The organism is Clostridia bacterium, from assembly GCA_016887505.1.
Classification (GTDB): domain Bacteria; phylum Bacillota; class TC1; order TC1; family UBA5767; genus UBA5767.
The window spans coordinates 1,155,344-1,213,014 of record CP069393.1 but is presented as its reverse complement, the minus strand read 5'-3'; the positions used below and the strand labels follow the sequence as shown (position 1 = coordinate 1,213,014).

The window sequence follows — 57,671 nt, the reverse complement described above, 5'->3', positions numbered from 1 at the left end:
AGGCAGCAACGATGAGTAAGAAATATATCCTTAACTTTCATCAGAAGGCTACTGAAAAGCCAATCACCTATCTTTTGGTTAAGGATTTCGATATTAAGATTAATATTATCTCAGCCAAGATAGAAGCCGGTGAAGAAGGTGTACTGGTTCTTGAGATGAATGGTAAGAGGTTAGATGAAGCCATCGCCTTCATCAAGGCAGAAGGTGTTGCCATTCACCGTATGAGTGAAGAAATCGAGTTGGATCGTAATCTTTGTGTAGATTGCGGTTCATGCACTGCTGTTTGCCCGGTGGGTGCATTAACTATTAATCGTCGCACCTCAGAGGTGGAGTTGAAACCAGATTTATGTGTGGCCTGCGGAATGTGTGTGAAAGCATGTCCGAGAAGAGCCATTACACTAGGAATCTAATGCAAGAGAGGACATACAGAGAATGGATGGGGAAACGTTTTCCCCATCATTTTCTGCTTAAACACCAGGCGAGTGATATTTGGGTAGGTTTGGGAGAGGTGCAAGAACCTGAAAGACTGGAAATCTCACTCAAAAAACTACAAAAAAGTTTGTACACGCTCTTAGATTGCTATATTGAGGTGCGACCAGAGTTTAATATTTCTTTGAACCCCATTGCGGAGGATCCTTCAGCACCGGCTATCGTTCAAACGATGATTCAAGCCGGAAAAATTGCTGGAACGGGACCGATGGCTGCTGTAGCCGGCACCTTTGCCCAATGTATTGCAGAACAGGCGAAATGTATGGGTGTGGCAGAAGTGATTGCCGAGAACGGCGGTGACCTATTCGTAGATTGTGCAGAGGACTTAGTCATAGCAATCTATGCTGGCGATTCACCTTTTTCCAACCGCATTGGACTGACAATACGAGCTACAGAGATGCCGATATCCCTATGTACCTCGTCGGGGACTGTAGGGCATTCTTTTTCGTTTGGCAAAGCAGATGCTGTAGTGGTGAAAGCGAAAGAGGGCGCTTTGGCAGATGCCATGGCCACCGCCATTTGTAATCAAATTGGAGAAAGCCAGCCAATAGAGCCAATTTTAGAGAAGTATCTGAAATATGATGGGATAGATGGAATTTTAGCAGTACGGCGCGATCAATTGGTCGTAGTTGGACAGATGTTGTTGACAAGGATTTAGACAAGGAGAGGACGAATGAATACATATTTCAACCAAGTGCTCACAGAACAAGTAAAGCCTGCAACAGGATGTACTGAACCAGTAGCGATTGCTTTGGCCTGTGCCAAAGCTGCAAGTCTCATTTCTGGTGAAATACAATCACTGCATATCGTAGCCAGCAAGGGACTATACAAGAATGCTAGTGCAGTTGGTATACCTGGAACAGATGAAAAGGGTATTGGCATGGCTGCTTTCATGGGTGTATTGGTGAAAAAACCTGAGTTGGGTATGAGGATTCTTGAAGTCGCTTCTGATGCAGAAAAAGAAGAAGCCAGGGCATATGTTAAGAAGAATATTTTGGAATTAGGGTATACTGAATCCGATTACGATGTTTATGTCAAAGCAACACTTAAGACGTCTGAGGGCGAAGCAACGGCCATCATCGGGGGTAGCCATGACCGTTTTATTCAGGTTTCTGTAAACGGACAAATTTTGCAAGAAGACGGTGATAATAAAGCTGGTTCGCCAAAGCTTGCTGCAGAAGATACTTTAGCAGCCATGAGAAAAGTTACGATTTCCCAAATACTCGATTTTGCGACTTCAACACCCCTAGAAGACATTGCTTGGCTGGAAGAGGCCGTTCAAATGAACAGCAAAATTTCAGAATTAGGGCAAAAGAAAGCGTACGGTTTGGGTATCGGCAGGGGCTTGAAACAATTGGTTGATCAAGGCTTGCTTTGTGATGATCTTTTGACAAAGATCCGCATCCAGGTTTCAGCAGCAGCAGATGCACGGATGGGCGGTGCCAAGTTGCCGGTTATGACTAGCTGTGGCAGTGGTAACCAAGGACTTTTGATTACACTTCCTTTACATGCCTATTGCGAGTACAATTCGAAATCTCGGGAGGATTTACTTCGTGCCTTGGCCATTGCCAATTTGACCAATGCATTGGCAAAATCCTACTTGGGGAAACTATCTCCTCTATGTGGCTGTAGTGTTTCGGCAGGATTGGGTGCGGCGGCAGGATTATCTTGGCTTGCTGGTGGCTCATTAGCTCAGATTGAAGGCGCGATTAAGGGAATGATAGCCAACCTGACTGGAACCTTGTGCGATGGTGCGAAAGGTACTTGTGCTCTTAAACTTGAGACTGCGGCAGTGGAAGCCTTTACGTATGCTATGATGTCCGTAAATGGGGTCTATTTGAACGATGTACAAGGAATAGTAGAAGTATCCACGGAAGCATCGATTGCCAATCTAGAGGCTGTTAGCAGCCAAGGGATGCAACGCATGGACCAAACGGTTTTGGATATGTTGGATCAAAGACAGAATTAAGGATTAAATTGGTGAGACCGAAACAAAAAATTTGTAATACAAGAAGCGCTCCCCGCAGGGAGCGCTTCTTTTGGGTGAATGGTGACGATTTAAAATCGGTCGAGTAAGCCTTTCTTCTTTCCTGCTTGCTCTAGCATATGGATATCCGCTACTTCTAGATTATGACCTTGAATGAAATCCCGCACGGCCTGTTCCATTTCAGATGGAAACATGGCGGCAACACCGCAACTGGAACTAATTTCCCTAGGAACGGGTACCAACTGAACTTCTAAGCCACTTTCTTTGACAGTCTTCTCAAATTTCAGTGAATCTGAGACAGAATGAAAGGTTACGTATCCTTTAATCATCGTTTTGCTCCTTACTATTTGGTGCACGTAATCCGGATATCTTCACCTTCTTGCGTAAGTGAAATCGTAAAACCTGAATTTTTAGCCAAACGGCTTACGTTTTCTTTGGCCACGTTGGTATCAACCAAAACTACAATTTCTTGACCATCGTAGCGATCAAGAGCCTTTTTGGTCATTACGACGGGTTCCGGACAGCTTCTTCCTCTTGCATCTACTTCAATCATTTTATCATACCTCTTTTCATTTTTTAATATCAATTAGGCTGTTTCCCGGCTGTACATGGTAGCGACTATAAACAGAAGAAGGAGACAGACGATGACGCCCACTTGGCCGTTTATGGCAAGACCAGTTCCAGAACCAGCCATTCCTAGGTTATGGCTGATAGCAGCTCCAGTTAAAAGGCCAAAGAAAGTAATGGCACTGTCTGAGTCACCTTCGCCGCCCAGTATAGTCTGACGCAGCGGACATCCACCCAACAAGGTAGCGGAGAATCCAACGACTAGCATACCCAAGAAGTTCCATAGTCCATCGGTATGGGCTGCGGGTTGCTCAAGAAATGAAAGATGAAAGAATCCTGGATTGAACACTAGATTTCCAATAAGGGCGGCCACAAAGATGGCAACGACACCATAAAAAAGTGTAAAATCACGAATTAACATGACATCACGGAAGGCGCCAGCAGTGCATAGACGGGTTCGTTGTGCGGCGGCACCGATTACCAGACCAACTAGTAAGGAAAAAATCATCGGTGCATGTGCTGCGCCAGCACCGATGAAAGCTGGTGCTAGTAGTAAACCAATTAGTAGGAAGATTCCTATGACTGGGAGAATCCCACCATTTACTTTGTGCTGGGAATAACTTCTGCCGAGCGAAAAGCCTTTTTTCAAATACCGGATCCCGATGTAGATACCAGCTAAGAATCCAGCTAGGCCCACTAGAGCGTTTAAGTCTCCGCCGGCCATACGCAGTAACATCCTGAGCGGACAACCCAAGAAGGCCAAGGCCCCAATCATCATGATCATGCCTAATAGGAAGCGGGTGGCCGGTGAGCTACCACCTCGGGGCCTAAATTCCTTAAAGGCCAAAGCAGCCAAAAAGGATCCTAGAATGAATCCAATAATTTCTGGACGCAGGTAACTCAGTTTTTCCACTGAATGCAGTCCTAAGGCCCCTCCAATATCTCGTATAAAGCAAGCGACACAAATCCCCATGTTGCCAGGGTTTCCATACTTCATCAGCAGGGAGGCCATGAGGCCAATGAAACTGCCGGTAACAATTAGTTTTTTCTGAATGTTGGTCATGAATAGTTCCTTTCTTGACATAAATAGTATTGATTATTGCATCTTCATAATAATTGCAAAAAATGCGGTGGTAAAGGGGATTATGGCCCCGATAGAAACTCTCTATCAAGACCTTGGAAACATAAGTATTTCCTATGCTAAAAACTATTTTTGCTTAGATAGTGGAATCGTTAGGGCTCTGTGATATATTAGCAGTAGAAAAGCAATATTTGGACTAGTTAGATGAAACGAGAAAGAAAGGGAAAACTATGAATGTGTATTTAGATTATGCTGCCACTAGCTTCAAAAAGCCTGCTTGCGTATTAGAAGCTATGAATGATTTTCTCGTGAACCATAATGCCAACCCAGGACGGGGCGGCTATGAACGTTCCTTAGAAGCTGGGCGTAGGATGCTTTCTGCAAGACAGACGGTAGCAGATTTTTTCTCTGCTGAGAGGGAAGATCACGTGGTCTTTGCCCAGAACGTGACCATGGCCCTTAATATGGCCATACAGGGTCTGGCGGATTCTGGAGACCATGTCATTATTTCAGGAATGGAGCATAATGCAGTATACCGGCCAGTATATGCTTTGGCCAAGGAAGGTAAGATTAGCTACGATGTGATTCCGGCTTCTGAGGATGGAATCACGGACCCGGAGGATTTTTCAAAGTGCATCAAACACAATACCAAGATGATTGTTGTGTCCCATGCTTCCAATGTATGTGGCAATATATTTCCTCTTGAAGAAGTAGTGCGTTTAGCTAAAGAAAGAAATATTCTCACGATTGTAGACACAGCCCAGACGGCTGGCGTTTTACCCTTAACGGTAAAGAATATTGACGTACTTGCTTTTACTGGTCATAAACATCTATTGGGACCAAACGGAACCGGAGGATTTGTTTTGAGTGAAGAAGCAGCTCACACCATGAAGCCAATCCTTAGGGGAGGAACTGGAAGCCTTTCCCACCTTGCGGATCAGCCTGATTTTATGCCGGATAAATTTGAAAGTGGTACCTTGAATACCGTGGGTATTATGGGATTGAAAGCAGGTATGGAACATCTGCTTCAATTTGGAATTTCCGAAGAACGAAAAAAAGAGATGGCTCTTACCTCGAAACTGCTAGAGGGAATGAAGGAGATTGGAGCCCTTACAATCTATGGCACGATGAATTTAGAACAACGTACGGGTACGGTTGCCTTTAATATGGCGGGTGTAGACAATTCAGAACTATGCTACGTCCTGGATAAAAAATTCGGCATTATGGGAAGACCTGGTCTTCACTGTTCCCCGTTAGGCCACCAAACTTTGGGCACATATCCAGAAGGCGTGATGCGTTTTTCTGTGGGTAATGAGACTACGATGGAAGAAATAGAGTACACGATAGACGCCTTGAAACAGATTGGAGAAAGGCTTTAAATGGAGAAGGGCATCACATCTGCAGATGGCACAAGACTGGCACTTCATTATTGGAAGGCAGAACCGGAGAGGGCCATGCTGCTCATTTTACACGGTTTGGGTGAATACGGAAGAAAATATATTTCATTGGCAAAATGCCTGAATGCGCAAGGAGTCTCTGTTGCTGGTTTAGACTGGAGAGGATTTGGTAAGTCAGAAGGAACTAGAGGCCATGCAAACAGTATGTTGGAGCTTGAACAAGACCTTCAGGCTGGTTTGAAGGCAACCAAGGATTTGGCGAAGGATGACTGTCCCGTCTTTTTAATGGGGCACAGTATGGGTGGAAATATTCTGCTACACGCGGTGCATGCAGGGTTAATTCAAGCGGATGGAATGATTGCATCCAGCCCATATATTCGTAACAGTAACCAAAAAGGAAAACCAGGTAAATATATTCTGTTTTTGCACCAAATCTTTCCCAAGTACCAATTAAAAATGGATATAAGGCGCATCGAAAAAGGGAAGAAACCTGAAATTTCGAATAGTCGAAAAGACCCGTATAACCACAAGCTAGTTAGCCTGAGACTGATGCATATGCTAGAAAAAAGTGCTAGCAAGTTGAATCAAGCGTCCGGAGGAATGGGATTGCCTTTATTGGCCATTCATGACCGAAGGGATCCATTAACGGACTATAGAGGAACGGCGGACTATATTGAACGAAATGGAGGGAGACTCATCAGTTACGATACAGGTGAGCATACCTTGCATAGAGGTGCGACCAAAGAAGATTTCTGTTCACAGATACTACAGTGGATGGAAAGCGCCACAGAAACGATGAAACAACGCTAAAAGACCAATGGATGAAGGATTACACTTCCTGTGTAGAATAGGCATACAGGAGGTGTTTTTTTATGCAAAAAAACAAATGGTTACCGATACCTATCGCCACAGCTATCTTCCTGTTCGTTATACCGATGTTTGCTCCGGCCTATGCTGCAGGAAACTGGTCACAACCGTATGTACAGGAAATGCAGCGAATTGGCTATTTGACTGATGAAACAAGCATTTCAGAATCAGAAGATATTCCACGCGGGTCTTTTTTTAAGATGCTATCTGCTTATAGTAGGGATCTTCGTAATGGTATGGCCCAAGATTTGGCGGAACAAAAAAAACGAAAATATATAGACGATTGGATTTTGAAAGAGAAAAAAAGTGAAGACACCATCAGCAGAATGGAAGCCCTACAGGCCATAGCAAGGGTCAAAGATCCTCTGCTTCCGGAAGCACTAAACGAAAAAATAGGATACAGCGACTGCGAAATGTTATCAGAAGAAAACCAGCTACTAGTAGATTATTTCAGCAAAGAGCATCAAATTCAGGGCTATCCAGATGGAACGTTCAGGCCCCAAAAGATGCTTAATTACGCAGAAGCCTGTTGTCTATTCTTCCAGTCACTGTATGTAGATAAAGATGAAAGAGCAATCAATATGCTTGAAACGATTGATCTTGCCACCTTGGTAGAACCGGAAGCATTTGGGCGCTCCTCCCAGTGGGCTTGGTCCGTTTTTCCCCGGCCAGGGAAAAAAGACACCTTTCTTTTTGATTTGAAATATCCTGTGGATTTGGGTCGGCTACGTGTCCTTAGGGCACCAGTATTGTATACGAGTGAAAGTGGGAGGCGTTGGATTTTATTGGAGATGGAATACGCCAAGCATTGCCCCAAGGGCTTTGATGTGTATCTTATTTCTGGAGGAGGGGAACGGTTTCTTAGAAGAAGCAACTTTGAAGAGTATTTTCTTTTACAAGACGATAGAGTGAAAATTTACTATCCTCTTGTTTCAAAATACGATTCATTTACATTGAATGATGAGGGCCAGTTAGAGTACCATTTCGAAGATTGTGATTGGGCATCTTATGATGGACAGGATATTGACTACCTCCTTTTATTTGACCCGCTATTTGGGCAATGGCTGGTTCTTCCTTGGACTCCTGCTGATGCTTCATGAAGAAGGTATGGAGAGCAGTTTTTTCACTGCTACAAATCCTGATATTGCTTTTTGTACCATTTCCCGTAGATGCAGCAGATGTTCAATTCGTACAAGATTTTCACATTCGAAGCAGTTTTGACTGCTGGCGCAATGAAAAGGGTGAGTGGACATTGGAACTAGGAGGGCAGGGTGCCCAGGTTCTCGGCGTACCCGGCGAATATGTGGACTATATTATTCCTTACCCGTTACCACCAGCGTTTCAAGAAGCGGAGTTAACGATTAAGAATGCTTCTTGGGAGTCGTTAACTCCAGAGGATCCATATTATGCAGAAAGCATTCCGACAGGTGAGGTCCTAGATGTTTTTTTGAGTGAAGATCAAGAACTTTGCGTTCGGGTAAGAGCAAGACTACAGTCTATTGTAGCGCCAGAAGATATTACGCAGAGTTGGCAGGATCCACCTATTTTGGGGCTTAGGTACATCGTTCCACTCGTAGTTGAAGTGCGTGGAGCCTCTGCCTTGCCAACCGCCCATGGTGATATTCTTTTTAGCCCCAATAGTAGTGATGAGGCAGAGGGGGCTGTGCGAGGATGGTATAATAGACCCCTAATGGTCCAGGTATCCTATCAAGGAGAAGAACCCTTTGCGAACTATCAAGAAAACAATTTCGAGTATGTATGGAGTGAAAGAACCTATGTGCGCACGATGTTGAATATGGGTTATTCTCCATGGCAATTAAGTGATGAGCAAACATTCAGCGAGCAGCGGAGGCGAAAAAGTAAGTTTTGGCTAAGTCCGGATAAACTACTTGTAGAAAGTCCAGAACAGACCTTCTTGATGCGGGAAGGTAGAAAAATTCTGTTGGACAAAGAAACAGCGGGGTATAGGTTAACGGGACAGATTCATGACTATGATAGCCTGTTTGCAGGTTACTTGTTATCTCAGGCGGATGTGAGGGGAAGCCTAAATGATACCTATTATATAGTTCCTGATTATGGATTTTATAGGGCACAAGAACAGCCTAAACCACAATTTCCAGAGATTTTTGCAACTTCAGGGATGTATCGACTGGATTTTACGCCACCAGAAATCAAGATAATGCCGCAGAATAAGGAGTGGTATAACCAAAAGTTGGATATTGGGCTAGAAATAGCTCCTGGTCTGTCTGGTCTTTACCAGACACATTGCCAAATAAAGGACTTGAGTTTGTTTGGCGCTGCAAGCCAAGAAGAAATCTGGTTTGGTGATGGTTATCCACAAAAAATCAGCTTGGACCAGGAAGGCGCCTACCAAATCAATATTCATTCTGAAGATGTGGCAGGAAATACTAGGGAAGAAGAGTACGGACTGTATTTATTGGATTTTACGGCACCATACGCAAGCGAATTAAATATATCGGGAATAGAACTAGCACATGCTCCCTGTAATCTATCTTATACAGAAAATATGGAACTTCGTTTTAAAGCAAATGATAACTTAAGTGGATTACGGACGGTTGAATATGCCATCTCCACCGAAAAAGAGGCCACGGTAAGACAGTGGCGTCAATTGAGCTTTTTAGAGCATGATGATTTAATGCGAAAGCATGAACTATATTTTGAAGTCCCACTCGATGAAGTGGATCTAGGTGAATGCTATTTGTTTATTCACTTGGTCGATAAAGCAGGGAATGATACCTACCAAGAGTTCGGCCCTATCAGGATTGAAGGAATTGGGGACTTCAAAGTATTGTACCTATCAGATCCACGTTGGGAGGGACTTTTTTTAGACAAGGAAAAACTGCCTGGTGAAATCCTTTGGCGGGGATTGAAACTAGAGGATTTTTGGAACCTTAATATGGAATATGTAATTCGACAGGATATGTTTCCCTTTTACCAGACGGAAGCGAAGCAAGGCTTTCATCCAGGATACGTACTGATTGCTGAATTCAAGTTTTGCCATTCTGATTTTGATAAGTTGTGTATAGAGGATCGGTTTTATCGCAACACAGAAAGCGATTATGAACCACTAGATTTGATTGTTACAGGTGCTGAGTACCGCGTAGCGACAGATGATACAAAAGACAGGATTCGCTGGATTGACTATTCGAAGGGAAATACTCATACGGTGCTTCTTCGCTATTCTATCCCAGCCAATGCCATGTTTAGTCCCTCGATTCAAGAGGAGCTGACTGTTGATAGAGTGAAGGAAATCCGGGACAGGAAGCCTATTCGAGAGGTGTTGGTGTCATTGGATATTTGGCTTGAAAGTGATGGAAAAAAGCTCAGCCAATGGAAGACCGAATTCAATAATACAGCTGTTTCTTCTTTTTGGTATGGCTGTTGTAAAAAAACAAACAATGTACCTTCTGGGGCTTTGTGCTGGTTGGATTTGAATGGTTCATCATATGGAGATTTAGAAAAACGTTTTCCGTAATATGGCGCCTTCGGGCGCTTTTTTTGCTATAATAGGGAGGTAAGAATCAGATAGGAGATTGCCTCAGATGTTGGTTACAGAACCCCCAAAATCCAAGCAGAAGAAAGTAATATTTTTAGTGGATATGAATGCTTATTTTGCAAGCGTGCATCAGGCTCTTGATGATACTCTGAAAGGGAAACCAGTGATCGTGGGGGGAGATGCAAAAGCTAGAAAAGGCATTGTACTGGCTAAGAGCTATGAATGTTTGGATATTGGTCCGGTAAAGACCGCAATGACCTTGAATGAAGCACTACTACTGGTTCCGGAGGCTATTGTAGTGCGACCAGACCATGCATTGTATCAAAAATATGCTAAGTCTATCCGTAAAATATTGGGAGAATTCACACCGCTAGTTGAACCAAATTCTATAGATGAGGCTTTTTTGGATATGACTGGTACGAAACGATTGTTTGGCTCTCCATATCAAGCGGCACGACTCATACAAGAGAAAATCGATGTGGAACTGGGCCTACCCTGTTCTGTTGGTATAGGGGAAACTCGAATTGCAGCAAAAATGGCTGCAGATTTGAAAAAGCCCCGAGGGATCTCTACTTTATGGCCGCATGAGATAAAGGAAAAGATGTACCCTCTGGCTGTAGGAAAGTTGAATGGTGTAGGTGAAAAGACCGCAAGGCGCTTAAATCAGCTGGCAATCTATACAGTGGGTGACCTTGCTGAAACGAATGCTGAATGGTTGACGGGCTTGTTGGGTAAACAGGCTAAAGAACTAATCGAGAAGGCGATGGGGAAGGGGTCTGATCTTGTTCTCCCAGAACGATATCAACAATGTAAGAGCATCGGTAATTCCCTTACCTTTAGCATGGACCTTACAACAAGGAAGGAATTGGAGAAAGAGCTCTACAAACTTTGTGAAAAAACAGCCTTGCGCTTGCGAAAAAGTAAAGCAGTAACAGGCCGGATCAGCGTCAGTATTAAGAATACGAATTTCGTAATCAACAGTCACTCGCGTACTTTGTTGAACCCAACGGACCTTACGGAAGCAATTTTTCAAACAGCCTTGGAGCTGCTCCGTGAATTGTGGCAAAAAGAGCCAGTGCGTTTGTTGGGTGTTTCGTTAGAAAAGCTAGAGAAAAAGGAACACAGGCAAATCAGTATTTTTAATGACGACAAAGAAGATGAGCTGCAGGGGATATTAGATGAGCTACAGGAACGCTTTGGACAGAATAGTATTAAGCGAGGAAGACAATATCCAGAATGAGGAGTTTTCTTGATTTTATTATGTAAAACAGATAAAATACTAGTCTAGGGTAATTAACCCTTGAAAAGAATAAGTAATGAATTTATATATAGAGGAGGTAAAGAGATGGAAAGCATAATTTCCGGAATGAACTTACCTGAAGAGTTGATGTATATCGCGGAAAAAACCAAAGTTACTTTTGCCAAGGACCGTGATGACTTGTTTAGGTTGTCTATGGGTAGAAAAAAAGCAGATTACTATGAGGTGTATTACAATATACCCAATATGGGTAAGATTGTCGAATGTACAGTGGCTAAATGCAAAAACGGCATTGCGGTGAATTACACAGACCCTTATATGAGAAGAAGAGATCCTGACTGTATGGTCATTGCAGATGATTTGCCAACAGATAAGGAAACGTTTGAAGAACGCTATGGCAAGTCATTTGAACCGATGCGTGATGAAACCATCCAATGGTTGGCAGAACAAAAAGAGGTTCTAATGATGCCTTTCTGGACTGGCGGTCCGGAGATTGGCTATCCTTCTATTGTGGTAGTGCCGGCCAATGCAGCGTTTTTTGCAACTTCGTTAGGTGACCTACAGTATTTTATTCCTAGTGGGGAAATTCCTGAGGGATTTACGCCTGAGGCTGTCATGTATGTCGCACCACCATTTAGACACACTCATTGTGGTTCTAAGCAGTTGGTGGTACATCGCCGCGGTAAAACAATCCATGAAATATTTGCCTATAACCTGTATCCAGGCCCCAGTGCTAAAAAGGGCGCTTACAGTGTTCTCTTGACCAAGGGAGAAAAGGATAACTGGGCTACCTTACATACGTCAGCAGTTAAAGTGACCACACCATACGAGAATATTTTTACAATTATGCACGAGGGTGCAAGTGGTGGCGGAAAATCCGAGATGCTAGAACAAGTTCACCGTCAACCGGATGGTCGGATTAAGCTTGGCGTCAATACAGTGACGCAAGAAGAGTTCTTTTTAGAATTGGCAGAAAACTCAGACCTAGAGCCTGTGGCTGATGATATGGCCATGGCACCTCCCCAATTTCAAAATGGGCGAAAAATGGTCATCACGGATGCGGAAAACGGCTGGTTTTTACGGGTAGACCATATTACCCACTATGGTTCGGAAAGACAATTAGAAGAACTAACCATTCATCCCCAAGGACCGATGGTATTCTATAATATTGATGCCTCTCCCAATTCAACAGCACTAATATGGGAGCACAAGATGGATGCACCTGGAAAACCATGTCCCAATCCTAGGGTTGTGGTGCCAAGAAGATTTTTCCCTACTACACCCAATGAAAAGGTTGAGGTGGACCTTAGAAGTTTTGGTGTGCGTACACCGCCGACGAGTAAAAAATCACCCAATTATGCTGTAATTGGTCTGATGCATGTGCTTTCACCAAGCATTGCTTGGCTATGGAGACTGGTTGCTCCGCGAGGCCATAACAACCCGTCCATTACGACGACTGAAGGCATGAGTAGTGAGGGTGTTGGTTCATATTGGCCGTTTGCTACAGGCAGAATGGTTGATCAAGCGAATATTCTTTTGAGACAGATAGTGGCCACGCCAGAAACCCGTTATGTATTGATTCCAAACCAAAATATTGGAGCCTATAAGGTAGGATTTACTTCTGAATGGGTGGCTCGGGAATATATGGCAAGACGTGGAAGTGCCAAGTTTAAGAGTGATGAGCTGAAGGCCAATAATACGGCTATCTTGGGCTACAATCTTACTAGAATGAAATTGGATGGTAAAAAATTACCCCGCGAGCTTCTAGATGTAAGGTTGCAACCTGAAGTTGGTGAAGAAGCATATAATATTGGAGCGCAAATGTTAGTGGATTTCTTTAGACAGGAATTGGAAAAATTCAATACACCTGATTTAGACCCGCTAGGTAGACAAATTATTGATGCCTTTATGGATAATGCGTCTGTCGAAGACTATAACAAACTGATCCCTTGCGGTTCCATTTGGTAGGTAAAAAAATAGGAGTGCTTTCTGCTGGGATTACAGCAGAAAGCACTCTTTTTTTCGTTGATGCAATATGCAGCTGCTGCTCTTTAGGGCAGGCTAAGTGCACTACAGCAGGAACATTCTGCATGGCACATCTCTTGATCTTTGAAAGTGTGTAAAAAAAGCTTGATGATTTGTTTGCGGGATTCATCCATTTCATCGAAACTAATACTGAAATCTTCTTTGAGAGCAGTACTATACATGGTTACCAATCCCACACTGGCATAGCACATTCCTTTTTCCTTGGCCAGGATAACTTCTGGCACGCTAGTCATACCGACTACATCCCATCCCATTTTACGGTAGAAAAAAGCTTCCGCCCTAGTTTCTTTACGTGGGCCTTCCGTGGCGGCGTAGACTACTTCTTTGGTGAGCGTAAGGTCCTCATTTATAGCTTGAGCTTTTAATTGCTTTCTTAAATGATGACAATAGGGATCATCCATTTCAACATTCCCGATGGCTTCTCCGTCCTGGTGGAAGGTGTAGAAGCGAGATTTGGTAAAGTCTACGAAATCTTCAAGAAGCACCATTTCTCCAGGCTTCAACGCAGGATTAACTGAGGTTACTGAACTGGTGGCGAGCAGGTATTCAACACCGAGTGAGTCCAGTGCTTCAATGTTTCCTCTGTAGTTCGTCTGGTGGGGCGGGTATTTAATTTTTCGACCATGTCTAGTTGCAAAAGCAACCTCAATATCTTGATAATGAATCATTTCAATGATGATGCGGCCATAGGGCGTTTCGATGGAATATTCATCTGTTTTGTATTCCTCGAAGCCATAGGTTCCGCTCCCTCCAATAATACCGAACTTAGTTTTATTTGGTTTTTTTGTCTGTCGATTTAGTTTCTTTTTCATGTATCTCCCTTTCTATGATAACCCATTTTACTTTAATTCCGTCTGACATTTCTTCTACGCGCAGGTGGTAAGGCGGGAGAAAGTAGCTGTCTCCTGTATTGGGCAGTTGGCCTAAAGCAGAAATCATGAATCCAGATAAGGTGTGAAATTCATATTCATTTTCACCTGGAAGTTTTTTCAGGTGTAATAGCTTCTTAAGTTGAGAAATAGGCAGTAGGCCGGATGCCAGCAGTGAGCCATCCGCCTGGTAAAGAAATAGCTCTTCTTCATCTGCTTCCCTCATTTCTCCCACGATATGTTCCAATAAGTCCTTTCTCGTGATAAGTCCGGTGATGTCGCCATACTCATCAACTACCACTGTTTCCCGACAACCCGTTGTTCTGAAAAGTGATAAAATATTCAGAGCCTCCATCGTTTCCGGAGTGAATTGTGGTTTGTAAACTAGCTCATTCAAAAAATTCTCTCGTTTTTTGACGACCGCCTTGAAATAGTCTCTTTCGGACACCATACCCATAAATGCTTCAAAGCCACCCCGTACTACAGGATATTGACTATGGCGTTTGCGCATCAAAATGTTTAGGTTATGTTCAGGTGTGTCTTCAGCATCCAACCAAACGAGTTGGGATTTTGGGGTCATAATATCTACAGCTTGTAGGTCACCCATGTCTAGAATCTGATGTACTAGGTGCTTTTCCATATCTTCAATGGAGCCAGAGCGAACACCTTCATCTACAATGGAGCGGATTTCTTCTTCGGATACCGTGTTTAAATTATTTTCCGTAATTTTGAAGAGCCGTGTAAAAAAGAGTGTCGAGCACTCGAGCAATCGAACTAGTGGCTTTAGTAGCCGGCTAAGCCGGTCCATGATTGGTGCTGCGAATAAGGCAACACGTTCAGGATTGTGCATACCCAGTCGCTTAGGAACCAGTTCACCAATGACGATGGTAAAATAGGTGGTGAGTATGATAACCAATAGAAAGGCCACGGAATAATTGGCGTTTTCCAAAAGATTAAAAGGGGGAATCTGGCTTAGGGATACGGCTAAGGATGATCCACCCAAGGCGCCAGCTAGTAGTCCAATCAAGGTAATCCCAATCTGCACTGTAGATAAAAGAAGGGTAGGCTTTTCGCTCATTTCCAAAGCTGTTTGAGCTCGCTTATTGCCTTCGTTGGCCTTCCTTTTTAGAATAGAAGGCTTACTGGAAATGATAGAGATTTCTGTCATGGAAAAGAACCCATTCAGCAGAATTAAAAAAAATAGCAATATGATTTGTGTAATAATCCGGTTCATATAAGTCCTTCCTTTACGTTCTTCTACCTATTATACCATCTGATTTTCAACTATGCATGCCCCATCCGTATTGGTTTGACAACCATCCTAGGGTATAATAATATGAGTCGTAAGTTAGCTAATTTGAAATAGGCACACCAAAATTGAAGTGTGTGCCATAATGAGGTGCATCATGGACTGGTATAATAAGAATAATCAAGATATTTCTTTAGAATGCAAAACAGATATTGAACAAGGCTTGAACCAAGATGAGGTCGAAAGGCGACAGGAAAAGTACGGCTTAAATAAGCTGGATGAGACTAAAAAGGTTTCCTTGCTTAGTAGGTTCTTGCGTCAAATGAAAGATTTTATGATTCTAGTGCTCATAGTAGCTGCTGGGATCTCTTTTTTGCTGGGTGAGCGAGTTGATGCGGTGATTATATTGGCGATTGTCATTATAAATGCGGTACTGGGTGTATTTCAAGAAGAAAGGGCTGAGCGAGCCTTAGAAGCCCTGAAAAAACTGTCCAGCCCGCATACCAAGGTAATCCGACAGGGACGTCAAGTTACGGTAAATGTTGACCAGCTGGTGTTTGGCGACCTAGTAGTGCTAGAAGCTGGTGATTTTGTTCCAGCTGATATTCGGTTAACGCAAGTCATGGACTTGCGGGTTGAAGAATCAAGTCTTACCGGTGAATCGTTGCCAGTTGAAAAGAGTGATGAGCCAATATCTGCCAAAGAGGTTTCTTTGGGAGACCGAATTAATATGGCTTTCATGGGTAGTGTGGTCACCTATGGGCGTGCCCGTGGCATCGTAGTGGAAACGGGAATGAAGACCCAAATGGGTTCTATTGCGAAGATGATTGCAGAGACAGAAGAAGAGGCAACGCCGTTACAGAAAAAACTAGCCAGCCTAGGAAAAGTTTTGGCAATCGTTTCCTTAGCTATTTGTTTTTTAATTTTTATTGTTGGTATATTGCGCGGTAATGAAGTTTTTGAGATGTTCATGACCTCAATTTCTTTGGCAGTCGCTGCAATTCCTGAGGGACTTCCTTCTATAGTAACGATAACGCTGGCGCTTGGTATGCAACGGATGGTCAAGAAAAAATCGATTGTAAGAAGATTGCCGGCAGTGGAAACATTGGGTTCTACAACAGTGATTTGTTCCGATAAGACTGGAACCCTAACAATGAACAAAATGACCATGCAGGCCTTGCAAGTGGATGGAGAAGTCCTGGAATTGACCAATGGTGATACGTTGGCTGAGCCTGCCCGCTTCTTACTTTTAGCCGGTATATTATGCAACGATGCCAATGTAGAAAGAATAGAGAACGAATGGGTAGTCACAGGAGATCCAACAGAAGTTGCTTATGTAGATTTGGCAATAGCTGAAGGGATGGATGTGGCCCAGGAACGAAAACTAGCGCCTCGTATTGATGAACTTCCGTTTGATTCAGATCGCAAGATGATGACTACGGTGCATCGTTACAAAGACCAGGTGTATTCTTTTACCAAAGGAGCACCGGATGAAATTATTGATCGATGCACACATATTGAGAGAAATGGGCGTATTGAAATATTAGAGCCACAAGATAAGTTACGTTTGCTCGAAGAAAATGAACAATTTTCTAGCCGGGCTCTAAGAGTTCTAGCAGTTGCTTGCAAGCGTTTAGATGAAAATGGAGAAAACGATAAGTATTATCTAGAAAATACGCTTACCTTTATTGGTTTGACTGCTATGATGGATCCACCTCGAGAGGAAGCGAAAGAAGCCATTGCTCTTTGTAAAAAGGCCGGGATTAAGACCGTCATGATTACAGGCGATCACGGAATTACAGCCATGGCCATTGCTGAAAAGTTGGGACTCGAGAATGAAGGAAACCAGGCAGTGACCGGTGCTCAACTGAATGCCATGTCTGATATGGAATTAGAACGAGACATCGATAAGTACCGAGTATATGCGCGGGTGTCTCCTGAACACAAAGTGCGAATCGTTAAGGCCTGGAAGAAACGTGGGGACATTGTTGCCATGACGGGCGATGGTGTCAATGATGCGCCTGCGCTGAAAAATGCCGATATTGGCGTGGCTATGGGCATCACAGGAACGGAAGTCGCCAAGGGCGCTTCAGATATGATTATAAATGATGACAACTTTGCAACTATTGTAACGGCTGTCAAAGAAGGACGCCAAATTTTCAGCAACATACTGAAGGCAGTACAGTTTCTGCTGGGTTGCAATATTGGTGAAATTGTGGTGATATTTGCAGCGATTATGATTGGTTTTCCTACTCCGCTTCGACCGATTCATATTTTATGGATTAATCTTGTTACGGATAGTTTCATTGCACTCGCACTTGGATTTGAACCTGAAGAAGGACGAATTATGGAAGTGCCACCTCGAGAACCCAACGCGTCAATTTTCTCGGATGGATTGGGTTGGCGTGTGGCTTACCAGGGCATCATGATTGGGCTTATTACCCTGGTGGCTTTTTGGTGGGGCTACCAGATTGATTTGGCAAAGGGACTTTCAGAGCCCTTGATGGGTAGTACCATGGCCTTTATGACCTTGGCATTTTCTCAGCTGGTTCATTCATTTAATGTTAAGTCACCGAAGGTTTCACTGTTACGGAAGGGCATCTTGAATAATAAGGCACTCATTGGCGCCTTTTTCCTTTCATCTGCCTTACAGTTGATGGTTGCGTTGACTCCGTTTACTAGATCCATATTTGAGATTGAGCTTTTAGGAGCTTCCGAATTACGTATTCTTATTCTCTTAGTTCTCAGCCCACTGCTCATTGTGGAAGTAGAAAAATTCCTTACGAAACGGTTGCATAGCAGATAATTATTATGAAAGATGAGGAATTAGTATGAATATCTTTATAGCACTAATTGTGGGCTACCTGCTGGGTGCCATTCCGTTTGCATTGGTAATCGGCAAAGGCCTAAGAAATGTCGATATAAGAGAACATGGATCGGGTAATTTAGGTACAACCAATACCATGCGGACTCTAGGGGTAAAAATAGGCATTCTGGTGCTAGTCGGGGATATGAGCAAGGGATTTTTAAGTGCTTATATCGGTTACCTATTGGGAGGACCGAATGTAGCATTGCTGGCAGGCGTAGTAGCTGTAGTGGGGCACGTTTATCCTGTGTATACCCATTTTCAAGGTGGAAAAGGGGTGGCAACAGGAGCTGGGGCTTTCCTTTTCATTATGCCAAAGGTTGTTTTAATTGCTATGGCAGTTTTTGTTGTGGTATTGCTGTTAGGACGCTATGTTTCTTTGTCTTCCATGTCTGCAGCACTTACGGCGGGAATTTGTGCAACCTTGTTTGGATACGAGGGGTTGATTTTGTATTCAATATGGGCTGTAGCCATTTTCGTTTTCTACACCCACCGCAGTAATATTGGGCGTTTGAAACGTCATGAGGAGAATAGGGTTAATTTTCCAAAAAGAAAGTAACGAAATAGGTAAAATAGCTAGCAATCTCGCGTAATAAGGAGGGAAATTAAGAATTCGGGAGGTGCCTGATAAAAGGTATCTATTTTATTCGTAGTTTCTCATGATAACTAGGGAAAAAGCTTAAATTTAGGGTTTACAAGTAAGGTACTAGGTGATAGTATAATCTCGAAAAGGATTTTTTTCACAAGGGTAAAGATAAATAAGATAAAATTTCTTTATCGTCCATAGCAAAAGTTTTTTGGGACTACGAAACAGGTGCCTGAAAAGAATCTAGTAAAAATTTTGGCCCTACAAGTTCTAGATTTCACAAGTTGGGCGGCAATGGAGAGATATGCGGACAAAAGTATTTGTTTTAACGAACAACCCAAAAGCAAAGAAACAATATCCTGGAGCACATTTCATTGATGGCGAATTTATTGATGTGATAAAGGAAGCTAGGGATTTGATTCACAAAGGGCATAAGCTCATAACCCATCCTTTATCGGGGAGCGTCAAGCCAAAGGAAACCAAATATAAGTCGATATTGATGACCGTTGAAGCGGGGGAACTGGATATGCAGTCCTTGCACTTGATTGATAATGCGATTACAACGACTAATAAATTTGAGGAAAAGAAACACAAATGGCCTGATCCTGAAAGAATCATGGATGATTTTCAGACGATTGATGTTTCCCTCTTGAATTCAGGCGTGGAAGGTTTAAACGCCTCTATTTATGAGTTAGTGTAGAAAATCCCGTAGGGGATATAATAATTTTGATGATTAGAGACAGAGGTTTCTGATTATATATAGCAGCGTTAAGCTGCAAAGCAAATATAAGGAGGTGAATGGTTTTGCGTTTAGAAGTAGGTAATATTTTTATCAAAGATGTACAGTTCGGTGATGTAGCAAAAGTTGAAAACGGTGTGCTTTTTGTCAACAAAGAAGAGTTGATTGAGGTGACTGGAGACGACGATCGCATCGCATCTGTGGACGTATACTTAGCAAAACCAGGTGAGGAAACAAGGATAATCCCGGTCAAAGACGTACTTGAGCCTAGAGTGAAAGTCGAAGGAGACGGTGGCATCTTACCTGGTTTCATAAGCGGCGTTGAGCAAGTTGGTAACGGCAGAACTCATGTTCTTAAGGGTGCAGCACTGGTGACCACAGGAAGAATTGTGGGATTCCAGGAAGGCATTATTGACATGAGTGGCCCCGGAGCTGAATATACGCCATTTTCGAAGACACTAAACGTAGTTGTCAAGGTTGAACCTATTGAAGGTTTGGATCAGCACCAGCATGAAGCTGTAGTCAGAATGGCTGGTTTCAGAGCAGGTACTTATCTAGGTACACTGGGTAAAGAAGTAGAGCCCGACGAGGTTAAGGTTTATGAAACGAAACCTCTAATCGAGCAAGCTGCTGAATTCCCTGCACTACCTAAAGTAGCATATGTGTATATGTTGCAGTCTCAAGGACTGTTGCACGACACCTATTTTTATGGTGTTGATGTCAAGAAGATTGTTCCAACATTCATGTATCCCACAGAAGTATTTGACGGTGCAATTGCGAGTGGTAACTGCGTATCCGCTTGCGACAAAAACCCAAGTTATGTTCACATGAATAGTCCAGTCATTGAAGAGCTTTATGCTAGACATGGCAAGGACATCAACTTCATGGGTTGCGTAATCACCAATGAAAACGTGACATTGGCAGACAAAGAGCGTTCTTCCAATATGACGGCTAAATTGATTGAATACTTGGGCGTTGATGCAGTAATCATTTCTGAAGAAGGTTTCGGTAACCCGGATGCTGACTTAGTAATGAACTGTAACAAAATCACCAAGAAGGGCATTAAAACTGTTTTGATTACCGACGAATATGCCGGTCAAGATGGTGGATCCCAGTCATTGGCTGACTCTACTCCAGTAGGAGATGCAGTCGTAACTGGTGGTAATGCTAACCAACTGATTACTTTGCCCCCAATGAGCACTGTAATTGGTTACCCAGAAGTAGCGGATGTAATCGCTGGTGGTGCTGATGGTTCTTTGGCATCAGACGGTAGTATAACAGCTGAAATTCAGGTAATTACTGGCGCAACCAATGAGTTGGGCTTCGGTTATCTGTCCGCTAAAACTTATTAAGACAATTAAGAAGAAACAAAAATTAAAACCAAAAAATTGAGGAGGAAAATGTTATGTTGAATGGCAAAAAAGTAGCCATCCTCGGAGACCGTGATGGTATTCCGGGTGATGCGATTGCTGAATGTGTCAAGTCAGCCGGCGCAGAAGTTGTATTTTCTACAACTGAATGCTTCGTCTGAACAAGCGCAGGCGCAATGGACTTAGAAAACCAAGCCAGAATTAAAGATTTGGCTGATGAGTACGGAAACGAAGATCTGATTGTAGTTTTAGGTGGTGGAGAAGCAGAAGCTTCTGCTCTAGCCGCTGAAACTGTATCAGCTGGAGATCCGACTTATGCAGGTCCGTTGGCAGGAGTTCCGTTGGGACTCAAAGCATTCCATATTTTTGAACTTAAAGATGAAATCGATGCAGACATCTATGATGAGCAAATAAGCATGATGGAGATGGTCCTAGATATGGACGCTCTTATTGAAGCTGTATCTGTATTGAGATAGTAGTAAAAGAATACCCAGAAAAGGGGGGAAAACAGTGGGAAAAATTAAAGTCGTTCATTACATCAACCAGTTCTACGCTGGTATTGGTGGTGAAGATAAAGCCGATGTCGCTCCCATGGAATTTGAGGGCGTAAAAGGTCCAGGTATGGGTCTGAAACAATTGTTCGGTGATGAAGCAGAAATCGTTGCCACCGTAGTTTGTGGTGATTCCTATTTTGGCGAAAACATTGATGAAGCAACCGCTACTGTTCTTGAGCTAATCAAGAAACATGAGCCGGATGTAGTAGTCACTGGCCCTGCTTTTAACGCCGGACGTTATGGCGTAGCAGCAGGTGCTGTAGCGAAAGCAGTCAGTGAAGAGTTGGGTGTACCAACTGTTTCCGGTATGTATACCGAGAATCCTGGCGCCGACATGTTTAAAAAATATACATACATGATCGAAACCAGAAACAGTGCAGTAGGTATGAAAGATGCTCTTGCTAAAATTGCACCACTAGCTTTGAAACTAGCTAGAGGCGAAGCAATTGGAACTGGTGAAGAAGAAGGTTACTTAGAGCGTGGCGTTCGTGTCAATGCTTTCATGGAAGAAAGAGGCGCTAAACGTGCTGTTTCCATGCTAGTTGACAAACTGAATGGCAAAGAGTTCGTAAGTGAGTATCCTATGCCAGTATTCGACCGCGTAGAGCCACAACCAGCAGTCAAAGATATCACCAAAGCTAAGATTGCTATTGTTTCATCTGGTGGTCCTGTGCCTAAAGGCAATCCTGACCATATTGAATCTTCATCAGCATCTAAATTTGGCCGTTACAGCCTAGAGGGTATCACTGATTTGAATGAAACAAACGGTGAAACTGCTCACGGTGGATATGACCCTTGCTATGCAAATGAAGATTTGGACCGCGTTATTCCAGTCGATGTTTTGAGAGAAATGGAAGCAGCTGGAGAAATCGGTTCACTTCATAACTATTGGTATGCTACAGTAGGTAACGGAACTTCCGTTGCTAATTCTAAAGCGTATGCTGCAGAAATTGTAAAATACCTAAAAGAAGACAATGTGGACGCTGTTATTTTGACTTCTACCTGAGGAACCTGCACACGTTGCGGCGCAACGATGGTAAAAGAAATTGAAAGTAATGGATTCCCTGTAGTACACATGTGTACTGTAGTACCAATTTCATTGACAGTTGGAGCTAACAGAATCGTTCCTACTATTGCCATCCCTCACCCACTTGGTGATCCTACACTGAGTAAGAAGGATGAGAAAGAGTTAAGAAGACGCTTGGTTAAAAAAGCACTTCGTGCTCTTGAAACAGAAGTAGATGGACAAACTGTTTTCAATGACTAATCAAAAAAATTAACAACTGCAATTGATGGGGGACAGCTGATTTCAGTTTGTCCCCTTCATTTTATGGAGGTGAAAAAATGAATTTTCCAGTGATTAAAGGAGCAGCATATAGCTTGTTCCATACACCTGAAATGGTCATCCATCAAGGAACGACACAGACATCGGAGAAAAGACTTAACCCTGATTCAGAACATCTAAAAGCTCTACCAAAGGTATTAAGAAGCTTTCAAGATGTAGTTGAGTATCCTGCCAACCAAGTATATATTGGCAACAAGACCCCTGGTGAACTGAACGAAATGGCTACTCCTTGGTATGACAATCAGATTAAGGACGCTTCTAGAGACGGTAAATTTGGATCGATTTATACGGAAGATGAAACACTTGGATTGATGAAAGTTGTAGATATTTTCGACTTGGTCATCCTTGAGGATAGTTTTCAGAAAAAAGTAGCTAAGAAACTTATGGCCAATCCAAAATTTGCTAAGATCAAAAATGTTGCCAGCATCGAAAAAGAAGGTGCTACGGAAGAAGAAATAAATGCAGCCATTGAAAAACATGGTGAAGCATTATATTTTGAAGGCAAAATTGTTGGTTGCGTAAAACGTGCACATGAGTTTGACCAAGCTCTTACGGCTCATGTTATGTTTGAAAACTTGGCTGGTAAGGCAACTTCTGTAGCTACTGTTATGGATCTATTGGATAGATTAGATATTAATCCTGAAGATATTGAATACATCGTTGAGTGCTCTGAAGAGGCTTGTGGCGATATGAACCAACGTGGTGGCGGCAATATTGCAAAATCCATCGGAGAAGCATGTAATCTGATCAATGCAACAGGTTCTGACACACGTTCCTTCTGTGCTGCTCCAGCACATGCCTCTGTGGAAGCTGCTGCTCTAGTTCAATCTGGTATTTACAAAAATGTTCTAGTAGTAGCTGGCGGATGCACAGCAAAGCTTGGCATGAATTCTAAATCTCATATTGAAAAAGGTGTTCCCGTGCTTGAGGATGTTTTGGGTGGATTTGCCTTTATAGTATCTGAAAATGATGGCGTAAGTCCTATTATCCGTACTGATGTTATCGGAAGACATACCATCGGTTCAGGCTCTTCACCACAGGCTGTTATCTCTGCTATTGTAACGGATCCCCTAGACCGTGCAGGTATGAGCTTAAAAGATATTGATAAGTTCGCTCCTGAGATGCAGAATCCTGAAATTACCAAACCGGCTGGTGCAGGCGATGTACCGGAAGCCAATTACAAGATGATTGCTGCTATAGGTGTAAAAAGAGGCGAATTCGACCGCAAGGAAATTATGGACGTAGTTAAAAGTAAAGGAATGCCTGGATTTGCTCCGACACAAGGACATATTCCATCTGGCGTACCCTTCCTTGGTTTCGCAAAGGATATGATTGAAAGTGGCGAAATCGAAAGAGCTATGATCATCGGTAAAGGATCCTTATTCTTGGGTCGTTTGACCAACCTATTTGATGGTGTATCCTACTTGGTAGAGAAGAACCCCGGTGTAGTCGAAGAAGCTAGTAGTTTCGACAAGGAAGAAGTGAGAAAGATGGTAGCTGAGTCTATGAGAAACTTTGCTGCATCTATTTCATTAGACTAGGAAATCTGTCTAGAGTCAAGGAGGTGACAACATGGAAAATATGGTTAAACAAACCTTAAAAGAGACCTTTGAAGAGATTGCGGTAGCACTTGAAACAGGATCTTTCGGTAAAAAAACCAGAGTCGGACTGACTATTTTGGGCAGCGAGCACGGTCCTGAGGAACTCGTGCGGGGTGCAGAGCTAGCGCAATCGCAGAATGCTGACCTAGAAGTAGTCGTTATCGGCAACGGCGTTACGACTGATTTGGAACTAGTTGAAGCAGCTGATGATGAGGATGCTCATAAAAAAATGGATGAAATGCTGCTTGATGGACGTTTGGATTCAGCGGTAACAATGCATTATAGCTTCCCGATTGGGGTATCTACGGTTGGCCGTGTGATTACACCTGCAAAGGGAAAAGAAATGCTCATGGGTACTACTACTGGAACATCTGACACCAATAGAGTGGTTGCAATGATTAAAAATGCAATCTTCTCTAATGCGGTAGCCAAAGCTTGTGGCAAGATGGAACCTACTGTAGGTATTCTAAATATTGAAGGTGCAAGACAAGTTGAAAAGGCTTTAACAAAACTGAAGGAAGCTGGCTATCCGATTACCTTTACTGAATCAGCACGAGCTGATGGTGGTGTGGTGATGAGAGGCAATGATTTGTTACAAGGAGTTCCTGATATCATGGTGATGGATTCACTAACAGGTAACGTGATGATGAAAATGTTCTCTGCATATACGACGGGTGGTAGCTATGAAGCATCAGGATTTGGATATGGCCCAGGTGTAGGTGAGGGATATGACCGCATTATAGGTATCATTTCTCGCGCATCAGGAGCCCCTGTTATCGCTGGTGCTATCCGCTATATGGGTAGTTGTGCGCAAGGACAATTGCTCAAGAAGGTGGATGCAGAGTTTGCATCGGCTAGAAAAGCAGGCTTAGATAAGCTATTGGCTGATCTTACGGCTAGTAAAAAGACAGAAAAAGCTACTGAAGAAATAGTTTGCCCACCTGAAAAAACTTGTACTGCAGATATCCCAGGTATTGAAATCTTGGATTTAGAAGATGCAGTGCATGAACTTTGGAAAGCTGGAATCTATGCTTCTAGTGGCATGGGATGTACTGGCCCAATTGTGATGATGGCAGAAGAAGACTTAGAAAAGGCCAAAGTAATTTTAAAAGAAAAAGATTATATATAGAACTGGAAGAAAAAAGATCTCGCGCTACCTATTGGTGAAGCGGGATCTTTTTTGATGTGACAGTATATACATATAAATGCCATGAACAATAGTGGAATACCTGATTATTGCATTATTCAATAACTCTGAAGAGGAGTAAACAAAGCCCCTATCCAAGGATAGGGGCTTTGAATGTAAGTTACGTAATCATTAGAAATGATACGGTGACTTCTAAGTTAGCTTATGCTTGCTTTTCAAAGTCATCTTTCCCCACACCGCAGTCTGGGCATTCCCAATCTTCAGGCAGGTCAGCGAATGATGTTCCAGGTGCAATACCTGCATCAGGGTCACCTACTGCAGGGTCATAAACATAACCACATACTGTGCATACATATTTGTCCATTTTCTTACCTCCATAGCTGTGTTTTGTACTACTTATACAGATAGTATAAACTGAAAAGAAAGAGAAAACAAACAAAACAGGATGTCATGTGTTTAAGAGTGCAACCTTTAGTCGTAATTCAGTCAATGCTAGAATGCCCTTTCTTGGATTGGTACAAGAAAAAGTAAAGCCAATTTGCCACGCTCAATGTTGACAATATTCCAGAAATGTATGGAATGACAAGTCTATCTTTAGGATGATGTAGGTCACGGATTCTATTGGAGAAAATATCTGCTACTCTACCAATCAAAAGAAGCCCACATAGGGCTTCTTTCAATTGGCTTAGTATTTATTTAATTCAGAGATTAACCGGTTGATGACTTCTTTTACAGTAGTGATTTTTTGATTCAGATAGGCTTTTCCGCCAGAAAAGATCAAACCTTCTCCTGTTTCAACGGCATCAATCAATGCCTGTGAAATACAATAGGGCGTATCTGCAGGATTGCATGTTTCCAGACAGCGAAAACATTTCTTTACAGGAAGATTGTCTTTTTCTATGCGTTCCACAAAAGAATTGCGGATGGCTCTTCCTGGAAGTCCAACGGGACTTTTGATGATTTGGATATCTTGTTCCTTGGCATTTACATAAGCCTGTTTGAAGGCAAGCGAAGCATCACATTCTTCTGTGGTTACGAATAGTGACCCAATTTGAACACCACTTGCACCCAAATTGAGTAACTTGGCGATATCATGACCACTTGCTATGCCACCAGCTGCAATGACCGGAATATTTTTATTTAGCTTCTCAAGTAGTGACAGTACTTCTTCCAGTAAATGCTCTAGTGTATATTCAGCCTTTTGAATGTTTTCATTTTTGAAGCCTAGGTGTCCACCAGCCAATGGCCCCTCAACTACAATAGCATCGGGTACTTTACCTTGGCGCAACCAACGTTTGATGATTATATTAGCTGCTTTGGCAGAAGAAACAATGGGCAACAGTTTGGTCTTGGAATTTTCTACATATGTGGGTAAGTCCAAAGGAAGTCCTGCGCCAGATACGATTAAATCGATTTTCTCCTCGACAGCAACCCGTACCATTTCTTTGTAGTTCTTCATAGCTACCATAAAGTTTACACCGATGATGCCATGAGGACTGAGTTCTCTAGCCTTTTGTATTTCTTTTCGTAGGGCTCGCCTATTGGCTTCTACCGTATTGGTGAGGAAATCTGGCTCTCTATAACCGATTTGTACTCCGGATATTATGCCGATGCCACCTTCATTGGCGACTGCAGCAGCGAGTGATGACCCGGAAACACCTATGCCCATACCTCCTTGGATGATGGGAATGGATGCGATAAGATCATCAATCTTCAATGCTTGTATTTTCAAGGAAATACCTCCAATTATCACATTATTCCATTCAATATTACACAAAACGAAATCCTTTGTCAATCAAAGTAAACCTCTAGCTCTATTGGGAAAAGGTTACCTTCATAGTCCTATCTCTGCTATAATGACAAAGATGATATAAAGGTATTCGGTATTGAGATTAAGGATAGGAGAATAGACATGAGTAGTAATAAAAAACAACAGGTATTACAGCATATAGAAAAAGATGAAGTGGTTTCACTCACCAGAGAATTGGTTTCCATACCCAGTCATTATAAGGTGGAAGGTGGGGAAACTCAGGTAGCAGAGCATATTCAAAAGCGCCTAACCGAAGAAGGAATTTGTTCGGAAACTGAAACGGTATTTGATGCTAGGTCAAATGTTTACGCTTGTATCCCAGGTACTGATACAAGCACCAAAAAATTGCTGTTTTGTGGTCATATTGATACAGTACTACCAGACGGAATGGATCATGAACCATTTGCTGCTGATTTGAAAGATGGATTATTATGGGGAAGAGGCTCAGCGGATATGAAGGGTGGAAATGCTGCCATGCTGATGGCTCTAATCGCAATTAAGCGCTCCGGGATAGAGTTAAAGGGAAGCCTTTACTATGCAGGTGTAGTAGGTGAAGAATCCCCCAATAATTCTGAAGGAGCTAAGAAATTGGTGGAACGAGGCGAATTGTATGACTATGCAGTGGTTGGAGAAGCTACCAGCCTCAAGGTGGCTGGTTTTCATAAGGGCATGAGTTGGTTAAAAGTACGGGTGAAGGGCAAGTCTTGCCATGCAAGCAAACCCCAAAATGGTGTCAATTCTGTTTCGATTGCTTCTCGTATGATTGTGGCCTTAGAAGATGAGCTGATACCAGTTTTATCAAAGCGTTCTCATCCATATGTATCGGCACCTACTTTAAGTATTGGGCGCATACAGGGCGGATTACAGAACAATACAGTGCCGGATGAATGTTGGTTCTCCATGGATCGACGCTTGATACCTGGTGAAAGTGTACAGAGTGCTATTGAGGAAATAAGAAACACAATTCAGAAAGTAGCGGACGACTATCCAGGCTCAGCTTTCATCATAGAAGAAGAACCGGAAACGCAAGGAAGATCTGCTCTTGAATCAGGAGTGGCCAATGAACTTATTAGTGCCTTGGCTGAGGAAATAGAATCTCATACAGGTGAAAAAGCTTCTGTGGGCGGAGTTGATTATTGGACTGATGGGGCACATTTGGCGCGTCTGGGTACGAAAACGGTCGTGTTTGGTCCTGGGGACATAGCACAGGCTCATGCTTCAACGGAGTTTGTTTCTGTAGACCAGCTAGTAAGTTGTGCTAGAATTTATGCTAGACTAGCCATAAATCTATTGTCTTAATTGTTAACCCTATTTCTAGAGGATGCGTATCAGGAATAAAAGAATATCATGGAAGTGATACCCAATCCTGCTTTTTTCGCTTCTTGAGTTTGAAATGCTATAATGGATATATGGTATTGCAATCATATTTGAAAAGAGGTCAGCATGGAATTTTTTAATAGTAGGTATTTCAAGGTGGGGATGAGCACAATCTTGCTTCTAGTCATTATTTGGCTTTTGAAGCAAATTAATTTTGCGATTGAACCCATATACAATGCATTCAAAATTTTTATCACTCCGGTTGTGTTTGCAGCAGTATTCTATTATATATTCCGGCCGCTATACCGCAAACTGGGGCATATGAAACTCTTGAATAGCAGTGTGGCTATGATAGTAGTGGTCGTGCTCTTGATTGTGGTTTTTTCTGGAATTATCTTTTATACCACCACTACAGTAGTCAACGAGTCAGTCAGAGCTTTCGATGATTTTATGATTTGGATGGAAGGAAAAACTTTCCAGCCCCTAGACCCTAGTAATTGGAATATTCCGTTTATTGACAATGCACAGATTGATGAGAAATTGCTCGAAATACAACAAGATTTGTTTGATTGGATTAATTCTCTAACACTTAATATCGTGGGTATAGTCAGTTCGGTGGCCAGTGTAGGATACCAGATAATAATGATTCCCATCTTTATGGTATACTTCCTAAAAGATGATAGAAAAATCATTGGAGATTTTATCGGCATGTTTCCCAACAAGTATGAAGTTAAAATTCATGCTTATCTAGTTGAAGCAGATAAGTCTGTCTCTAGCTATATAACGGGACAGATGCTAGTAGCGGTAGTCATTGGAGTATTGATGTTTATTGGCTATGCCATAATCGATATGCCGACCAAGGTATTTTTGGCTATCTTTGCTATGGTAACTAGTATTATTCCCTTTATCGGACCGGCTCTTGGCATTATACCAGCATTATTTATTGCCCTTACGACGGATATTTGGATGGTGGTGAAGGTACTCATTGTTATGGTGGTAACTCAGAACATTGAAGGTTCCTTGATTCGCCCTAGAATTATGAGTACTAGATTGCCAATTCACCCGCTAACGGTAATCATTATCGTGATTGGTATTACGTCTTTGTTTGGTCTTATGGGTGGTTTGATTGCTGTACCAGCCTATATTTTATTGAAATTGTTGATTACCTCTTTCTTTAATTATAAAGAAAGAATTGATGCTAGAGATAAGAAGGCAGAGGGAAAATAGTACGTTTGGGGGAGTTAGTGTAGTTCTAGCTCCCTTTATTTTTGGCTGATTTCTGAAATGATATAAATGAAAACTTTACATATATTGAGAAAAAGAGGGAGAAGGAGTAAAGTCATGCGCATGACAATTATTACAGTTGGGCGAGTCAAGGAACGTTTTTACAGGGAAGCGGTTAAAGAATATCTGAAGCGTTTGACCCGCTACGCCAAAATAGACTTGATAGAGATACCGGATGAAAAATGTCCGGAGAGCATGAGTAACGCCCAGATGTTGGCTGTTAAACAAAAGGAAGGCGAGAAAATTCTATCAAAAATTCCTAGCTCATCTTATCCAATTGCCCTAGCTATAGAGGGAAAGATGCTAAGTAGTGCACAACTATCCAACAAACTATCTTCGCTAACGGTGAGTGGCACAAGCCATATTACTTGGATTATTGGCGGCTCCCTGGGCCTTAGTGATTCTGTGAAAAAACGTTGCAAGTTTCTTTTGTCATTTTCACCGATGACTTTTCCTCATCAACTTATGAGAGTGATTTTAGTTGAGCAGGTCTACAGGTCCTTTAGAATTATGAACAACGAGACGTATCATAAAGGCTGTCTCGGAGATGTGGACATGCAGGATATTCGCACATCGAGAAAGTAGGGGAGAAAGTCAAGTGAATAAACTTAGAAGCATGGTGAAGAACTCTATATTGGGTCTAACCAGCATTGGTGACAGTGCAATGGATCATATGGAACGATACAATAATAACTGGAAGTTAAAACACAGCTATACTTCAAATATGAGCGAATTGCCGATGGACTACAAAAGAGAGATTCAAGAGTATTGGAAAACTTATTCTTCAGGCTTCAATACGGATTGGCATCGCTTCTATTATTCCCAGTTTGGTTTATCTGACGTTCGGTTTATACCGGATGATTTGTATTATTCGAATATTGATAAGCACTTCAACAATCGGAAAATGAGTATTGGTGTTGACGAGAAAAACTACTATGACCTTTGGTTTCCAAACACAAAAAGAGCCAAGGTTGTTGTGCGAAGGATAAACGGAATTTATTATAACGAAAATTACACAATCATTGATAAGAACGAGGTTATTCGTTTATGTCTGGAACAACCCCAATTGATTATTAAGCCGTCGGTTGGTATGGGGAGAAGTACAGGAATTACTTTTCTAAACAGAGGACAGGGAGAAGAAGGCATAACTAAATTAATTTTTGAAGGAAATCAAAACTTGGTTGTACAGGAAATTATTCAACAACATGATGATTTGAGTAGAATCCATCCTTCCTCTGTAAATACAATCCGGAGTATATCCTTGCTTTTCAAAGGAAAGGTACATCTTCTGTCTTCAATATTAAGAATGGGCATTGACGGCAATCAAGTAGATAACCTATCTGCTGGTGGAATTATGTGTGGTATCAAAGAAAATGGACAATTAAAGGATATTGGCTACTCCTTATATGGAAAACCATATAATAAGCACCCACAAGGGTTTGAATTTAAGGGCACAACCGTACCATCTTATGATAGGATTAAAGAATTGATTATCAGAGAGCAGGAAAAATTTGCACATTTTAGGCTTATATATTGGGATATCGCTGTGGGCAAGGATGGAGAACCCATACTAATAGAAGTAAATCTATGCAATGGAGGTATGCGTTTTCATCAATTCAATAATGGCCCCTTATTTGGAGAATTAACGAGTGAAGTGCTGAAAGAAGTATTTGCATAAATTAAAGGTTCTGTTCAAGAAAAATTAGCAAGTAGATATACGAAGGGGACAACACAATGGAGAATAGTGGGAAAAAACACAAAAGAAGAGTTCGGTATAAGGGCACGCATCCTAAAAGCTATAAAGAAAAATATAAAGAGCTGCAACCGGAAAAGTATGCAGAAACTGTGACCAAGGTGATTCAAAAAGGAAGTACACCGGCAGGGATGCATTTATCGATTTGTGTGAAAGAAATACTAGAATTTTTACAAATTAAACCAGGACAAACCGGCTTGGATGCGACGCTTGGATATGGAGGGCATTCTAAGGAAATGCTCAAGTGTTTGGATTTCAAGGGACATTTATTTGCACTCGATGTAGACCCTATAGAACTGCCACGCACTAGGGAACGCTTGGCAAAACTAGGGTATGGACCCGAAATTTTGACAATCAGGCAAATGAATTTTTCGGCTATCGACAAGCTTTATGAGGAATCGGGACCCTTGGATTTTGTTTTGGCAGACCTAGGGGTTTCTTCAATGCAAATAGACAATCCCGAACGAGGCTTTTCATATAAGAAAGAAGGTCCCTTGGATTTAAGATTAGATCCCAATAAAGGAATATCAGCTGCCGAACGACTGGTAGAAATGGAAGAAGATGAATTGGAAGGCATGCTGCTGGAGAATGCAGATGAACCTTATGCAAAAGAAATTGCGCATGCAATTATTGTAGAAATTAAAAAAAATGGAAGCATAAGTACCACGTTACAATTGCAAAAAGTTATTGAAAAGGCATTAAATTTTATCCCAAAGGATACGCGGAAGGAAGAAATACGCAAATCTTGTGCAAGGTCTTTTCAAGCCTTGCGAATCGATGTAAACAATGAGTATGAAGTGCTGTATGAATTTTTAGAAAAGTTACCGACGGTCCTTTCGAAGGGCGGACGGGTAGCGATTCTTTCATTTCATTCAGGAGAAGATCGGTTGGTTAAAAAATCTTTTAAACGTTTCTATAGAGAGGGCATTTACCAGGAAATATCGTCTAGCATTATTAGACCGTCAGCAGAAGAATGTAAAATTAATAATCGTGCTCGTTCGACAAAGATGCGCTGGGCAATTAAAGCGTGAATTCCGGGAACGGAAAATGGATAAGATAGACTAAAATACCAGATGAAAGATTGAAGCCTAGAACTGTTGGAAAAATTCCGATGGTTCTAGGCTTCTATGTTTGAAAATATTGTATACTTTTGAAGTATAAGAGATTGGATTTTATTCTGCGTATTTCAGTATTCTATTTCAATAGAATACTAAAGATCATGACCAACGCAGCGACTAGGTTGGTGACAGCAAAAATCTTTTGGAGATGTTTGGGTTTGCTGTGAACCGCATAGCGGCTACCGATTAGACCGCCTAGAACTGCCATGATCGCCAATGGAATGGTGTATAAGAAATTGATACTGCCACTAACACTGTGACCTAGAAATCCCATTAAGGCTGTTGCAGCAACCATGGCAGCAGAAGTACCTATCGCTATTTCCATCGGAATCCCGCATAGAATCACCATAAGAGGAATCTTAAAGGCGCCCCCAGAAATTCCAACGGCTCCAGCAAAAAATCCAACCAAAGCAGTTAGAGGTAAAGTTATCCATAGATTTACCGTATAGGAATAACCTCCGAATGACCTATGCCAAAACCCAAATCTTGTTTCAGCTGTTTTCTCCATACATACTGCTTTTTTGTTTACATTAAAGAACATGAAAAAAGAGATAACAATAAGCAAGATTGCAAACATGATTTTTAAGGTCGAGCCGTCCATATTTCCTGCAAAATAACCGCCGACAAATGCCATAATGTCTGTTGGTGGGTCGATGACCAAGGCTAGCTTCCAATCCACTTTTTTGCTCTTATGGAATACTAACATTGAGGTAATGGATGTCATCATCATGATGAGCTGGGAAGTGGTGGCGGCTTCTTGCATAGAAGCTCCTGCCAGAACCATGGAAAGTACATAGAAATTTCCCCCACCTTTTCCTACCATTGACATGGAGATGGCGATTACAAGGATAATTAGGCTCATTACAATCATTGAAATCATATCTTGCCTTCCAGCCTAAGACAGGGGATTTTTTGCAACAAATCCCGCTTTAATATGGCTGGCTAAATCTCCAATGTGTTCAGGTAGGATCCTAGCATCATAACCCAATATGCTTAGATAGCTATAGGCAATAGTGGCCCTAGTAGCAGTGCAACAAAATATTGCGATGATTTTATCCTTGGGCAGTTCTGCAATTCTATCGGGTAGTTCATTTAATGGAATATGCTTAGCAAAATTAAAGGAAACCCAAGCATTTTCCTCATGCGTCCGAACATCTAGTAAGATTGCGTTGTCATTGTTTTTAAGTTCTATGTATTCCGGAAAGGAAATTTTGTATTTGCCTTGGCTAAGATAGTCTAGATCCATATTTTTTAGAAAGGCGTCAAATTGTTTCATGTGTTTCTCCTTTTTATTATCACAGTAGTTAAGTGCGTACCAACAAAAGAGAGAAACTTAGGTACCGGACCATTTACATTTGCAGAATCTTTTTATCATGTTAATCCTTTTTGATTATTTTATATGCGTGAAAGAATGATGATGCAGCCTGGTGTGCATACCGTTGAAGTAAACACAAAAAGGGCAAGTTCTATATTTAGTATAATTATATGAAAATGCTACATCCAAATAATATCCTTGTCAATGAAAGACCAGTAGGATAAGGGCTTGAAATAGCGATTGCTAGGAGAGAGAAAGGGTATCCACTTCGCAATATCTTTATGAATGATTGGCAGGTGGATATAATCTTATATTATGATTTGCATGCTAAGAATTAAGATTTGATTTGAACGTGATATAATTAAGAGAAGTTGTGGACTAGCTAGAGTGCTGGCCATAAAAAGTATTGGCCCATTGTGATGAAAATGGAACAAGGATAAGATTGTGAAGGAGGTATTCGTATGGAAGGAATTGCACGTATCTTTGATTATATGAAGGATGCATTTCACGTGAACAAGGAAAATCGAGGTTTGTATAAACCTCAAATTGTTCTGATTTTAATGAAAGCAACATTCTTTATAATTACAGGCTTGATGCTATACAAAGTGATGATTTTTGCAGGAGACAATAGCTTTCGAGATATCAACCCCTGGGAATTTGTACAAGGAATTGTTTTTTGGATCGGTCTAATTATCTTGTTACTAAGTATCGCAGAGCTTATTGTCGAGGCTGGATTATATAACATGTACAAGTCCTGTATCGTTACCGGGACACTGGCGGAGGGATCCTTTTTTGAGGGTGTGCGAAAATACTTTATTCGCTTTTTGCTCGCAAACCTACTGATGATTGCAGCTTGGTTGGTACTACTAATCCCATTTATATTTATTGGGATTGTAACCCTACTGATAGGGTTTATCCTAGTGCCCCTGCTTTTTACGATTTTCACGGCTATGTGGAAAGTCGATATTGTGATGAATGATTCAAGGGTTATGGAAGGATTGCGCAATAGTATATCGTTTGCAAGAAAACAGTTTCTACCATTGAGTGTACTGATTATGATTCAAAGTGCTTTTACCCAGTTGTTGGGTGGAAAAAGTGGTGGATCGAGCAGCTCAAACTTTTCATCTGCAAAAAATCATCTCAAACCGATGGGCAACAATATTTCTTTCGGCTATTTGTACCGTGAAATATTGCCGTATTTGAAGATGGCTTTTTATATTCTGCTTCCAGTTATCAGCGTGGCTGTTATTGTTTCATCTTTGATTCGAATGGTTTTCCAAGTATTTTTCAGTTTGTGTATTTTTATTATGTATAGTGAAAATCAAGAAGAAGGTTTAGTTGGGGATGGAGGTACTGAATATGTGGTTCGATAATCTTATGGACGACTTTAAGCAATCATTGCTCACCTGCCACCAATATAAGGCTGTATTCGTACCTGTATTTTTGCGGCTGGCTATGCATATTGTTCTAGGAATCCTTATGGTGATAGGCCTAGTAACGAGTCTTGCTAGTGGTACTTTCCGTGGCCTCTTTCATGCTAAGACTTTTGACGTGTTCGTTCGAAGTCTATTGGGTACCTTTAGGCCAATCGGTTTCTCAATTGTCTTAGTATATATCGTATATTTGGTGTTATGGAGTATGATTGAGGTAGGGAGTATTAGCTTAATCAAAACAGCGATTCAAGGGATTAAACCTAGTAAAAAGCACTTTATAGGTGGAATACGGGTATACATGGGGAAGGTGTTTAGCGGAAAACTGATAATTCATTTGCTAGTCCTACTTTCTACGCCTATCTGGTTTTTGGCAGGATTATTGTATTTCATTTTGATTGCTATACCTACTGGAGGTTGGGGTAGTCTTTTCCTTGCAACGTTTCTTGGTGCCCTATTTCTTACGTGGACTACTGCAATCGTCGAAGATGACCTCGGAACGTTTGAGGGTATTAAAGCTAGCTTAAGATTGGCTAAAAATCATATGCAACCGGTATTTTTAATCAGCTTGCTTTCCTTTTTTCTGATTGGATATTTTTCTATGATCCTTGGACCGATGGTCTTCTTTTTTGCGGGTTGGTTTTTAGGAGGAATTATTAGAATCTTGCTAAAGGTAGCAACATACTTGACCTATGTGCGATACAGCGATGGTGGAAAAAACAAGGAAATTATACTAGACTAGTCTGCAAAATTTTGACAGATAAGAGGAAGATTAGGACATAAGCAAACTTGATTGGCGAGACCAAGTGGGTAGATAGTAGAAGAAATATTGGAAGAAAACTGTTGTTCCGGCACCATCTGATAGACGTTTAAGCGGGGTAGACGTATATACATTCTAGAGGTGACTATGGTATAATCTAAACCAAGATAGAAAAATGATGAATATGATGTTAATAGTTCAAGGAGGCGCACTAAATGGCATTGCCAGAAGTAGTTTTTGATGCAAAGAAGATAAAATTGGATTGTATATTAGATCGCACAGAAGAGTTGGGATATATTCATCCTAGCTTTCCTTGCCCTAAGATCGAAGCAGTATATGGAGAACTGAAATTTAGACAAAAGCCTGAGGACAGACCGATAACCTATGCCTCCTACGTCATGTCAATCGATGGGAAAATTGCTTTTGAAGACAATGAGGTAGGACCGCTTATTGCAAAGAATAATTATCTGGATCCGGTAGGTGCTTTTGCGGATTTTTGGATTCTGAATATGCTTAGAGGAAACTGTGACGGGATTATTATTGGGGCAGGTACCCTTATTAAGGAACCAGATTATTCAGGTAGTGCCTATGACCGAGATATCATTGAGGCTCGACGAAAGGCAGGTAAACCAATTGCCCCCTGGACGGTGGTTGTAACTAGGTCTGGCAAGAATATTCCCTTTGCGAATCCAGTTTTTTCCTATGAGGAGGTTCCCATATTAATTGCGACTTCTCCGGCGGGATATCTCAATTTAAAGCAAGAAATAAAGAGAGATTTCTTCTTATTACCGACTGCGAAAAATGAAACAGATTATAGGATAATTGAAGATTTATTGAAGGACAATCCAGGAAAGATTGCTGTGACCATAACAGGCTCTGGTTCTATGACAGATGCAAACGAACTGTTGAAAATTCTTAGTGCAATGGGGATGGAGAAGGTTTTGGTGGAATCACCGGCTTATTGCCATCAGTTGATGACGGAAAGCCTTCTAGATGAAATATTCATTGACACTTCGTGTGTTTTTGTTGGTGGACAAGCAACCAGTATTGGCAGTGATAAAAAGGCCTTTACTTCTGTAAATCATCCGCATGCCGAAATGGTATCCATGCACTTGCATGATTCCAATTTCTTTTATACTAGGTATGCTCTGCGATACGGAATCGAAGCAAATAAATAGTTTTGGTAGTGTACATAGAGTATTGTAGGAGGTAGATATGAAAACGGAGAAAATACAAGCGATAGATGGCAATATTGAAATGTCGAAGATTGTATTGGGTGCTAGTAATTATGGTTCTGAAATTAGCATAGAACAGTCTTTTGAGATTATGGACAAGTATTATGAATTGGGCGGACGAGCCATCGATACAGCAAGAGTATATGCCTCCTATATTCCGTATGGATCTTCTAAAAGTGAGTTGGCTGTTGGGAAATGGATTAAGGCAAGAGGTGTGCGTGATGAGATGGTCATTGTTACCAAGGGCGGACATCCTGAAAGTAGGGACCTTCACAAGTCACGCTTGTCCTGGGATTGTCTTGAGTACGATATCAGTACCTCGCTTGCAGTCTTAGATATGGACAGGGTAGATGTTTATTTTTTACATAGGGATGATCCAACAGTACCGGTATCCGAGATTATGGATACATTGGATGAGTTTGTACAAAGGGGCTTAGCTAGAGCCTTGGGGGCTTCGAATTGGTCACTCGCTAGAATCAAAGAAGCCAACGAGTATGCTATAAGAAATGGCAAAACACCATTTACTGTTTCACAGATTCAATGGAATATGGCTCATTTCAACAAAGAGGATCTGCTAGATGATACATGTTATTGTATGGATCCAAACGAATATGCTGGTTATCGTGAATCAGAAATTCCAGTTATGGCTTATTCAACGCAGGCAGTCGGATTTTTCTCCAAATACCTGAAAAGTGGTGAGTCGGAGCTATCTTTTAGGGCAAGAATGTTTTTAAATGAACGCAATATCCGAAAGACTGAAAAGGTAAGAGTCTTATGCGAAAAATATGGTTGCACACCTGCTGCTCTGGCGATTGCATATATTACCTCTAATCCTGTGAAAGGTTTTGCCTTGATTGGTAATCTTAAGATGGAGCATTTATTGGATTCATTAAGTAGCATTGACTTGGAATTGGACCAAGAGACCATTGATTGGTTGGACAAAGATTAAGTTTAAACAAAAACGATGATTATCTCAAAACTCTTCAGAAATAAGCTTCGAATGGAGCCCTAAGAGTTGCGTTTGCTTAGTAAGCGAATTGGAAATAACAAAGAGGAAGACACTATGACTGATGTTGGACAATATAGAGTGATTGTTAGGGTTAGTAGGATATTATTGATTCTAATATTATTGATATATGGGGATTTTCCTCTTTTTATCATGGCTTCCCAGCTCATGTTTTGGGTGATGTTTCTAAGAGCTATAAAAATTCAATCAAAGAAGCGTTTCCGCTTCTTTTTGATATTTCTTCATGTTTTAATGCTTATTGCGCAAAGTATTTTTTATGCAAGTTATATGAGTAGTGCACAAGATGTTTATCCACTATATTTGTTGCGCAATGCTGCTGGAGTATTTATCCTTTCCTTACCGTATCTCTTAGAACATGTGGTGACGGTGAAGAAATTTACAGAATTCTATTTGCCGTCAGTCCAAGACTTAAATACGATGAGTTTCGGTCAGCTGAAAGAAGCAGCAGGTCTAATGCAGGGTAGGATGGAAGGATTGGGGCAACTGCGGCAGACCGTAACCGCGGAGCGTTTAGTGGAAATTGCTACTGACTTGCCAAGACATAATTCTGCGCAGTACATTAATGATGGGACATTAACAGAAGCTTATTTTGACAAAGCCATGGAAAGTATTACTGATCCTCATTTATACATAGTTGTGTCCAATACGGGTAGCGCTGCTAGTGAGATAATTTCGGTATTTACTAGAAAGCAATACAACCATGCTTCCTTATCTTTTGACCGGGAACTCAAAACGGTCATCAGTTATAATGGAGGCGAGAAATTATATCCACCAGGTCTCAACCAGGAGATGATTGAGTTCTTTAACAAGAAATCCGATTCTTCGCTGATCGTTTACCAGCTTGATGCTAGTCGTGAACAAAAAGAACTACTGGTTAGCAAGGTGCGGGAAATTAATAAAAATGGAAGTGCTTATAATATGTTGGGCTTGGTCTTTAGAACATCTCTTAAACCCAATATTATGTTTTGCTCCCAATTTGTTTATAATATGTTAAAGTACGTAGGTTTGGCCTATTTTGAAAAGTCAGATGGGCGTGTAAAACCAACTGATTTAGTAGAGCTGGATTATCACCGGAAGCTTTCATTTTGCTATGAGATTTTTCTTGGCAGGAGCCATAATGAAGGCTAGCTAGTCCAATTTTGTAATATTGGTGCCTACAAATCAGGAGTATGGGTGTTTTCATTGGATGAGCTGCTCATGTTTTTTACGAATGGAATATTTTGGATATCCAATCTCATACTTGTTATGAGATTTTTTTTGTAGGGAGCCTAATGAATGAGGGAATCTATTCAATTTGCTCGGAATAGGTAAAAAAAATGCACTAATCAGAACGATAAATCATTCATAGGTTGTGAGAAATGCTCCAATGTCTGTTTTGAGTAACAATGGTGAGCATGCGTTTATTTGTGAAAACATATATTAAGTTGATTTAAAGGTGAAGGCTTAATTGTGCCGAACTAATAGAGACCCAGCTGATACTAATTTGCCTGTTACCATTTAGAAGAAGGGAGAAGGAAGATGAAAGTACAAATCAAATTGATTGCGATTACAGTACTATTTTCATTATTATTTAGCTTTGCTAGTCCTTCGCTTGCCGCAAGTATTGAGGCCCAAAGAGCAGGCACCATATTAAAAGATATCGGTGTTATTGTAGGCTACACAGATGGATCACTTGGTATTGACCACACAATAACTCGTGCTGAAATGACTGTTGTGCTTGCCAAAATCGGAAATATGGATAAATCAGCCACATTCTTGAATGATGCGGCGACCAAATTCAGCGATGTAAAAAGTAATGTTTGGTATACGGGATATATCAATCTTGCTGTTCAGCAAAAATGGGTTGTAGGGTATCCAGATGGTACATTTAGACCGAATGATGAAGTTTCGTATTCCGAAGCGATAACTATGATTCTAAATCTGTTGGGCTATGGCAAAGGAACTTTACCAGGAGTTTGGCCAAGTAATTATCTAGTTCAAGCAGCCAAGTTAGACATAACGGATGATGTTGTAGCTTTTGCCCCGAGAGCAGCTGCACCACGAGGCGATGTATTTGTTATTGCTGAAGCGGCATGCTACTCGGATTATGTGATATGGAATGCTAATAGTTTTTCATTTGTCGATGATGCAACGAAAACAAAACCGATCAATGGCTTAACGAGTGGTATTACGGAAGAGATTACAATTACAGATGGGTATATGATGGTTGGAAGTGACCTAAGTGACACGAAGAGAGAAGTAGTTGCTGACGGTAGAAAGTATAGTGTAGCATTGGGTTTTGATATCTATCCATATATTGGTATTCCATCAACTTTCTATCTAAATAAAAGCAATGAGATTTTTGCTATAAAGGATTCTGTCAAAGTGAGTACTGCAAAATTATTAAAATTTGAAGGCTCTACTATGTACCTTGACCTGAACAATAACAGAAGTTTTGATTCAGGTGATAAAAAATATGAGCTTTCTAATGATGCAATCTGTATCATCAATGATGAGCTTAGAGAGGTGCCGACTGGGAAAGACACCATGGTCCAATATATATTGGAAAATAACAAAAATGTAGTTTATGCAAAACTGGTTAATTATGCTGAGATGAATGAGGGATTGGTGAAAAGCGTTCGGATTGGAGAAAGGGATCTTACCATCAAATTTTTCAGTACAGAAGATGAGCTTGTCATTGACCTAAAAGATGATCAATTTAGATATCACGGTGTTGCATCCTATTACTTAGATTTAAACAAATATGACATTCTTTCTTGGAATGAATATGACCGCACATCCAAAGATGATTACGCCATATATACCAATAGGAATGTGGTGCTAGGAATAGCGGATAGATTTGTTAATAACAACTATATCCGTATTGGTGATTCCAAATATTACTTTGACGCAGTCTATCAGTCTAAAAACAATGGTCAGCATTTTTCCGAAAAAAATGGTGATGTGGCTGCATTTTCAAACAAAGAAGTTACTGCATACTTAAATGGTGATGGAAACCTGTTCGCAATCTCCGGAGATATTGAATCACAAAATGAAGGCGTGGCACTTGTCGTTCATTCTGGAAAAACAGCTATTGAGTGGGGCAAGAATGTGTATAGAATAGATCTGTTTACAGAAAGTGGTGTCCACACAACCTATTACTTTGCAGAAGCCAAAGGATCGTTCAATCCCAGTGATGTCTATGATGCTTTCGACCCAGGGACGCTAGTAAGCTATGGTCTTGATTCCTCTGGAAAGATTAATTCTTTTATGGCATACACTGAAGAATTTAGTATCATGCCTGTCTATGTCGATAATACTTATACCCAGAATTACAACAGAATACAGAATATTTCAGGAAGTAAGTTTTATGCAACGGCAGATACCGTAATCATGAATGCCGATCCCAATGGCGACAAGGATTTCAAGGATGCAGAAATAATGACTTGGGAGAAGGTTGAAGCGATATCTGAAAATAGGAATAATGAAAAGGTATCAGCCTATGCATATTCAAATTCTGAACAAGATTTAACATACTTAGTATTTGAGGAACCAGAAATGTCTCTAGCTACAGACTATGCTGTTTTCGATGCTTCGTGGAAGGTAGGTAAAAATGATTATGTGGCGATTACCAGCTCCACTGGTTTTCAGGAATTACAGCATGATGGGGCAACGCCGAAGTATCCAAAAGGAACAATAGTCGAAGTCGTTGGAAGTGGAGACGTAGTAAAGATACAAAGTGTGGTAGTTTTGAAAGGGGTTTTAGGTACGAGCGCCTACAATGCGACCAGAAATACCGTAACGGTAGGAGGTATGGTGTATGACATTGGTCAAGAGGCATTTGTAGTGGATGCAAGACTAACTGATCCGATTCGTACAACTTTTGATAAGTTGAGAAAGGATGACAAGATATTTGTTTATTCTGAAGAAGGGGAGATAAAGCTAGTCTCTATTGTAACTAGTTTTTAGCAAATTCAGTGGAAGGTCTCAAGTGAAACTACTTGGGACCTTCTTATATATTTTACACATTAGAATATAGTATACTAGAAGGAAGAAAGAGAATTCTAGTCTCAGATAATACGAGCAGCAAGATTGGAGCTAAATCGATGGGCTTACTTACATCCATAGAATTAATGATTCTGGATTTTATCCAGTTAACCATGAGAAACGCATTCTTTGACCAGTTCTGGTCGGCTATTACCCGTCTGGGAAATGTCGGTGCCATTTGGATTGCAATTAGCATTATTCTACTAATCAGTCCGAAAACGAGAAGTCTGGGGATAGTATGTACGTTATCACTATTAAGTAGTGTATTCCTAACAAATATTGTTTTAAAGAATTTGGTGGGTAGAATGAGACCCTTCTATCTAGTCGATCTTCCATTGCTCATCAAGGCGCCGAGTGGCTACTCTTTTCCGTCAGGTCATGCTTCATCATCTTTTGCGATAGCATTTGTGTTTCTAAGGAACAAAACTTGCCTTGGCAGAGTTAAGCTCTATCGCTACGTAATGCTGCTAGCTGGCATGGTTGCATTCTCAAGGCTCTACTTGTATGTGCATTATCCAAGCGATGTGCTAAGCGGGGTGTTGATAGGCTATATCTCTAGCCTTCTTGCCATGAAACTATATTCGATTATGGCCGATAGGAGTCGAAATCAAATCAATTGAGCTTGATTGGGTTAAGTATTGAATTGCATGGTCATAGTGCGATAGTCTAGAAAGCCTTTGCTGATGAATTATTAGTTGGCATCTGTGGCTATATTTTGCAGAAAGAAAAGGGACATAATGAAAAAGAAGAGAACAGGATCGTATATTTTAATCCTCCTAGCAGGTATGCTTTGGGGTACATCGGGTACAGTTCAAAGCCTGTTGCCTGTTGGAGCAGAACCCAGGAGTGCAGGTGCTTTACGTATGCTTGTAGGGGGTATTGCATTATTCTTGGTAGCTTTACTAAAAGGATTTTATAAACAAAAGATATCAGTGGATTGGAAAAATCTGCTTTTAGCGGCAGTAAGTATTGGACTTTTTCAGCCTCTATTCTTTACGGGAATTTCGCTAACAGGCGTGGCTTTTGGCACAGTGCTAGCCATCGGGAGCTCGCCAGTATTTTCTGGTATTATTGAGCGTATTTCTGGAAATAGATTGAGCAAGAAATGGATGATTGCAACGGGAATCTCAATTTTGGGATGCATTTTGCTATTCAGTGGGCAGGATGCTATGTCTGTGAACCTTACGGGGAGTATTGCTGCTCTTTTGGCAGGGTTTTCATATGCATTTTATGTGCGAACATCTCAGCATATATATGATACTATGGAAAGAGACGCAGCCAATGGACTTCTATTCTTAATTGCAGGATTAATCCTAACGCCGATTTTATTCACAAGCGATCTGCATTGGGTGGTGTCTTTTTCTGGCATCTTGGGCGTTTTACACCTAGGCCTTATTGCCACAGCAGCTGCTTATGCCTTGTTTACGAGAGGGTTGGTAGATGTCCCTGCTCCGACTGCCGTAACGTTAACATTGGCAGAACCTCTAACCGCCGCCTTACTGGGAACATTTTTTCTAGGAGAACGGTTAAGCTTTGTTTCAATATGTGGGGTTATACTCTTATTTATTGGCTTATTCTTTAATACTGTAGGCGAAAAAGAGGATAAAAAGAACTGAATCGGGAATTCTATAGGAGTTCGATTGGAAGAGTATTGCTGTAATATCATTCGCGCGTTTAAGTGTAGCCGATACCATAGAATGGGTAGAATGCAGGAGGTAATCATGGATAATAGACGGAAATTACTAAGAATCATAAGCCTGTTTTTTCTGGTGATAGTAATCAGTGTACTAGGCTATAAGGTGCTTCTAGACATTAGCTTAATTGATGCACTTTATATGACTGCCATTACGATTTCCACGGTGGGCTATGGCGAAGTGGCAGAAATGACGGTTCTATCGAAATTATTTACCATAGGGATTATCTTCTCAGGTTTGAGTATCGTGGCTTACGGATTTAGCAGTATTGTAACCACTTTTTTTGAAGGAGAGTTTCAAGTTGCTTGGAGGAGGAAAAAAATGCTAAAAAAAATATCTGAGCTGAAAGACCATTATATCGTCTGTGGTGCTGGTGAAGTTGGACAGATAGTTATCGAAGAATTCCGCTTGAAGGGCTTAGATTTTGTGGTTATTGAGAAAAATGAGGACCGAAGTAGGGAATTAATCGAGGAAAATGTGTTGGTTGTCAAGGATGATGCAACGAACGAAGATGCCCTAATAAGGGCAAAGATCATGGAGGCGAAGAGCATCGTCTGCACCTTGGCCAATGATGCGGATAATGTATTTACTGTGTTGACAGCGAGGCAGATTAACCCAAGAATATATATAATTTCCAAAGCCATTGAAAAAGGTGCCCATGGGAAACTTTTGCGAGCTGGCGCCAACAATACGATATCTCCCAATGAGATTGGGGGAAGACGTATAGCGGCTATGGTTATTCGGCCAACCATTAAGTCCTTCCTAGATATCATTACCCAGATAGATGAGGTATCACTAGATATGGAAGAGGTGACAATCTGTGCAGGTTCAGAACTTGCTGGTAAAACGCTAGGGGAAAACAGGATTCCCGAGAGAAGTGGCCTTATTGTTCTTGCTATTCGTAAGCTAGGTGAGCAAAGGCTGCGGTTCAATCCAAACTATGAAACCACACTCCATGAAGGCGATATAATGATGGTATTGGGTCGTAGCACGCAAGTGGATAGCTTACGAAGTATGGCTTGTGAAAATATTCAATGAGGGAAGAAAACTATTTCAGACAGTTCCTGAATAAGGGGAGATTGAATAGAGGATTGAAACCAACTAATGGGGATGTTAAAGTATAGATGGATAGAAACAAAAGGGGGAATAGCATGAAAAAAATACTATCAATTATTATTATGCTGTCAATGATTACCATACTATTTGTTGGTTGCGGTAAGATTGGTCAAAGTCCGGCAGAAGAAAAAGATGTGAGTGAACTTTTATCAATTCTTGAGCAGGATATAGATGCGGTGGATGCTTTAGGCGAGTTGCCGGAGCCTGAAATAAAGGGAAATCTTTATTATTATAACAACGCTGAGACGGAGGGATACTTTCATGGATTTCATTTAGGACTAGAAATTGATGAAGCGTCTATTGTACAACGAATCTATATCCAACCATACGGTGACAATAAAATTCAGGTTCAGGGGTTAATGATTGGAGATACGGTAGCGGCAGCGGAGGCTTTATTCGGTGTTGGCCAAAAAGTGCCCGATGATAACACGGGAAGCGAATATACCTATACCGTTTATTCAACTGAGAAATTTGATATTAAATGCACCCTTGAAGGGGAGATAATTCGTGCTGTAAGTATTACCAAACCCGGCATGCAAAAAGTATACCAAGAACCGGAGTTTCAAATTAGTGCTGTTCTTACGCAAAAAGAAGTCACGGAATTATTAGGAGCAGACTTCCAAATTGAAACAAAGGAAGATGGTGGCTATTATGATTACTATACTACGATGACTTATGATGGCATTACTTTTGGCTATGCACACAATCGATATCCCTTCTCGGATGTCAACGTTGCAGACTATGTACAGATTACTTCGGATAGATATTCCTTATCTGCTCTTAGCGCTCAAGTAGGAGACTTAGCAAAACCGGTCTTGAAGTATTGCGACCAAAACTTTGATTTAATGTATGATCGCCATAATGAAAAAGAAGTGTACGGCAATTATCTTTACTTTGAAGAAGGAAAAAGTACGCCCGGAGGCAGAACTACTTGGTTACTAAGTTTTGAATTCGACCAAGATGTTGAACTAACGAGTTATGACCAATTACCTGATGATTTGAGAATTACAGAGATTCATTTATGGACAGAACTTGATTAATTGCTTTCTTGGTACTCACTAGTAAGGATAATCGGGATGGAGACGTGATTCAATTCAAAAATATAAAGGTGATGGCTCGAAGGAGTAGTCACCTTTTTTGATTGCTGGAGTCCTTTTACTCGTAATAGATGCATTAATTCTTGCACAAAACAAATATTACAAAAATGGTGTAAGGTCTATCACAAGAAATGCTTAAAACATGAAATAATTATCAAAGGTATAATGTACACCAAGTATAATAATATAGTAGAGCAAGAATTCTATTCTGTATAGAGGAGGTAATATGGGTAAACTGGATCAGAAAATCGCAATAGTAACAGGTGCTGCGATGGGCAATGGTTATGGTGGTGCAAGAGGCTTGGCTAGGAATGGAGCCAAAGTGTATTTGGCAGATATTTCTGAAAAAGTACACGAAACAGCTCAGGGCTTACGGGATGAAGGATTCGATGTAGAGAGTGTCGTTTTCGATGTACGTGATTACAATGCGGCTAAAAAAGCTGTAGATGAAATTGTAGCCAAAGAGGGTTCCATAGATATTCTTTTTAACAATGCTGGTGTAATCAGGGTTAAGTCATTCATGGAAATGAGCGATCAAGATAGAGACTTCCACTTTGATGTAAATATCAAGGGAGTATGGAATTGTGCCAAGGCAGTATATCCTCACATGGTTGAAAAAAAATATGGCAAGATTGTAAACATGTCATCCGTCACCGGTACCATGGTGGTGGACGAGGGCGAAACTGCTTATGCTACGACGAAGGCAGCTATTTGGGGCTTTACGAAGGCACTGGCATTTGAAGGTGCTAAATACAATATTAATGTTAATGCTATTTGTCCAGGATACATTCTTACACCAATGGCAAAACAGATTGCCGTAGAATCAAATCCTGATAATCCTGATTCCGTTATTGATGGAATTGCAGCTGCTGTACCTATCAAAAGACTCGGTACGATGGATGAGATTGGTGACCTAGTGGCTTTTCTAGCTTCCGATGAATCCTCTTATCTAGTTGGAACGCAAATTGTTATAGATGGTGGAAGCACCTTGCCAGAGACATTTGGGGCAGTTGGTGCCTAATTAGGCGGATAAACATATTTTTGCATTAAAAAGGGAGCTTACGCTCCCTTTTTTAATCGTTTGTTCTGCTTCGGTTGTATTTGGCTCTATCTTGCTCATTGAGAATTTTTTTTCTAAGTCGGATAGCATCCGGTGTAATTTCTACGAGCTCATCTTCAGCGATGAATTCCAATGCTTCTTCCAAGGTGAAAATCTTAGGAGACAGCAGTTTAATGGCTTCATCATTGCCGGAGGAACGTACATTGGTCATTTTTTTATTCTTGCAAGGGTTGACCACCATATCTTCCGGTCGTGAATTGATTCCAATTAGCATACCTTCATAGACGTCTGTAGCTGGGCCGACCATCATTTGAGCCCGGTCACTAAGGTTGAATAGAGAATAGGCCATGGTTTGACCAGTATTCAAAGAAACAAGAACTCCATTGGCTCTCTTGGGTATGGTACCCAAATGAGGCTGGTAGCTATCGAATGAGCGAACCATGGTACCTTCACCACGTGTTTCGTTTATGAACTCACTACGGTAACCCAACAAACCACGGGTAGGAACCAAATATTCCAATGTTGTATATCCATCTTCAGAGTGCATGGAAGTCATGCTACCTTTACGAATATTTAGTTTATTAATGATTGTACCGCTATATTGGTCCGGGAGATTTACGATGACTCTCTCGACTGGTTCTTGCAGTACTCCATCAATTTTGCGGAACAATACTTGCGGTTTAGAAACCGCAACTTCATAGGATTCACGGCGCATATTTTCAAGAAGAATTGATAAATGCAATTCTCCACGGCCAGATACTTTAAAACCGTCGGTATCTTCCAATGGGCTAACACGTAATCCTACGTTTACTTCCAACTCCTTATCCAAACGAGCTTGAAGATGTCTAGAGGTTACATATTTACCAGACCTTCCAGCGAATGGAGAGTTATTGATATAAAAATTCATTGATAGTGTTGGTTCTTCAATGTCAATCATTGGTAGAGGTTCCACTAGATCTTTATCACAGATTGTTTCACCGATAGAAATATCACCCAAACCAGAAACGACAACCATATCACCGCTTCTTGCTTCATTAACTTCTATGCGATTCAAGCCTTGGTGGATGAATACTTTCGCAATTTTTCCGTTCTTGATTTCGCCATCACGCTTAGTAAGCACAATGCTTTGATTCTTCTTAATCATACCTCTAGTAATTCGGCCAATACCCAGTCTACCGATATACTCATCGTAACCTAAAGAGGAAACTTGCATTTGCAGAGGCTCGTTATCTTTATCCGGATAGGCCGGAACGTGCTTCTTAATCAGTTCGAACAGGGGGTCTAGGTTCTCACTATCATCTTCCATGTTCAGTTTGGCGATACCTTCTCTGGCTACACCATAGATGATGGGGAAGTCCAACTGTTCTTCTGTAGCGCCCAATTCGATAAATAAATCAAAGGTCATGTCTACAACTTCTTCAGCCCGCTGATCCTTTTTGTCAATTTTATTGATAAAGAGGATTGGACGTAATCCTTGGGCCAATGCTTTTTGTAGTACAAACCTAGTTTGAGGCATAGGCCCTTCGCTTGAATCTACCAACAAGATGGCCGTATCTACTGTTTTCATGATACGTTCCACCTCAGAAGAAAAATCAGCGTGTCCTGGGGTATCTACAATATTGATTTTCAAGCCACTATGTTCAATAGAGCAGTTCTTGGAGTAGATCGTGATACCACGCTCTCTTTCCAAGTCATTGCTATCCATAACTTGTTCTTGTACTAATTCATTTTCTCTGAATACGCCACTTTGAGCCAGCAACCCATCAACCAGTGTCGATTTGCCGGCATCGACGTGGGCGATGACTGCTAAATTGATAATTTTCTTTTTATTCATGGTGTACCCTTTCATTTTTTGTTATTCCAACCCTCCTATCATGCACTGAAATGAGTTAAAATACAAGTATAAACAACCAATAATGAAATTAGGAGCAAATTAGTGCAAATATAGTGGCGCAAATGGATGAAAGCATAAAGGGAAATAGGTAGGGAGACAATTGCTCTTTCTTGTACTTTCTGTGTAAGACTTGAAGAATAATACATGAAAATGAGTAAACAAATATTGCAGATTTGTAAAGAATGGAAAAGTGATTTCACATAGTTGCAACACGTAGGGAAGAGAATTATGATATGAAAAAGAAGCAGGGGAGATATTGTAGCTAACAAAGTTGGTAAGCAGTGCTTAAAGATAGTGTACTTTATCTGAAAAGTAGGATATTTGCCTGAAATTTTGTTGAAGTATCATGTTAATAGAAGAATTTATTGATAAACTGTATATAGTGAAATTGATATTTCGATAGAATCGCTAAGGAGGAATATATGAATCCCATCTGTATAGGCATTGCTGGCGGGACCGGATCAGGAAAAACAACGCTGGTTAATAGATTGACGGAAGAGCTTGGTGATGAAGTCATCACGCTTTGCCATGATTATTACTATTTGCCCCATGATGATCTCACCTTGGAAGACAGAAAAAAACTGAACTATGATCATCCCAACTCTTTTGAAACAAAAAAGATGATAGAAGATATTCAGCTTCTCAAACAGGGCGTTTCGATTGAGCGTCCAGTCTATGATTTTATTCAGCATACTAGGGCTATTGACACAGTTCATGTTGAACCAAGACAAGTCATACTAGTAGAAGGAATTTTGCTTTTTGAGAACAAGGCTTTACGCAATTTGTTAGATATTAAGGTTTTTGTTGATACGGATGCAGATGTTCGGATTATTCGAAGAATTGTAAGAGATGTGAAGACCAGGGGAAGAAGCCTGGATTCTGTGATAGACCAATATCTCAGTACGGTAAAAGTGATGCATGAGGATTTTGTGGAACCCTCCAAGAAACATGCAGATATCATTATACCTGAGGGGGGACATAACCAGGTGGCTATTAATATGTTGTTGTTTCAGATAAAGACACTACTAAAAGGTGACTAAGGAGGAAGAATAATGGGAAATGAATTTGACGTAAAAGCAACGGTGGTATCCATCAAGGAACCGTGTGGAGCTGGCATGCAGGTTGGAGATAGTTTCTGCATGCGCAGAAAAGATGGATTGGGTTTGAGAATTGAAGGGGCAGAAGGCTGGTGCCCTGAGATGATCATGACAGCTTTGCCACCTATGAATATAATGGCTTCGGGAGGAGAACTTTCTTGGGAGGATGAGGACGGAAGAGCTTGCTCGGCATGCCCAGACCCACAATGCTGCGTGGTGGTTGCAGTGGAACGTATTTAGGTAAAGAGATTAAGAAGACAGAAAAATCCCAGTGCTAATTGCGCTGGGATTTTTCTATTTCAGACATGAAAGTAAAACGATATCATTCTTTGTCATGAGTATTAAATATCCTTCTGGTAGACCTCACGGTAGATTGTTTGTCTAATCTTTTCGAATTCAGCGTGGGATATGGCCCGAGGGTGAGATAAAAAGAGTAGGGAAAGTTCATCTTTATCTTCACCATACGATGGTTGGTAGTATTCATAGTCATTCACATAAAAGCCTAGTCTTTCGTAAAAATGGATCCGCCTTTTTGCCATTTCATCATGGGGCTTTTCTGCTTCCAACACTACTAGTTTATTGGATTTATGGGTCAGGTCTTTAATAATCTTTCTGCCAATACCTTTTCCGCGCATTTTAGGTTCTGTGGCCAGGTGCTCCACATAGAGAAAATCACCAAAGTTCCAGTATGCAAGAAAGGCAATCGTTTCATTATTTTCCTGATAAGCATCTAAATGATATAGGGGATTTTTGATTAGTGCATACTGCTTTTTCTTGGTGCGCCGTTCATCCTTGCTAAAAGATTCTAGGAAAAGATTCCAAATTATATTAAATTCCTTTTCTGTCATTGTTCTACTACTCCCTTCGGGGATGAGCTCTTTTACTAGAGTTTGAAAGAAACCAGATAAAAGTTTTTACCTAAATCTTTATCTTCTAGTAAATGAAAATTACGTTTCGCGAACTCTTCTGCAACTCTTTGCTTGGATATTCTGTGTGCAAGAGAGGGTCCAAACGGTGTTTTATTTTTATGAAATTCAATAACGACAATAGTGCCATTATTTGCAAGCAGGGTAGTAAGATGCTCAAATAGACTATCTATGTCGTCAATTTCGTGAAAAACAGTTACTAGTAAGATAAGATCCATGGAATGCTGGTCAATCGTACTAAGCTCTCCTACCTCAACAGTATGAACATTGGTTAGTCCATGAGAAAGTGCTTTGTCTTTTATATGCTGTAAAAATTCTGTATTGATATCATAGGCAAATACAGTTTTAGCGATGTTAGCAGCAGCTATGCTAAAGATGCCAGTACCCGCACCGTAGTCGAGTACTCTTGATTCTTTCGTAAGCCCAATATCTTGTAGAGTACCTAGTGGATTCAATTCATCTAGACGTTCTTTGTTTTCAAATTTTTCAATTTTATGTTTTAGCATTACCTAGCTCCTTAAGAGGAATGAACTGCAAGTGGCAGCTATTTGCGTATTGGAAGAATGTATTTTAAGACGGTTCCGGGTTAAAACCAAGTGTTGTACCTTGCCCTACAGTATCTAGTATCAAGTAGACTAATTTTAGCATGTTTTAAGGTGTATGAAAAATGGTGTAATAGGAAAAAGTTAGAAAACAAACTTCTTGACACGCGATTATGGGTGTGTTAGCATACGATTAGAAATCAAACGAATATGCTGTTTGGAGATCTTTTTCTTGTAACGTAAAGTAAGTGTTGAAAGATAGGATACCGAGTTTTTACGCTCGGTATCCTTCAATTTATATAATTCACAACCAGACAAAAGTATACATCGAGGCATAGTCCAAGAGCTAGGTAGAGAAAAGAGGTAGGATAGTGGAAAGTACTAAAGAATTAGGAACGGAAGCCATAGGTAAATTATTAGCGAAATACTCCATTCCGGCTGTTATCGCGATGTTGGTGAATGCAGTGTACAATGTTGTTGACCGAATTTTTATTGGTCAGTATGCAGGAGAGTCCGCCTTGGCTGGCTTAACGATTGCATTCCCAGTAATGATGATTATGTTTGCATTTGCGAGTTTAATTGGGATTGGGGGATCTACATTAATATCCATCCGATTGGGTGAGAAAGATAGGGCCGGGGCGAGTCATGTGTTTGGCAATACTTTGAGCTTTGGTCTATTGGTAACGGGCATAATGCTAGGTACCATACTGTTTAATTTGAATGAATTACTAGTATTATTTGGAGCAATTGAGGAAACCATTATTTATGCAGCTGGTTACCTGAGAATTATTATTGCTGGGTTTATTTTCCAGATGATGTCTTTCACTTTGAATAGTTCAGTAAGGTCAGAAGGAAAGCCCCTATTGTCTATGACCGCTATGATTGCATCTGCTGTGACAAACATTATATTGGACTTTGTCTTTATCGGTCTTATGGATATGGGCGTGGCAGGCGCTGCCTACGCTACGATTACGGGTCAATTTGTTGGATTGACTATCTTGTTGAGTTTTTACGGTAGAGGTCGAAGTGAACTTCATCTAAGTATTAGAGATTTTGTTCCGGATTATCACGTGGTTATTAGTATTATCACGATTGGTTTTGCAACCTTTATGTCTACGATTGGCACTAGTGTGGCCATGACCTTTTTGAATCGTGGATTGGGAGAATATGGTGGTACGGCTGCAATTACTTCTTTAGGAGCCATTAATAGCTTATACACCTTTTTTATTATGCCAATCATGGGGATAACGCAAGGAATGCAGCCAATTATTGGTTATAATTATGGAGCAAGGCAAAAAGAACGCGTAAATAAAACATTGAAATATAGCGTCATGGTTGGTGTCGTTTTCTCCACCGTAGTATTTGCTATGCTGGAAATTTTCCCAACCACGTTTATCGGACTGTTTTTAGAACAAGGTTCCGATACTGTCGCGGTTGCTGTTAATGGATTGCGAATCTTTGTAATGATGCTTCCTTTACTTAGTATCAATCTAATGGGTGTTGCTTACTTTCAGTCTATTGCCAAAGGAAAGACATCTATGGTTCTCGGTATGTTACGACAATTCATATTCTTATTGCCATTGCTCTTCATATTACCTACAAGTTTTGGCATCAACGGTGTATGGTTTGCAACACCAATTGCAGATGGTTTAGCCATTATTGTTACTTTCTTTGCAATCATAAGACAATGGAAGCAAGATGACAACATAGCCAGAACAGAGGTTGATATAGCGGTATAAGAGGAGGATTTTACAAGGATGACGGAATATGAAGCTATGATGACCATAGTAAACTTAAGGGCAAAATTGGAGCACTTTTTTTTCAAAGGATTCTCAAAAGAGTATCCTTTGCCAGAGGACGTAAATCAAACACACATCTCAACATTGATGTTTTTGCATTTTAATGGTTCAGCGCCGATGTCCGAATTAAGTCATTTGCTCAATATTGAAAAAGGTTCTTTCACCCCTGTGGCTAATAAATTGGTTGCTATGGGTTTGATTCAGAAAAAACGCAGCGAAATAGATAAAAGAGTCTACGAACTTAGCCTGACGACAGAGGGATTTGCCCTAGCGGATGATTTTAAGGAGAAGCATATGGTGTATATGCAAGAACGCCTGAAGCCCTTAGAAAAAATGAGACAGGAAGAATTTTTTAGGGCAATCAAAAGTATTACAGACATGATTGAAGAGTTGGAAAAAAAATCGGATGATGTCATACTCAATGATTGCCTAGATTGTTAAACAAAAATTAATATAGTACCCTGCTGATCATTGTTGAGAAGGAAAATGGTCAGCAGGGTATTTTTTTCGTTGTCAAACGCGGTTGTTAATCCTAGGTGGAGCAAGCAAGGATAACAGTATCCGAAAAAAGTCCTCTAACCATTCGTCTAGCTGGGGCAGTTAGCCCAAGTGCGTTTCTATTTGGTTGACAAAAAATAGAGTATAGCCTAATATTATGCCATGCGATATATCGCGTGACATAATATTAGGAGTGATGAGATGCAAAATTCAGGAGGGCCGATGACAGAAGCGATGTACTATATTCTTTTGGCTCTGATCCAACCTAACCATGGATATCAATTGATGAGTGCAATTGAGCAAGTATCGGATGGCCGCATACAAATGGGACCAGGGACCTTGTATGGCGTTCTGACGCGGTTAAAGAAAGAAAAACTTATTAAGGTACTGCAGGATGATGGAAGACGTAAAACCTATGTCATAACCGAAGAAGGCCTGGCTGCGTTACGGCGGGAGTTTCTTCGCCTACAGAAAATGATACATGATGGACAGATATTGGAGGAGACAAAATAATGGGAAAGATGGTTCGAAAACTATTGTTGGATGATATTTATGCGGTGGGGCGGAACGAAAGTTGGTTTTCCGACATGAGTAAAAAGGGTTTACACCTCACGAAAATCGGTGGACTTTTTGTCTACTTTGAGAAGGGTGAGCCCAAAGATGTACGCTACCGCATTGAAGTCTTAATGGATAAACCAAATCAAGAAAGAATAGATCTATATGAGCAGTGCGGTTGGGATTTGGTAACTAGAACGGGGAAGTTTTACATCTTTATTGCTGAGAAGTCGGACAAGATTCGAGAATTGCATACGGATCCTGTTGAGCAAGGACATACCCTTGATGAGTTGGATAAACTACTGAAACGGAATGTGCTCGTTTTTTCCATAGCGCTTGTCCTCATGTTTGGATTAATACTTGGACCGTATTTCTTACTAGATGAGCCAGTATTATTAATGGTAAGAGGACAGTTTTTGCAACAAGTGTTATTATTAGTAGTCGAAATCTATGTATTTTTTAGAACCATTCGAAATTATTTATCCATCCGGAATCTCAAAGAATCCTTGTTACAAGGTAATCCTGCCACGCACTATGAGGGCTACAAACAGGCGAGATTCTTTGGTGGTATCGTGGCTCTTTTCTACGTCTTAATCGCTCTTGCCATAATCCCATTACCGATTGTTTCTATGAATAGAAGTATAGAATACAACCTGCCAGAGGACACAGACTCCTTACCCTTCGTTCGATTGGCTGAAATTGAGGAAAGTCCCAATCTTGAGCGAGAAATCGGGACTTACTACCGTGAGGTAGATCGGAAGAACCGTGTGCAAAGTGACTGGAGCCTGATGGCACCAATTCAATATGAAATAGATGAACACGGCATAGTCTCCGGGGAAATGTGGGCTGATCAAAGTGGCGAGTATTCACCAAGCATAGAAAACCAGTTTTTTAAATTAACTTTTGCTGGACTATCGGAAGGGCTTACAGAGGATTTGATTCAGCGTTACGTATGGGAGCCAGAGGCAGAAATCATTGCTCTTCCTTATCCTGGAATGGACAAGATGTTCATCGCAGAAGATGGTATCAGAAAACAAATCTTTGCCTATAGCGGAAAAAAGGTTATGCACGTTACCTATTACGGCAATACCAATATTGAAAAAATTATACCCTTAGTAGCGGAACAAGTAATTCGATTCAAAGGATAAAAACTTAGGATTAGGCGTGGTGGAGGAGAAAATGAAGAATAAAAAAATGAAAAGAGTCATGATACTAGGGATTATCGTAGTTGCATTAAGCCTGTTTCTCTATTTGTTGTCGCGGGGAGAGGATGCGAGTATTTACTATGGCGAAATTGAGCCAGATAGCTATGATGTTTATGCTACCGTTCCTGGAATAATTGATGAACTTTTGGTGCGTGAAGGAGAGAAAATACAAGCTGAACAAGTGGTTATGAGTCTAGATGCTTCTTCCGCCGCCATTTTGCAAGAAAAAGCTGAATTGGCAGACCAGATTGCCTTGGAAAATGTGGATAAGTCGGTATCGCCAGTACGGGAAGAAGAACGGAACATTCAAAATAGTAGTATCAGTCAACTGATTAGCCAAAGAAATGCCATGTCTGATTCCATTCTTGGCGCTAAGTCCCTGTATGAGCAGAGCCTATCTAGTAGTGAAGCGTTAAAGACTGCTTATGAATTGCAACAGAGCAATTACGATAAGATGCTTGTTCTTTTTGAAACCGGTGCCGTGTCTAGGCAGGATTTAGATGTAGCAAGGTTGGCTCTAGTAAATAGTAAAAGTGCTTATGATAGTGCACGTTTAAAAAGCGATAAAGCGCAGAGTGATATTAACAGCTTAATCAATCAAAGAACAGGATTAGATGCTCAGATTTCTGCCGCCGAAGAGCAGCTTAAGAGTATGAATGCGGGCTACGATGAACCAGATCAAAGAATCGCAGCGCTTAATTCAGAAATGATAGCCCTAGATGCCCAACTGGCCAAAATAAATGCAGATAAGTATGAAATCAAGGCTTTAAATGGAGGGGTTGTGGAGAGCATCAACTACGCTAAGGGTGAATATGTCAGTACAGGCGCACCGGTTATAAGCCTATATAATCCTAAAAAAACACTCGTAAAGATCTATATCCATGAAAAGGATCTGACCAAGATTTCCCTTGGGATGGAGATGGAGTTCAAATTGGAGGTAGAAAAAGATATAAAACTTAAGGGCATGGTGAAGAGAATTGCTACTGAGCCCATGTTCACCCCAGTAAATGTGGTTATGTCTGAAGACCGGGAACGACTGGTATACTTGGTAGAACTGGAGCTTACTATGACGGACCAGGTACGCCCAGGCATGTTGATTTCGACCGACTTTGGGGAATTGGAGTAGACGAATGGAATATGCAATTGAAGTAAAGGATCTGAAAAAGGTTTTTGGGCAGGTAGTGGCTGTAGATGGCATTTCCTTCGATATTAAAAAGGGGGAGATATTTGGCCTCCTGGGTCCGAATGGCTCTGGCAAGTCTACCACCATTCGGATGGTCTGTGGTGTAATAACACCTACCCAAGGAGAAGGAACCGTTCTGGGATATGATATTAGCAAAGAATCAGAGTTAATAAAGCAAAGAATTGGCTATATGTCGCAGCATTTTAGCCTGTACGCAGATTTGACGGTCAATGAAAATCTGGATTTCTATGGAAATATCTTCGGAATGACCCAAACGGATATTGCTAGAAGAAAGAAAGAACTGATTGAGATGGCTAACTTGAAAGGGAAAGAGGACGTTCTGGCCAGGACCTTATCTGGTGGATGGAAACAACGACTGGCTCTTGGTTGTGCTT

54 protein-coding genes (2 of these 54 running past the window's edge) are annotated in these 57,671 nt (G+C 41.0%); 42 read left to right on the top strand and 12 right to left on the bottom strand.

Translation table 11 applies throughout. The features are described from left to right. The 4 genes in view from JR334_05990 to JR334_05975 are tightly spaced (at most 26 nt apart) and all read left to right on the top strand, a layout consistent with a single transcriptional unit that may run on beyond the window. Positions 1 to 19: the 3' portion of a homocysteine biosynthesis protein gene (locus tag JR334_05990; GenBank protein ID QRN86750.1), read on the top strand. Its footprint begins 1,157 nt before the window's first position; only the last 19 of its 1,176 coding nucleotides appear in the window; its start codon lies beyond the left edge, outside the window; the stop codon is at positions 17 to 19. Next, positions 12 to 410: a 4Fe-4S binding protein gene (locus JR334_05985; GenBank protein ID QRN86749.1), complete on the top strand. Its 399-nt coding sequence runs from the start codon at positions 12 to 14 to the stop codon at positions 408 to 410. The genes JR334_05990 and JR334_05985 overlap by 8 nt, the downstream gene beginning before the upstream one ends. Before the next feature lie 26 nt (positions 411 to 436). Continuing rightward, the gene (locus JR334_05980) at positions 437 to 1,147 is read left to right on the top strand and encodes a UPF0280 family protein (GenBank protein QRN86748.1); all 711 of its coding nucleotides are present in this window, start codon (positions 437 to 439) and stop codon (positions 1,145 to 1,147) included. A gap of 15 nt (positions 1,148 to 1,162) precedes the next feature. Next, positions 1,163 to 2,458, top strand: a complete 1,296-nt coding sequence (locus tag JR334_05975; protein QRN86747.1) for a serine dehydratase subunit alpha family protein — start codon at positions 1,163 to 1,165, stop codon at positions 2,456 to 2,458. Between the two features lie 89 nt (positions 2,459 to 2,547). On the opposite strand, the gene JR334_05970 is transcribed toward JR334_05975, so the two are convergent. Genes JR334_05970 through JR334_05960 form a run of 3 tightly spaced genes read right to left on the bottom strand, consistent with a single transcriptional unit; the run spans position 2,548 to position 4,106 of the window. After that, positions 2,548 to 2,802 (bottom strand): DUF3343 domain-containing protein, encoded by a 255-nt coding sequence (locus JR334_05970; GenBank protein QRN86870.1) that lies wholly within the window; start codon positions 2,800 to 2,802, stop codon positions 2,548 to 2,550. A 17-nt stretch (positions 2,803 to 2,819) separates the two neighbouring features. Beyond that, positions 2,820 to 3,029, bottom strand: coding sequence for a sulfurtransferase TusA family protein (locus JR334_05965; protein ID QRN86746.1), 210 nt, complete (start codon positions 3,027 to 3,029; stop codon positions 2,820 to 2,822). 33 nt (positions 3,030 to 3,062) lie between these two features. Then, positions 3,063 to 4,106 carry a YedE-related selenium metabolism membrane protein gene (locus JR334_05960; GenBank protein ID QRN86869.1) on the bottom strand — a complete coding sequence of 348 codons (1,044 nt, stop codon included), beginning with the start codon at positions 4,104 to 4,106 and terminating at the stop codon, positions 3,063 to 3,065. Positions 4,107 to 4,354: 248 nt separating this feature from the next. On the opposite strand from JR334_05960, the gene JR334_05955 reads away from it, so the two are divergent. The 6 genes from JR334_05955 to JR334_05930 all read left to right on the top strand — a co-directional run bounded on the left by JR334_05955 (position 4,355) and on the right by JR334_05930 (position 13,131). Further along, positions 4,355 to 5,503 (top strand): aminotransferase class V-fold PLP-dependent enzyme, encoded by a 1,149-nt coding sequence (locus JR334_05955; GenBank protein ID QRN86745.1) that lies wholly within the window; start codon positions 4,355 to 4,357, stop codon positions 5,501 to 5,503. Continuing rightward, positions 5,504 to 6,331, top strand: a complete 828-nt coding sequence (locus JR334_05950) for an alpha/beta fold hydrolase (protein QRN86744.1) — start codon at positions 5,504 to 5,506, stop codon at positions 6,329 to 6,331. It abuts the gene before it with no gap. Positions 6,332 to 6,393: 62 nt separating this feature from the next. After that, entirely contained in the window at positions 6,394 to 7,488 is a 1,095-nt protein-coding gene (locus tag JR334_05945; protein ID QRN86743.1) for an S-layer homology domain-containing protein, read from the top strand. Further along, positions 7,485 to 9,884: a hypothetical protein gene (locus tag JR334_05940; GenBank protein QRN86742.1), complete on the top strand. Its 2,400-nt coding sequence runs from the start codon at positions 7,485 to 7,487 to the stop codon at positions 9,882 to 9,884. The genes JR334_05945 and JR334_05940 overlap by 4 nt, the downstream gene beginning before the upstream one ends. A gap of 67 nt (positions 9,885 to 9,951) precedes the next feature. Further along, positions 9,952 to 11,145 (top strand): DNA polymerase IV, encoded by a 1,194-nt coding sequence (locus JR334_05935; GenBank protein ID QRN86741.1) that lies wholly within the window; start codon positions 9,952 to 9,954, stop codon positions 11,143 to 11,145. A 105-nt stretch (positions 11,146 to 11,250) separates the two neighbouring features. After that, entirely contained in the window at positions 11,251 to 13,131 is a 1,881-nt protein-coding gene (locus JR334_05930; protein QRN86740.1) for a DUF4914 family protein, read from the top strand. A gap of 83 nt (positions 13,132 to 13,214) precedes the next feature. Here the strand turns inward: JR334_05930 and JR334_05925 are convergent, their stop codons facing one another. After that, positions 13,215 to 14,021 carry an MTAP family purine nucleoside phosphorylase gene (locus JR334_05925; protein QRN86739.1) on the bottom strand — a complete coding sequence of 269 codons (807 nt, stop codon included), beginning with the start codon at positions 14,019 to 14,021 and terminating at the stop codon, positions 13,215 to 13,217. Continuing rightward, entirely contained in the window at positions 13,981 to 15,312 is a 1,332-nt protein-coding gene (locus tag JR334_05920) for an HlyC/CorC family transporter (protein QRN86738.1), read from the bottom strand. Before JR334_05920 ends, JR334_05925 begins: the two co-directional genes overlap by 41 nt. A 172-nt stretch (positions 15,313 to 15,484) precedes the next feature. Here JR334_05920 and JR334_05915 point away from each other — a divergent pair, with 172 nt between their 5' ends. The 8 genes from JR334_05915 (at position 15,485) to JR334_05880 (ending at position 25,517) form a co-directional block, all read left to right on the top strand. Continuing rightward, entirely contained in the window at positions 15,485 to 18,133 is a 2,649-nt protein-coding gene (locus JR334_05915; protein ID QRN86737.1) for a cation-translocating P-type ATPase, read from the top strand. A gap of 25 nt (positions 18,134 to 18,158) precedes the next feature. Beyond that, positions 18,159 to 18,752 (top strand): glycerol-3-phosphate 1-O-acyltransferase PlsY, encoded by a 594-nt coding sequence (gene plsY, locus JR334_05910; protein QRN86736.1) that lies wholly within the window; start codon positions 18,159 to 18,161, stop codon positions 18,750 to 18,752. 331 nt (positions 18,753 to 19,083) lie between these two features. Further along, positions 19,084 to 19,479: a GrdX family protein gene (locus JR334_05905; GenBank protein ID QRN86735.1), complete on the top strand. Its 396-nt coding sequence runs from the start codon at positions 19,084 to 19,086 to the stop codon at positions 19,477 to 19,479. Between the two features lie 104 nt (positions 19,480 to 19,583). After that, positions 19,584 to 20,870, top strand: a complete 1,287-nt coding sequence (locus JR334_05900; protein ID QRN86868.1) for a glycine/sarcosine/betaine reductase component B subunit — start codon at positions 19,584 to 19,586, stop codon at positions 20,868 to 20,870. 53 nt (positions 20,871 to 20,923) lie between these two features. Next, positions 20,924 to 21,364, top strand: a complete 441-nt coding sequence (locus tag JR334_05895; GenBank protein ID QRN86734.1) for a glycine/sarcosine/betaine reductase complex selenoprotein A — start codon at positions 20,924 to 20,926, stop codon at positions 21,362 to 21,364. 34 nt (positions 21,365 to 21,398) lie between these two features. After that, the gene (gene grdB / locus JR334_05890) at positions 21,399 to 22,709 is read left to right on the top strand and encodes a glycine reductase complex selenoprotein B (GenBank protein ID QRN86733.1); all 1,311 of its coding nucleotides are present in this window, start codon (positions 21,399 to 21,401) and stop codon (positions 22,707 to 22,709) included. A 77-nt stretch (positions 22,710 to 22,786) separates the two neighbouring features. Further along, positions 22,787 to 24,328 carry a glycine reductase gene (locus tag JR334_05885; GenBank protein ID QRN86732.1) on the top strand — a complete coding sequence of 514 codons (1,542 nt, stop codon included), beginning with the start codon at positions 22,787 to 22,789 and terminating at the stop codon, positions 24,326 to 24,328. Positions 24,329 to 24,359: 31 nt separating this feature from the next. Continuing rightward, a complete protein-coding gene (locus tag JR334_05880) occupies positions 24,360 to 25,517 on the top strand; it encodes a glycine reductase (protein ID QRN86731.1) in 1,158 nt (385 codons plus the stop codon). A 220-nt stretch (positions 25,518 to 25,737) separates the two neighbouring features. On the opposite strand, the gene JR334_05875 is transcribed toward JR334_05880, so the two are convergent. Beyond that, the gene (locus JR334_05875; GenBank protein ID QRN86730.1) at positions 25,738 to 25,899 is read right to left on the bottom strand and encodes a rubredoxin; all 162 of its coding nucleotides are present in this window, start codon (positions 25,897 to 25,899) and stop codon (positions 25,738 to 25,740) included. Between the two features lie 321 nt (positions 25,900 to 26,220). Continuing rightward, positions 26,221 to 27,267, bottom strand: a complete 1,047-nt coding sequence (locus JR334_05870) for a nitronate monooxygenase (GenBank protein QRN86729.1) — start codon at positions 27,265 to 27,267, stop codon at positions 26,221 to 26,223. A gap of 180 nt (positions 27,268 to 27,447) precedes the next feature. On the opposite strand from JR334_05870, the gene JR334_05865 reads away from it, so the two are divergent. The 5 genes from JR334_05865 to rsmH all read left to right on the top strand — a co-directional run bounded on the left by JR334_05865 (position 27,448) and on the right by rsmH (position 32,730). Beyond that, entirely contained in the window at positions 27,448 to 28,644 is a 1,197-nt protein-coding gene (locus JR334_05865) for a M20 family metallopeptidase (protein QRN86728.1), read from the top strand. Between the two features lie 144 nt (positions 28,645 to 28,788). Continuing rightward, the gene (locus JR334_05860) at positions 28,789 to 29,889 is read left to right on the top strand and encodes an AI-2E family transporter (GenBank protein ID QRN86727.1); all 1,101 of its coding nucleotides are present in this window, start codon (positions 28,789 to 28,791) and stop codon (positions 29,887 to 29,889) included. A 114-nt stretch (positions 29,890 to 30,003) separates the two neighbouring features. After that, positions 30,004 to 30,531 (top strand): 23S rRNA (pseudouridine(1915)-N(3))-methyltransferase RlmH, encoded by a 528-nt coding sequence (rlmH, locus tag JR334_05855; protein QRN86726.1) that lies wholly within the window; start codon positions 30,004 to 30,006, stop codon positions 30,529 to 30,531. A gap of 13 nt (positions 30,532 to 30,544) precedes the next feature. Next, a complete protein-coding gene (locus JR334_05850; protein ID QRN86725.1) occupies positions 30,545 to 31,624 on the top strand; it encodes a hypothetical protein in 1,080 nt (359 codons plus the stop codon). A gap of 56 nt (positions 31,625 to 31,680) precedes the next feature. Then, positions 31,681 to 32,730 carry a 16S rRNA (cytosine(1402)-N(4))-methyltransferase RsmH gene (gene rsmH / locus JR334_05845; GenBank protein ID QRN86724.1) on the top strand — a complete coding sequence of 350 codons (1,050 nt, stop codon included), beginning with the start codon at positions 31,681 to 31,683 and terminating at the stop codon, positions 32,728 to 32,730. A gap of 163 nt (positions 32,731 to 32,893) precedes the next feature. Here rsmH and JR334_05840 read toward each other — a convergent pair whose 3' ends face one another. Beyond that, a complete protein-coding gene (locus tag JR334_05840; GenBank protein QRN86723.1) occupies positions 32,894 to 33,697 on the bottom strand; it encodes a sulfite exporter TauE/SafE family protein in 804 nt (267 codons plus the stop codon). 15 nt (positions 33,698 to 33,712) lie between these two features. Next, a complete protein-coding gene (locus JR334_05835; GenBank protein QRN86722.1) occupies positions 33,713 to 34,093 on the bottom strand; it encodes a rhodanese-like domain-containing protein in 381 nt (126 codons plus the stop codon). Positions 34,094 to 34,593: 500 nt separating this feature from the next. Between JR334_05835 and JR334_05830 the strand changes: the two genes are divergently transcribed. The 11 genes from JR334_05830 (at position 34,594) to ucpA (ending at position 47,538) form a co-directional block, all read left to right on the top strand. Next, on the top strand, positions 34,594 to 35,505 hold the full coding sequence (locus JR334_05830) for a hypothetical protein (protein QRN86721.1): 912 nt from the start codon (positions 34,594 to 34,596) through the stop codon (positions 35,503 to 35,505). Next, positions 35,492 to 36,304 carry a hypothetical protein gene (locus JR334_05825; protein ID QRN86720.1) on the top strand — a complete coding sequence of 271 codons (813 nt, stop codon included), beginning with the start codon at positions 35,492 to 35,494 and terminating at the stop codon, positions 36,302 to 36,304. The genes JR334_05830 and JR334_05825 overlap by 14 nt, the downstream gene beginning before the upstream one ends. 233 nt (positions 36,305 to 36,537) lie before the next feature. Continuing rightward, positions 36,538 to 37,500: a dihydrofolate reductase family protein gene (locus tag JR334_05820; GenBank protein ID QRN86719.1), complete on the top strand. Its 963-nt coding sequence runs from the start codon at positions 36,538 to 36,540 to the stop codon at positions 37,498 to 37,500. A gap of 37 nt (positions 37,501 to 37,537) precedes the next feature. Continuing rightward, entirely contained in the window at positions 37,538 to 38,506 is a 969-nt protein-coding gene (locus tag JR334_05815; protein QRN86718.1) for an aldo/keto reductase, read from the top strand. A 345-nt stretch (positions 38,507 to 38,851) separates the two neighbouring features. Then, positions 38,852 to 39,712, top strand: coding sequence for a hypothetical protein (locus JR334_05810; GenBank protein QRN86717.1), 861 nt, complete (start codon positions 38,852 to 38,854; stop codon positions 39,710 to 39,712). Positions 39,713 to 40,102: 390 nt separating this feature from the next. Then, positions 40,103 to 42,532 (top strand): S-layer homology domain-containing protein, encoded by a 2,430-nt coding sequence (locus JR334_05805; GenBank protein QRN86716.1) that lies wholly within the window; start codon positions 40,103 to 40,105, stop codon positions 42,530 to 42,532. A 137-nt stretch (positions 42,533 to 42,669) separates the two neighbouring features. Next, on the top strand, positions 42,670 to 43,230 hold the full coding sequence (locus tag JR334_05800) for a phosphatase PAP2 family protein (protein ID QRN86715.1): 561 nt from the start codon (positions 42,670 to 42,672) through the stop codon (positions 43,228 to 43,230). A gap of 117 nt (positions 43,231 to 43,347) precedes the next feature. Next, positions 43,348 to 44,226, top strand: a complete 879-nt coding sequence (locus JR334_05795) for an EamA family transporter (GenBank protein QRN86714.1) — start codon at positions 43,348 to 43,350, stop codon at positions 44,224 to 44,226. Between the two features lie 105 nt (positions 44,227 to 44,331). After that, positions 44,332 to 45,342 (top strand): NAD-binding protein, encoded by a 1,011-nt coding sequence (locus JR334_05790; protein QRN86713.1) that lies wholly within the window; start codon positions 44,332 to 44,334, stop codon positions 45,340 to 45,342. Between the two features lie 113 nt (positions 45,343 to 45,455). Beyond that, positions 45,456 to 46,460 (top strand): hypothetical protein, encoded by a 1,005-nt coding sequence (locus tag JR334_05785; protein QRN86712.1) that lies wholly within the window; start codon positions 45,456 to 45,458, stop codon positions 46,458 to 46,460. A gap of 283 nt (positions 46,461 to 46,743) precedes the next feature. After that, positions 46,744 to 47,538: an SDR family oxidoreductase UcpA gene (gene ucpA / locus JR334_05780; protein QRN86711.1), complete on the top strand. Its 795-nt coding sequence runs from the start codon at positions 46,744 to 46,746 to the stop codon at positions 47,536 to 47,538. Positions 47,539 to 47,590: 52 nt separating this feature from the next. Here the strand turns inward: ucpA and typA are convergent, their stop codons facing one another. Next, positions 47,591 to 49,411, bottom strand: a complete 1,821-nt coding sequence (typA, locus tag JR334_05775; GenBank protein QRN86710.1) for a translational GTPase TypA — start codon at positions 49,409 to 49,411, stop codon at positions 47,591 to 47,593. Between the two features lie 482 nt (positions 49,412 to 49,893). Here typA and udk point away from each other — a divergent pair, with 482 nt between their 5' ends. Both udk and JR334_05765 read left to right on the top strand, forming a co-directional pair. After that, positions 49,894 to 50,511, top strand: coding sequence for a uridine kinase (udk, locus tag JR334_05770; GenBank protein QRN86709.1), 618 nt, complete (start codon positions 49,894 to 49,896; stop codon positions 50,509 to 50,511). A gap of 12 nt (positions 50,512 to 50,523) precedes the next feature. Beyond that, entirely contained in the window at positions 50,524 to 50,808 is a 285-nt protein-coding gene (locus JR334_05765) for a TIGR04076 family protein (protein QRN86708.1), read from the top strand. 101 nt (positions 50,809 to 50,909) lie between these two features. On the opposite strand, the gene JR334_05760 is transcribed toward JR334_05765, so the two are convergent. Together JR334_05760 and JR334_05755 are read right to left on the bottom strand one after the other, a co-directional pair. Beyond that, the gene (locus tag JR334_05760; protein QRN86707.1) at positions 50,910 to 51,416 is read right to left on the bottom strand and encodes a GNAT family N-acetyltransferase; all 507 of its coding nucleotides are present in this window, start codon (positions 51,414 to 51,416) and stop codon (positions 50,910 to 50,912) included. A 35-nt stretch (positions 51,417 to 51,451) separates the two neighbouring features. Further along, a complete protein-coding gene (locus JR334_05755; protein ID QRN86706.1) occupies positions 51,452 to 52,000 on the bottom strand; it encodes a class I SAM-dependent methyltransferase in 549 nt (182 codons plus the stop codon). Positions 52,001 to 52,407: 407 nt separating this feature from the next. On the opposite strand from JR334_05755, the gene JR334_05750 reads away from it, so the two are divergent. The 6 genes from JR334_05750 to JR334_05725 form a co-directional block, all read left to right on the top strand. Continuing rightward, on the top strand, positions 52,408 to 53,775 hold the full coding sequence (locus tag JR334_05750) for an MATE family efflux transporter (GenBank protein ID QRN86705.1): 1,368 nt from the start codon (positions 52,408 to 52,410) through the stop codon (positions 53,773 to 53,775). Between the two features lie 18 nt (positions 53,776 to 53,793). Next, on the top strand, positions 53,794 to 54,276 hold the full coding sequence (locus JR334_05745) for a MarR family transcriptional regulator (GenBank protein QRN86704.1): 483 nt from the start codon (positions 53,794 to 53,796) through the stop codon (positions 54,274 to 54,276). 258 nt (positions 54,277 to 54,534) lie between these two features. Then, entirely contained in the window at positions 54,535 to 54,846 is a 312-nt protein-coding gene (locus tag JR334_05740; GenBank protein QRN86703.1) for a PadR family transcriptional regulator, read from the top strand. Further along, complete coding sequence (locus JR334_05735) at positions 54,846 to 56,036, top strand: DUF2812 domain-containing protein (protein ID QRN86702.1); 1,191 nt, start codon at positions 54,846 to 54,848, stop codon at positions 56,034 to 56,036. The genes JR334_05740 and JR334_05735 overlap by 1 nt, the downstream gene beginning before the upstream one ends. A gap of 31 nt (positions 56,037 to 56,067) precedes the next feature. Beyond that, positions 56,068 to 57,219, top strand: coding sequence for an HlyD family efflux transporter periplasmic adaptor subunit (locus tag JR334_05730; protein ID QRN86701.1), 1,152 nt, complete (start codon positions 56,068 to 56,070; stop codon positions 57,217 to 57,219). A 4-nt stretch (positions 57,220 to 57,223) separates the two neighbouring features. Further along, positions 57,224 to 57,671 carry the 5' portion of an ABC transporter ATP-binding protein gene (locus JR334_05725; GenBank protein ID QRN86700.1) on the top strand. The gene runs 350 nt beyond the window's last position, so 448 of the gene's 798 nt are visible here — the first part of the coding sequence; the start codon lies at positions 57,224 to 57,226; its stop codon lies off the right edge, out of view.

Bases quoted from the DNA above. Each gene is read 5' to 3' on its own strand.
- JR334_05980 (QRN86748.1), top strand. From the start codon at position 437: ATGGGGAAACGTTTTCCCCATCATTTTCTGCTTAAACACCAGGCGAGT.
- JR334_05930 (QRN86740.1), top strand. From the start codon at position 11,251: ATGGAAAGCATAATTTCCGGAATGAACTTACCTGAAGAGTTGATGTAT.
- JR334_05880 (QRN86731.1), top strand. From the start codon at position 24,360: ATGGAAAATATGGTTAAACAAACCTTAAAAGAGACCTTTGAAGAGATT.
- JR334_05760 (QRN86707.1), bottom strand. From the start codon at position 51,416: ATGACAGAAAAGGAATTTAATATAATTTGGAATCTTTTCCTAGAATCT.
- plsY (QRN86736.1), top strand. From the start codon at position 18,159: ATGAATATCTTTATAGCACTAATTGTGGGCTACCTGCTGGGTGCCATT.
- JR334_05785 (QRN86712.1), top strand. From the start codon at position 45,456: ATGAAAAAAATACTATCAATTATTATTATGCTGTCAATGATTACCATA.
- JR334_05875 (QRN86730.1), bottom strand. From the start codon at position 25,899: ATGGACAAATATGTATGCACAGTATGTGGTTATGTTTATGACCCTGCA.
- JR334_05945 (QRN86743.1), top strand. From the start codon at position 6,394: ATGCAAAAAAACAAATGGTTACCGATACCTATCGCCACAGCTATCTTC.
- JR334_05935 (QRN86741.1), top strand. From the start codon at position 9,952: ATGTTGGTTACAGAACCCCCAAAATCCAAGCAGAAGAAAGTAATATTT.
- JR334_05885 (QRN86732.1), top strand. From the start codon at position 22,787: ATGAATTTTCCAGTGATTAAAGGAGCAGCATATAGCTTGTTCCATACA.
- JR334_05920 (QRN86738.1), bottom strand. From the start codon at position 15,312: ATGAACCGGATTATTACACAAATCATATTGCTATTTTTTTTAATTCTG.
- typA (QRN86710.1), bottom strand. From the start codon at position 49,411: ATGAATAAAAAGAAAATTATCAATTTAGCAGTCATCGCCCACGTCGAT.
- JR334_05965 (QRN86746.1), bottom strand. From the start codon at position 3,029: ATGATTGAAGTAGATGCAAGAGGAAGAAGCTGTCCGGAACCCGTCGTA.
- JR334_05905 (QRN86735.1), top strand. From the start codon at position 19,084: ATGCGGACAAAAGTATTTGTTTTAACGAACAACCCAAAAGCAAAGAAA.
- JR334_05840 (QRN86723.1), bottom strand. From the start codon at position 33,697: ATGATTTCAATGATTGTAATGAGCCTAATTATCCTTGTAATCGCCATC.
- JR334_05790 (QRN86713.1), top strand. From the start codon at position 44,332: ATGGATAATAGACGGAAATTACTAAGAATCATAAGCCTGTTTTTTCTG.
- ucpA (QRN86711.1), top strand. From the start codon at position 46,744: ATGGGTAAACTGGATCAGAAAATCGCAATAGTAACAGGTGCTGCGATG.
- JR334_05765 (QRN86708.1), top strand. From the start codon at position 50,524: ATGGGAAATGAATTTGACGTAAAAGCAACGGTGGTATCCATCAAGGAA.
- JR334_05985 (QRN86749.1), top strand. From the start codon at position 12: ATGAGTAAGAAATATATCCTTAACTTTCATCAGAAGGCTACTGAAAAG.
- JR334_05925 (QRN86739.1), bottom strand. From the start codon at position 14,021: ATGAAAAAGAAACTAAATCGACAGACAAAAAAACCAAATAAAACTAAG.
- JR334_05745 (QRN86704.1), top strand. From the start codon at position 53,794: ATGACGGAATATGAAGCTATGATGACCATAGTAAACTTAAGGGCAAAA.
- JR334_05950 (QRN86744.1), top strand. From the start codon at position 5,504: ATGGAGAAGGGCATCACATCTGCAGATGGCACAAGACTGGCACTTCAT.
- JR334_05860 (QRN86727.1), top strand. From the start codon at position 28,789: ATGGAATTTTTTAATAGTAGGTATTTCAAGGTGGGGATGAGCACAATC.
- JR334_05815 (QRN86718.1), top strand. From the start codon at position 37,538: ATGAAAACGGAGAAAATACAAGCGATAGATGGCAATATTGAAATGTCG.
- JR334_05805 (QRN86716.1), top strand. From the start codon at position 40,103: ATGAAAGTACAAATCAAATTGATTGCGATTACAGTACTATTTTCATTA.
- JR334_05830 (QRN86721.1), top strand. From the start codon at position 34,594: ATGGAAGGAATTGCACGTATCTTTGATTATATGAAGGATGCATTTCAC.
- JR334_05795 (QRN86714.1), top strand. From the start codon at position 43,348: ATGAAAAAGAAGAGAACAGGATCGTATATTTTAATCCTCCTAGCAGGT.
- JR334_05955 (QRN86745.1), top strand. From the start codon at position 4,355: ATGAATGTGTATTTAGATTATGCTGCCACTAGCTTCAAAAAGCCTGCT.
- JR334_05835 (QRN86722.1), bottom strand. From the start codon at position 34,093: ATGAAACAATTTGACGCCTTTCTAAAAAATATGGATCTAGACTATCTT.
- JR334_05825 (QRN86720.1), top strand. From the start codon at position 35,492: ATGTGGTTCGATAATCTTATGGACGACTTTAAGCAATCATTGCTCACC.
- JR334_05800 (QRN86715.1), top strand. From the start codon at position 42,670: ATGGGCTTACTTACATCCATAGAATTAATGATTCTGGATTTTATCCAG.
- JR334_05810 (QRN86717.1), top strand. From the start codon at position 38,852: ATGAGTAGTGCACAAGATGTTTATCCACTATATTTGTTGCGCAATGCT.
- rlmH (QRN86726.1), top strand. From the start codon at position 30,004: ATGCGCATGACAATTATTACAGTTGGGCGAGTCAAGGAACGTTTTTAC.
- udk (QRN86709.1), top strand. From the start codon at position 49,894: ATGAATCCCATCTGTATAGGCATTGCTGGCGGGACCGGATCAGGAAAA.
- rsmH (QRN86724.1), top strand. From the start codon at position 31,681: ATGGAGAATAGTGGGAAAAAACACAAAAGAAGAGTTCGGTATAAGGGC.
- JR334_05865 (QRN86728.1), top strand. From the start codon at position 27,448: ATGAGTAGTAATAAAAAACAACAGGTATTACAGCATATAGAAAAAGAT.
- JR334_05730 (QRN86701.1), top strand. From the start codon at position 56,068: ATGAAGAATAAAAAAATGAAAAGAGTCATGATACTAGGGATTATCGTA.
- JR334_05960 (QRN86869.1), bottom strand. From the start codon at position 4,106: ATGACCAACATTCAGAAAAAACTAATTGTTACCGGCAGTTTCATTGGC.
- JR334_05820 (QRN86719.1), top strand. From the start codon at position 36,538: ATGGCATTGCCAGAAGTAGTTTTTGATGCAAAGAAGATAAAATTGGAT.
- JR334_05975 (QRN86747.1), top strand. From the start codon at position 1,163: ATGAATACATATTTCAACCAAGTGCTCACAGAACAAGTAAAGCCTGCA.
- JR334_05940 (QRN86742.1), top strand. From the start codon at position 7,485: ATGAAGAAGGTATGGAGAGCAGTTTTTTCACTGCTACAAATCCTGATA.
- JR334_05915 (QRN86737.1), top strand. From the start codon at position 15,485: ATGGACTGGTATAATAAGAATAATCAAGATATTTCTTTAGAATGCAAA.
- JR334_05755 (QRN86706.1), bottom strand. From the start codon at position 52,000: ATGCTAAAACATAAAATTGAAAAATTTGAAAACAAAGAACGTCTAGAT.
- JR334_05735 (QRN86702.1), top strand. From the start codon at position 54,846: ATGGGAAAGATGGTTCGAAAACTATTGTTGGATGATATTTATGCGGTG.
- JR334_05740 (QRN86703.1), top strand. From the start codon at position 54,535: ATGCAAAATTCAGGAGGGCCGATGACAGAAGCGATGTACTATATTCTT.